We start from the raw sequence: 56381 nt of genomic DNA, 5'->3' as shown, positions 1-56381 counted from the left end.
GAACACCCCCGGCGTCGACCCGCACAAACTGCCGGTGAGCCCGGACGAGGTCGTCGCGATGGAGAAGCTCGCCGAGTTCGTCAAACCGGGCGAGCGCGCGCTGAACGACCGGCTAGACGGGACGGTGTGGACTTACGCGCTTTCCGGCGTCCGCACGACTTCCGGGCATTTCGACGAGACGCTTTCGCCGTCGGACGCGCGGCTGCTGGAGTGGCACTTCCGGGAGTACCCGTCGAACGCCCAGGTTCGGGCGGCGGTGGCGCGGCTGAACGTGCGGTGGGTGATCCTCGGGCAGTACGGCTACCCGACCGGCGCCCCGCGTCAGGCGGGTCTGCGCGATCTGGACGGGCTGAACTTCGTGACCGAGGTGTACCGGAACCCCGACGCGGTGATCTACCGGGTGAACCCCTGACGCGTTTCGTCCTCTGGATGCGGCAGTCGCGTGGGCAGTCGGCGTGCGTGGGCTGGATACGGGCCGTCAGCGGCGATTCGGGTTATTGAGGGGAAGGTCAAAAGTGACGTGCCACTAGACGTTCTTCGCCAGCTTCAAACGGGAAAGAAAGCCCATGCGACGTGAGTCTGGACTGGCGATGCAGACAGGCCTGATTCGGAGTGTCCACAAGGGACATATCGCATCGATCGAGCATCCCATTGATCCCTTAAGTCCGTTTCTGGCCGAGGTCGTGAGTGATAATGAGGGTTAGAACCACCCAAATCACTCACGACCCCTGCTCAAAGTGACCAAATCGGGCATTTTGGCTCTACATGTGTCCCTTGTGGACAGTCAAGAGCGCGCCAGGTCTCCGTGGCGAGCATGCTCTCGCCATCAACTCCATCACGCGCCTGAATCGCTACCCACGACCAGCTACACCGACCCGCATTCAGAGGACTAAACGCGGGAGGTGACGAGGCGGGCCGAGAGGGCGGCGCCCCCGGCGGTGATCAGGTCGGCGACGGTGAACATCACCCGCGAGGCGATGGCGAAGGCCGTCGCCTGGACGACGGTGAGACCCGACGCGGTGAGCACGGCGACCTGCGCGACCTCGCGCACGCCGACCCCGCTGGGCAGGATGAACGCGAACGTCCCGACGGTCATCGCGACCGCCATCGCGCCGACGCACAGCACGAAGCCGCTGAATCCCGGCGTGCCGACGGAGTTCGCCAGCAGCCACAGGTGCACGCCCTGCAGTGCCCAGGCGGCCGTCGACGAGCCGAAGACCTTCCCCACGACCGACCAGCTCAGCCGGTGGTCCAGCGGCGGGCGGCGCAGGATCCGCAGCACCAGCGACGTGCCCCAGGTGAGCACGCGCGGGTGCAGCATCGCCAGCCCGACGGGGATGAGCACGAACAGCCACAGCGCCCGCGGGCTGTTGCTGAACACCGCGGGGGCCGCGAGCAGCGAGACGACCAGCGCGGACACCACGCCGACGCCGAGCTGGATCAGCGAGCCGGTGAAGATCCGGGCCCTGGCGAGCCCGGCCTTGCGCCCGAGTTCCATCTGCAGCAGATACGCCCAGACCGAACCCGGCACGTACTTGCCGAGCGAGCCGACGAGGCAGATCTGCGCGCCGCGGGCGTAGCCGATCGGCTTGCCGAGGTCGTCGACCATGACCTGCCAGCCGTAGGTCGACACCATGATCGCGGCGATGAGCGCGAGCAGGCTCAATGTGGAGGATTCCCACGCGACCTCGGACAAGGTCCGCCAGAATTCACCCCAATTGGTGACCAACGTCTTCGCCGCGAAACCGACGACCAGCAGGATGGCGATCCAGCGGACGACGTCGAGGATCTTCGCCTTCGTGGATTTCGGTTGTTTTACCGCAACCGAAGTGTCCTCTTCGGGCGTTTCGACCGTCGTCACTGAACCTCCTCTGCTGCTACCCCGTCACCGCAGGTCAGGCCTGCACGGTCACCAAGCGGCTGAACTCGGTCAGCAGATCGTAGCCGTCCCAAATCGCGGAGAACGTCAGGGCCGAGCCGAAGGGAACGACCCGGTCGACACCGCGGCCGGCCAATTCCGTCACGAATTCCGTCAATTCTTCTTTGGTGAAGCCGAATTGACCGACGGTTTGATCTTTGCGGAGCACGATCGGGACGAGGTCGGAAAGCGTGTCGACGCGCGCGTTGGCGAAAGTGCCCGCGCCGAGCCATTCGCGCGGCAGGACCGCGGGGTCGGCGAGCTCCAGGGTCGCGATGCCGTTGCCCTGGAACTCGATGCCGTTGACGAGCCCGTCGACGGCCGCGCCGTACGCGGAAACCCGCTTCTGCACGGCCATGGCCGGCTCGGTGACGTGCTGTTTCGTCGCCAGCACCTCGGCGAGCAGCTTCCGGAACTCCTGCCCGGCTTCGCGAGCGCCCTCTTCCTCGCCGACCCAGAACACCGCGCGCGGCGACGAGCAGGCGGCCTGGTCGAACCAGTACGAGTCGTTGTAGAAGCCCTCGGCGGCACCGCGGCGCTCGGCTTCGGAGGCGTTCTGCCAGCCGCGTACCGACGCGACCGCGAACGACGACCGGTCCGGGAAGGTCAGGTCGCGGGCGTGCGGCGCGAGCGGGTACTTGCGCAGCGCGGCGACCGAGGCGTCGCCGCCCCAGATCACCCGCAGATCCGCGGCGACCGACAGCGCGCCGCTGATCGCGTCGCTGCGGTCGTAGGTGACCATGCGCTGCGTCGCGGTGATCGCGGCGGCGGTGTCGGCGTCCACTTCGGACAGTGCGTCGTTCAGTGCCTCCAGCACCGTTTCGGCGGCACCGGCCGAACGCGAGGAGACGCGGACGACGTTGTGGTTGCCCGCCAGCGCCGAAAGCGCCCACGAGTACACGAAGATCGTGTCGACGTTGGCGGGCGGCACGTGGAAGACCAGCCCGCGCGGGAAGCGCAGCGCGTCACCGGAAGTCTCCAAAGTGGACAGTGCCTTGGCGATCTCTCCCTTGCGCAGGAAGAAACCAAGGGACGCCAGCTCCGGGAAGCGACGGGCCGTCGCGGGGGCGAGCAGCTTGCGCGCGAACTTCGTCAGGAACTCGACGACTCGCGGGTCGCCCACGCGAAGCCGTCCGCCGACGGGTTCGGCCCGCAGCTCGTCGACCAGCGAGGAGACCTCGATCGCGTCGCCGAGCGGAAAACGCTGGTTGAGACTCATGCCGCCGCTCCCTGGAAGGTGTCCGAGCAACCGCGGGCTTCGGCCTTGGGCAGCCTGCCCATGACCGAGAAGTGCTTGCCCGGCCAGTCGCCGTCGTCGATCCCGTTGTAGACACCGAGGTCTTCGGTGAGCAGGACGTGGCCGGGGTACGAACGCGGCAGCGTGCTGACGACCTCGATCACCCCGGGCTCGCCGACCGGCTGCTCTTCCCAGGTCTCCGGGTTCCGGATCACCACGTCGGCGAAATCGGGGCAGTACAACGAGTTCCCGGAGGGTCCTTCGAGGAACACGGTGCCGATCTGCTCGATCATCCCGTAGTAGTTGTGGATCCGGGTGAGCCCGGTGTCCTCTTTGAAGCGACGGCGGAACTCGGTGTTGTCCACCGCGCGGTCGATCAGCTTCTTCCAGCCGCCGGAGTGGATCAGGATCCCGTTGGAGAGATCGAGCTTGTGCTCGCGGGCGACCTCGTAGAGGTACTGCCACACCATGAAGGTGAAGCCGAAGATCAGGAACGGCTTGTCGCCGTACGTCGCCAGGAACGTCTTGACCGCCTCGACGTCCGGCTGGTCGTTCTCGTCGAGCACGTAGGTGTGCTTGCGGCCGAAGTTCGCCATGCCCAGCACGCCCGCGCCGCGCGCGGAGAACGAGCGGCGGTTCTTGATGATGCCGATCGTGTCGACCATCAGCATCGGCAGCCGCTCGCCGCCGAGGACTTCCTGCAGCGTGGCACCGAGCTGCTTGGTCTGCGCGCCGGCGGCGTCCTTGTCCAGGTAGATCCGGGACGCGCCCGCGCCGGTGGTGCCCGAAGAGGTCAGCGTCTTGAAGATCTCGGACTCGGGGATGCTGCGCAGGTCGTGCGTCTTGAACATCCGCACCGGCAGCCACGGCAGATCCGCGATGGACGCGAACTCCGCGTCCCGCGCGATGCCGAGCGACGACAGGATGCGCTCGTAGCCCTCGGAGTTCTCGCGGTGGTGCGCGGTCAGTTCGGCGAGCTGCGGAAGCAACGACTTCTCGCGCTCCGCCTGCGAAAGCGTGAACACACTCATACCTGGGCCTCCAGCGACCGGTAGTCGATCTTGCCGCTGGCCAGCAGCGGCACGGTGTCGATGGGTCGGACGTCGAAACCGCTCGTGTGCAGGTGCAGCCGCTCGGACAGCGCCCTCGCGGCGTCCTTGCAGATGTCCTTGTCGGCGCCTTCGGCGAACAGGACGACCTTGTCCCCGGCCGGGACGGCGGCCACGACGTCGATCCCCACCGATGCCGAACGCACGGCGTGCTCGAGATCATCCAGGCTGACGCGGTTGCCGAAGACCTTGCCGATCCGCTTGAGGCGTCCGGTGATGTAGAGGAACCCGTCCTCGTCGAGATAGCCGAGGTCGCCGGTGGCCAGCACGCCGCCGTATTCGTCGCCCGCGGCCAGCCCGGCCTCGTCCTCGGCGTAGCCCATCATCACGTTGGGCCCGCGGTAGACGACCTCGCCGACGATCTTCGGATGCGTGGTCTCGGAACCGTCCTCGCGCCGGATGACGAACGAACCGCCGGGCAGCGCGGGCCCGGCCGAACCGAGCTTCTCCGCCAGCCGTTCCGCCGGGACGGTGGTCATCCGCGGGGCGGCCTCGGTCTGCCCGTACATCACGAACATCCGCCCGCCGACCTCGCGGATCTTGTCGTTGAACTGCGCGACGAGATCGTCGCGCAGCTTGCCGCCCGCCTGGGTGAGCGTGCGCAGCGTCGGATACTTCGCCGGATCGAACTTCAGGCGCCGCAACATCTCGTAGTGGTACGGAACCCCGGCGAGTGAGGTGACCTTGTGCTCGTTGACCGCGTCCCAGAAGCCTCGCCCCAGCACACCGGAGGGCTCGATGACCACGGTCGCGCCGCTGACGAGATGCGAGTTCAGCACGGACAGGCCGTAGCTGTAGTGCAGCGGGAGGCTGGTCGGCGCGATCTCGTGGCGGTCGATGCCGAGCACCCGCGCGATCGCATCGGCGTTGGCGTAGACAGCATTGCGCGCGAGCCGGACCAGCTTCGGGTTGCCGGTGGAACCGCTGGTCGGCAACAGGACCGCGAGCTGCGGATGCGGCTCGACACCTTCGGCGGACTCCCGGACCCAGTGGCCGTCGGAGACGCCGTACCCCTCGGGTGCGGGCGCGTCCGGCGCGGACAGCACGGCGGCCGGGCGGAAACGCTCGATGAGCCCCGCCAGGACGTCGGCGTCCAGCGCCGGGTCGATCAGCGCGATCGCGCGGCCCGCCTCGAACGCGCCGAGGTAGTTCAGGACGCTGGAGAGGTCCACCGACATCCGCGCGAACAGCGCGCCCGGCGGCAGCAGCGACAACGCGGCACCCACGCGGGTGACCTCGGTGTCGAGTTCCTCGCCTTCGAGCGTCCTGCCGCTCGTGACGTCGATCAGTCGCGCACCCACACCCAGAAGGGTCATCAGAGAACTAATCCTCCATCGATGCCCAGCACCTGCCCGGTGATGAACGAAGCGTCATCACTGACGAGGAACCGGATCGCGTTCGCCACGTCCTCGGGCATCCCGAGGCGCCCCAGCGGGGTCTTGCCGATGTTCTCGGCCTTGGCGTCCTCGGTCAGGCCGGAGGTCAGGTCGGTGTCGATGACGCCGGGCGCCACCGCGTTGACCCGGATCCCGGACCGGCCGAGTTCCTTCGCGGCCGAACGCGCGATGTTCGCCACCGCCGCCTTCGAGGCCGCGTACACCGTCTGACCGGCGCTTCCGTGCTCGCCGACGATCGAAGCCAGCACCACGATGGCACCGGTCTTCTTGCGCATCATCGCCCTGGCCGCGGCCTGGACGGTGTGCAGCGTGCCGGCGACGTTCGTGCTCAGCGTGGTGTCGACCAGTTCCTCGCGGATCATGCCGAGGAGCGCGTCCTCCATGATCCCGGCGTTGGCGACCACGATGTCGAGCTTGCCGTGCTCCTTGGCCACCCCGCGGACCAGCGTCGACACGGCCTTGGCGTCGGTGACGTCCAGGGCGAGCCCGCTCGCGGCCCCCGCCGCGGCCGCCGCTTCCTTGGCCTTCGCCTCGTCGCGGCCGGTCAGCACCACGGTGGCGCCCGCCTCGGCGAGCGCCCGCGCGGTGGCCAGCCCGATCCCCCGGGTGCCCCCGGTGACCAGGGCGACCTTTCCGTCCAGCATCACTTGGACTGGAGGTCGGTCACCATGTCGACGGCGACCTTGAAGCTGGACATGTCGATCACCTGGTCGGTGTCGAATTCCACATCGAACTCGTCCTCGATGGCCGCGACCAGCGCCATGTGACCGACCGAGTCCCACGCTTCGATGTCGCGGTACTTCAGGTTCTCGACGTCGACCTCGGCGTCGAGGTCCAGCGCCTCGACGAAGACCTCACGCAGCTTGCCGGCGACATCCGCCATGTCCGTACTCCTAATGATCGTCGCGTGGACGGGCGTCCCACGCCTTCACCAAGGTAGAGAGGTCGCCGGGCAGCCGGTCGGCCAGCCCGTCCTCAGGGAGACCGGCCTTACCCTTCAGCCACGGTCCCAGTGCCTCGATGGTGGCCTCGTCCAGGCCGCGGCGGGACAGGCCCACCGTGTTGACGCCGGTCACCCGCGCGGGGTTGCCGACGGCGATGGTGAACGCGCCCACCTCCTTGCGGACCGCGGAGCTCATCCCGACCATCGCGCCGGGGCCGACCACGACCCGCTGGTGCAGGATCGCGCCCATGCCCAGGTTCGCCCCGGACCAGATGTGGCAGTGGCCGCCGGTGATCACGTTCGAGGCGACCGTGACGGCGTCCTCGACCAGGCAGTCGTGGGCGATATGCGAGCCGCGGAGGAAGTAGCCGCCGTCGCCGATGGTGGTCGTGCGCCAGGTGCCCTGGTGGACGCTGACGTACTCGCGGATCCGGTTCCGGCTGCCGATGACGACGCCGTGGCCGTCGTGATCGGGATCACCGTTCGGCGCGGCCTCCCAGGCGGCGGGGTGCTCGCGTCCGCGGTCTTCGCCGGGGGTCCCGATGGTCACGTGCGGGCCGATCCAGTTGCCGTCCCCGATGCGGGTGGGACCCACGATGACCGTGAACGGTCCGATGACGTTGTCTTCCCCGAGTTCGACACCCTCGCCGATGACTGCTGTCGGGTGGATGCGGTTCACCACGTGAAGATCCGTTCGTTGTGGCTGGAGGCAGCCTGGGGTAATGGGCGCTTCGGCGGTCCCGGTAACGTGTGGCCCGCGCCAGAGAGGGCGGCCGGGCGCAGAACCGGCGGCTCACTGTACCGGACGCACCAGAACGCCCAGTCGAGAGAGACTTGCAGATGATCCCCATTACCGTGGTCGACGTCCGTGACGCGGAGGACCTCGTCGTCGAGGTGCTGCGATCCGGCGCCATCGCACAGGGACCGATGGTCAAGCGCTTCGAGGACGCGTTCGCGAGCGTTTCCGGCACGAAGCACGCGATCGCCGTCAACAACGGCACCACCGCGCTGGTCGCCGCCATCCAGGCGCTCGACCTCAAGCCGGGCGACGAGGTCGTCACCTCGCCGTTCACCTTCGTGGCGACGCTGAACGCGATCCTGGAAGCCGGCGCGACCGTCCGCTTCGCCGACATCCGGCGCGACGACTTCGCGATCGACCCGGACGCCGTCGCCGCCGCGATCACCGACCGCACCAAGGTCCTCATGCCCGTGCACCTCTACGGGCAGACCGCGGACATGGGCAAGCTCGCGCCGCTGGCCGCCGAGCACGGTCTCAAGATCATCGAGGACTCGGCGCAGGCCGTCGGCGCGTCGTTCCAGGGCAAGCCGTCGGGCTCCTTCGGGATCGGCTGCTTCTCCTTGTACGCCACCAAGAACGTGACCACCGCCGAGGGCGGCGTGATCACCACGGACGACGACGAGCTGGCCGACAGCCTGCGCGTGCTGCGCAACCAGGGCATGCGCGCGCGGTACCAGTACGAGGTCGCCGGGCACAACTACCGGATGACCGACCTGCACGCCGCCGTCGGCATCCCGCAGCTGGAGAAGCTGGACCAGCTCACCGCCGCCCGCCAGGCCAACGCGAAGCGCCTTTCCGAAGGCCTCGCCGGCACCCCGGGCCTCGACGTCCCGCAGGTCCTGCCGGGCCGCGAGCACGTGTGGCACCAGTACACCGTGCTGGTCGGCCCGCACGCGATGCTCTCGCGTGACGAGTTCGCCGCCGCGCTGACCGAGCGGGGTATCGGCAACGGGATCTACTACCCGAAGATCGTCTTCGACTACGACTGCTACCGGAACCACCCGCTGATCCCCGACGCCAAGGTCGAGGACTTCCCGGTGGCCGCTTCCGTCGCCGCGCAGGCGCTTTCCCTGCCGGTGCACCCGCACCTTTCCGAGTCCGACCTGGACACCATCATCGAAACGGTTCGCGAGGTCCTCGGCGCATGAGCACCCACAAGATCGCCCTCATCGGCACCGGGAACATGGGCTCGCTGCATGCCCGTGTGCTCGCCGCGAACGAGCGCGTGGACCTCGTCCGCGTGATCGACCCGCGCGAAGAGGCGGGGCGCAAGGTCGCCGAACGCTACGAAACCCAGTGGACGCCCGAAATCGGCTCGTTGTCCGATGTGGACGCCGTCGTGCTCGCTTCGGCCACCGAGGCGCATTACGAGCTGGCGCAGGAGATCCTGGGCCAGGGCAAGCCGATGCTGGTCGAGAAGCCGGTGTGCAACAGCTTCGAATTCTCGCAGGAGATCGTCGGGCTCTCGGCGAAGAAGGACGTCCCGCTGATGTGCGGGCTCCTGGAGCGCTACAACCCGGCCGTGATGACCGCGCGGGCGCTGGTCAACGAGCCGATCCACCTGATGGCCCGCCGCCACGGCCCGTACGCGCCGCGGATCAAGACCGGTGTCGCGTGGGACCTCCTGGTGCACGACGTCGACCTGGCGATCCAGTTCTTCGGCGGCGCGACCCCGCAGCGGGTCGCCTCCGGTGCCGGCTACTTCCACCCGAGCTCCGTCGAAGGCGCCGAGGACACCATCGAGACGGTGCTGTCGTTCGAGTCCGGGCTCGCCACGGTTTCGGCGTCCCGCCTCGGCCAGCGCAAGGTCCGCTCGCTGTGGGTGTCCGAATTGGACCGCATGATCGAGATCGACCTGCTCCGCCGCGACGTCACCATCTACCGGCACGTCTCGCACGACTCGGTCACCCCGGACGGCCTCGGCTACCGGCAGCAGACCGTCATCGAGATCCCGGAGCTGGTCACCGCGCGCGAGCCGCTGGCGACGCAGCTGGACCGGTTCGTCGACCTGCTCGAAGGCAAGGTCGACGCCGACACCGAGCGGGACCTGATCCTGCCGTCGCACGCCGTCGTCGACCAGGTGCTGACGCAGGCCGCGGCCTGATCACTTGGTGAGCCGCTGACCCTTCGCGTCGTACGCGACGAGGGGGGTCAGCACGTACGGCGACTCCACCTGGCCGGGGTTGAACCAGAAGATGACGACCGACGGGTCCTCACTCCAGGGGATCACCTTGGCCTCGACCGGTTTCCCGCGGACGGTACTGGTGACCCGCACCGCCGGACCGGCGAAGTAGCCGAACACCGGCACGAACGTGCCCTGGACCACGTCGCCGCCGTCCACGGCGTGGAAGCCGAACGACCGGTCGGCTCCCTTGAATTCGTTGGCGCTCAGCAGCGCCTCGTACTCGCCCGCGCCGTCCCGGTACGCGACCTGAAGACCGAACCGGACCTCCGGCATCGACGGCTCGTCGATCTCGGACGCGTAGATCACCAGCTCGCGGCCGCCTTCACCCTTGTACCCGAGCGGGATCACTTCACCGAGCGGGGCGACCGACGGGGCCGCCGTGATCGACGGGCTCACCGGTGCCGGGGTCGTCGGGACGGGGGCGACCGGCGCGCTCGCGGCGGGCGGGAGCGGCTGCTGAGCGGGTTCCCTCAAGGCCACCGCACCGACGATGACCAGCACCGTCACCACGGCGGCGGCGATCCCGCCCGCACCGGTCGCGAGGCGGCGGCGACGGCGGATACGCCTGCCCTTGGTCATGATCGCGCCGAGGTCGGGCTCGGCGAACCCTTCGGCCGGTGGCTCCCGCAAAGCCGAACGCAGCATCTCGAGGTCGGTCATCGTCCCAGCCCCCCGATCAGTTCCGTTCCGTCCTCCGCGGTGATCCGCAGCTTGGTCAGGGCGCGGGAATTGGTGCTCTTCACGGTGCCGACCGAGACACCGAGTTCGCCGGCCACATCGGATTCCTTCAAGTCGAAGAAGTGCCTGAGCACCACGACGGCCCTCTCCCGGTCTGTGAGCGTACGCAACGCGTCAAGCAGCCATTTCCGCTGGACGACGGCACCGGCGACGTCCAGGCCGCTCGGCTGCTCGGGGATGTCCTCCGTGGCGTTCTCGCGGATCGGGCGGCGCCAGCCGTCGATGACGTGGTTGACGAGGACCTGCCGCGCGTACGCGTAGGCGTCCTTGCGGCGTACCCGCGACCAGGCCGCGTACGTCTTGGCGAGCGCCGTCTGGGTGGCGTCCTCGGCCTGATGACGGTCGCTGGTGAGCAGGTAGGCGGCATGCTGAAGACGCGTCGCCGAGTTCCGCACGAACTCGACGAACTCGTCATCGCCGCGAGCCACCCTGGTCCTCATCTCCGTTCGACGGTTGACCACCGGAAAGGTTGCTTAGTCCTTCCGGCGAGTGAACCGGAGCGCGACGACGATCCCCGCCACGACCACGGCCACCGCCAGGACGATCCACACCCAGGCGGGCACCAAAGCTTCGGGAGTCGTCTCGCCGCCCTGCGGTGCCGGGGCCGCGCTGCTGGCCGGGGCCTGGCTGCTCGTCGGGGCCTGGCTCGTCGGGCTCGGTGCCGGCGCGCTGAGGTTGAACTTCACCGAGCCGCTCGCGGCGTGCGTGTCCTCGAAGGTGACCTTGTAGCGGAGCGTGTACTCGCCCGCGGGACCGACGGCCTGGACCGGCGCCGTGACGACCGCTCCGGCGACCTCCGCGCGGCCGACCGTCCACGACGCGTTCTCCGGGCCGGTGATCTGGATCGGGTTGTCGTCGGCGAGGGTGACCGGGCCCGAGAAGGTCAGCTTGACCTGCGTCGGAGGCGTCGCCAGCGAAGCGCCCCTCGCCGGGTCACTGCTCTTCAGCTCCGAGTGGGCCAGCGCCGGGGACGCGGTGCCCAGCAGGGCCAACCCGGTGACCAGCAACGACGCACCGAACCGCTTGAACCTCATCTGACACCCTTCTCACCGGGGAACTCCCCCGCCGAGCCTAGTAGTCGGACTCGGGAGGGCGATGGTTCCCGGTGGGGGCGTATCCCCTCCGAACAGTACGCACGAGCACTCTACGAAGTTGCCCCGCACGAGAACCATCACGGAAATCCCTGCCGTTTCCGCAGTTCCGCTACGTTTCGAGGATGAAAAGAACCTGGGGTCTCCTCTTCGTCGGCATGCTCTTTTTCGTCATCTCCTGTAGCGGCGAGTCCGTGCCGGCAACGCCGCCGCCGTCCCCACCGGCCCCACGGTCGACCTCGGTGAGCAAACCCGCGAGCACCACTCCGACGACACCGCCGCCACCCGCCTCACCCGCCACGATCACGGCGGCCTGCCCGTTCCTCCCGCTCGTCGAGGTCCAGCAGATCATGGGCGTCGCGGATTTCGGTACGAAAGGGGGCCAGCAAGAGGCCGCGGTGAAGAAAAGGGACGGTGTCACCGAGTACGCGTGCCATTACAACGACCCGGTCGGGCTGTACCTGCACGTCGTTCCGGAAAAAGGGCGGTCGGTGCCGTCGATGGTGGCGGAGGCCAAGAAGGAGTGCACGGCGCCACCGACACTGCTACCGGGCCTCGGTGAAGCAGCTTGGTACTGCGAAAACGAGGACAGTTATGTGTCGACGCTGGTCTACAAGCGCGGACACGGCCAGATCAGGATCGCGCTGGTCTACCTCATCGGCAAGACCCGGGCCGACGTCTACAAGACGATGGCGGAACGGCTGGCCCAGCGGCTCTGATCAGGGGCGCTGCGCGTGGCGGGTGGTCAGTGCGTCGAGGTCGAGGTCGACCGGTGTGCCGTCGAAGTCGAGGCTGACCTTGCCGGTGTGCTCGCCGAAGTTCTCGTACTCGCCGTCGATCAGGCGATAGGTGGTCATGCTCGGCGGAGCTTCGAGATCGACGATCCAGTAGTGCTCGATGCCGACCTCGGCGTACTCGGAGAACTTGGTGACCCGGTCGGTGCGGACGGTGCCCTCGGACAGGACCTCGATGACCAACTTCGCCGCGTCGCCTGGAACACGAGCCGGGCTGCTTTCCAGAATCTCTGTTCTCGCCACCACCACGTCGGGCACCCTGACGGTGAGCGGAGCGGTATCGATGATCATCTCCGCCTCGCTCCATGCGCTGAACCCGGCGGGCAGCTGGTCATGGAGCAGAAACCCCAGACGCGTGACGGCCCACTGATGGACCAGCAAGGGACGCGGCGACACGACGAGGACCCCTTCAACGACTTCGACCCGGTGGTCAGGGTCTTCCGGCAACGCGGCCCAGTCGTCGAGCGTCAAAAGGCGGTGAGGCCACTGCACGACACTCATCGAACTCCTCCTTCGCCCGTGATCGCCAGACCATCTTCCCACGGTTTCCCGGAGAAGGTATCAACACGGAAAGTAGCGAATCATTACGGTGAGGAGTTGCGGGGAGGCAAGGCGTGTATCCGGTCGCCCCATCGCAATCCCGGTATTCCGCAGCTTGACCCACTTTTAGGGACCGAGAAGCAACCGCGGGCACTTGATCGCTCGCACGCCCTGGTTGGTCACCGCCTGTAGTGACGAGTCAGTGCGGCTTGCCGCCGCGATGTGTTCAGACGGCGAACTCGCGTGATTGAAGGGCGAACACGCGGGGGCGGCGGGCTACTCCGAGAAGTCGCCCGCCGGGGCGCCCCAAGAACCGGCGGCGTCCCCGCGTTCCTCCGCCAGCGCCCGCCGCCGCGCGTTCTCGGCGCGCACACGCTCCACTTCGGACTGGATGTACTCGTCGTCGTACTTCTGGAACACCCGCGCCGGGTTGCCCGCCACCAAGGTGCGCGGCGGGACGTCCTTGGCGACCACGGAATTCGGCTGCACGGTGGCGAAATCGCCGATCGTGACCCCGGCCATGATCACCACGAGGCCGCCGATGAAGCAGCCTTTGCCGATCTTCACGGGTTTGCGTTCGATGAGGTCGCTGCCGGAGTGGTTCTGCAGCGTCATGTTCGCGAGCCAGCTGGAATGCGTGAAGATCAGCGTATTCAGGCCGATGCTGGTGTGCTCGCCGATCTCCAGTCCGCCGCTCGCGTCGAGCGCCGCGCCTTCGCCGATCCAGCAGTGTTCGCCGATCTTCAGGTTCTCCGGGCTGATGATCTTGACGCGCTCGCGGACCCTGGTCGACTCCGGCAGCCCGTAGAAACGAGCGCGCTCGGCGTCGTTCATGTACTGCGAAACGAGTTCGGTCAGGATCTGCGGGCGCAGCCGGTTGCTGCGCTCGTCATCGAAGAACATCGGCCTCGGTCACCAGTTTCTCGAAGGTACGCAGGTGTTCTTCGGCGACGACGTCGAGGCCGAAGTTGGCCCGCACCATCGCGCTTTCCCGCTGTGCCACCAAAGCCCGCTTCTCCGGGTCGTCGAGCAGTTCGATGACGGTGTTCGCCACCGCCTCGCTGTCGTCCGGGCGCACCAGCAGGATGTTCTCGCCGTTGCGCAGTTCGATGCCCGGGTAGTTGTCCTCGGTGACCGAAGCGATGGTCGCGGTACCCGAAAGCATCGCCTCCAGCGACGCGGTGCCGCAGCCGCCGTTGAGGTCGTGCGTGACGATGTCGGCGGCGGCGAAGTACGCGGGCACGTCCGCCTTCGGCACGGCGCCGGTGACGATGATGGCGTCCGCGACCCCGAGTTCTTCCGCCCGCTTGAGGAAGACGTCGTGATAGACGCGGCCGACGACGACCACCTTCACGCCGGGGTGCTTGTCCAAAATGGACGGAAGGGCCTCGACCAGCGGCAGCCGGTTGCGCAGCGGGATCACGTGCCCGAGCGAGACGATCACCGGACCGTCGCCGAGTCCATGCTCCGCCCGGACATCCTTCGTCAAAGGCTTCTCGAAGTTCCCGGTGTCGACGGCGATCGGGAAGTAGTCCGAGTTCGCGTCGCTCGTGCCGTAGCGCTCGACGCAGTAGTCGACGCCGAGCTTGTCGAGGATGACGTACCGCGGCTTGAGGTAGCGCAGGATCGGGTTCACCAGCACGGTGTCCAGGAACCGGAAGACACCGCCGTACAGCTTGTTGTCGCTGATCAGCAGCGTGTGAATGGTCAGCAGCATCGGCAGCCTGTGCCGCCGCGCGTACCGTCCGGCCAGCCACGACAGGTCGAAGAACTGCCCGTGCAGGTGGATCGCGTCCGGTTTGAACTCGTCCAGCAGCTCCCGCAGCCGTCGCCAGTTCCCCGGCCGCAGCGAGGCGAAGCTCATGTCGAAGTCGATCGACAGGCCCAGCTGCGGCATCTTCACCGCGGGCAGGCGGACGACGCGGTAGCCGTCCTTCGTCTCGTCGGCCGGGGCATCGGCGTACGCGGCGGTGATCGCGAGCACCTCGTGCCCGCGCGCCGCGTACTGCTCGGCCAGGGAAGCCGCCATGTGCGCGCTTCCGCCCACCCTCGGCGGGAAGAAGTTGTTCACCACGGCGATACGCATGGGGCGGCTCTCCCCTGGCCCGGCACTCACTCCGAAGCCTTCACCAGTTCGTACATGCCCTCTTCCACCGAGATCTTCGGCTCCCAGCCGAGGATCTCGCGGGCACGGGTGATGTCGGCGGCACGCCGCGAGACCAGCACGTCGCGCTCGTTGAACAGCGGCTCGACGTTCACGCCGACGGCGTCGATGAGGATCTTCGCCAGCGTCGCGATGGAGGTGTCGATGCCGGTGCCGATGTTGATCGGCACGTTGGCCTGCTCCGATTCGAGCGCGGCGACGACGGCGCGGGCCAGGTCGGTGACGTGCACGAAGTCCATCGACTGGTCGCCGCGGCCGTCGATGATCGGCGGCTGGCCGGCGCGCAGGCGCTGGATGAAGTGGTTGATCACCGACGTGTAGTAGGCCTCGATCTTCTGGCCGGGGCCGTACACGTTGAAGAACCGCAACGCGTTCCAGGACAGGCCCTTGGTGCGCTCGTAGAAGCCGAGCATGTCCTCGCCCGCGCGCTTCGAGATGCAGTACGGCGTGAGCGGCTTGAGCTCGTCGTCCTCGTGCATCGGCAGCCGCTTCGGGTCGCCGTAGACGGACGCGGTCGAGGCGAACACCAGCCGCTCGACACCCTCGTCCGCCGCGGCGGCGAAGACGTTGTGGTTGCCGACCATGTTGATGTCGATGGACTCGTGCGGGTCCGCGACCGACTTGTTGATCGACACGGTGGCGAAGTGGATGACGTGCGTGCAGCCGCGCATGGCCTCGCGCACGGCGCCGCCGTAGCGCACGTCCTTCTCGACCAGTTCGACCTTGCCGGTGGCGACGAACTCGTTGATCCGGGCGCGGTCACCACGCGTCATGTTGTCGAAGACGCGGACGGTGTAGCCGCCTTCGATCAGCATCGGGATGACGTGCGCGGCGATGAAACCGCCGCCCCCGGTGAAGAGGACCTTCTTGTCGGGCATTTCTCTCCTAGCTCGGCAGTGCGGCGCTGACGGTCCCGATGACCCGGTCGACCTGGGCATCGGTGAGGTTGGCGTGCATCGGGATGGCGAGGTGACGGGCGAAGAGGTCCGCCGATACCGGCAAGGTCTGCTTCTTGCCGTAGATGGGCTGGAGGTGCGAGGCGTAGGTGCCGAAGTTGCACTGCACGCCCTGCTCGCGGATCCGCAGCGCGAGCGCGTCGCGGTCGATCTCCGGGGCCACGGTGAGGATGTAGGCCTGCCACGGGTGTTCACGGTCCGGCAGTTCCACCGGGACGTCGATACCGGGCAGGTTCTCGAACGCCTCGTGGTAGCGCTTGGCCACCGAACGGCGGGCCGAGAGCAGGTCCGGGAGGCGGTCGAGCTGGACGTTCATGATCGCGGCCTGCACGTCCGAGAGCCGGAAGTTGTAGCCCAGCTCGTGGAACTCCGGGATCGGCAGCGCGCCGGAACCCTCACGGGTGATGGCGGGCTCGATGCCGTAGGTGTGCAGCTTGCGCGCGTGCGCGATGAGATCTTCGCGGTCCGAGACCAGCGCGCCGCCTTCGCCCGCGGTGATGCCCTTACGGCCGTGGAAGGAGAACGCGGCCAGGTCGGCGAGGCTGCCTGCCGGGCGGGTCTTGTACGTCGCGCCCGCGGCGCAGGCGGCGTCCTCGAAGAGCCACAGGCCGTGCTTGTCGGCGATGGCGCGGTACTCGTCGAAGTCACCGGGCTGCCCGGCGACGTCGACGGCGAGGATGCCGACCGTGCGCGGGGTGATCAGCGCTTCGATCGACGCCGGGTCGGCGCTCCACACGTCCGGGCGGATGTCCGCGAACACCGGGGTCGCGCCGGCCTGGAGCACGGCGTGGCCGGTGGCGGGGAACGTGTAGTCGCCGACGATGACCTCGTCGCCCGGCTTCACACCGAGCACACGCAGCCCGAGGAAGAGTGCCGAGCCACAGTTGCTGGTGGTCAGGGCGTGCGCGGTGCCGACGGTCTTCGCGAAGCGTTCCTCGAAACGGCGGCAGGCGGGACCGGCACCGGCCAGCCAGCCGGACCGGAACACCTCCGCGACCGCGGCGAGCTCTTCGTCGCCGACGGTCGGCTGACCGAGGACCACGGGTTCGTGCTCAGACATACCTCTCCCATTGCGTGGGGACCCGGCGAAGTGTATAGACGCCATTCGGCCGATCTCGGGCGGGCTGGATCCGCCCAGGTCAACGACCCCCTAACCTCTAAGGCATGCGATTCGGCGTTCTGGGGGCGACGGAGGTGCGCCGCGAGGACGGCACCACCGTCCCGGTCGGCGGCCCGAGGGTCCGGACGCTGTTCGCGTTGCTCGCGCTGGAGGCGGGCCGGGTCGTCCCGGCGGAGCGGCTCATCGACGGCCTCTACGGCGAGCAGCCGCCGGACGGCGTGGCGAACGCGCTGCAATCGCAGGTCTCGCGGTTGCGCGGCGCACTGAAGGAGCTCGCGCCCGTCGAGTTCAGCCCGGCGGGTTACCGCCTCGTCGTGGCCCCCGACGACGTCGACGTCCACCGGTTCGAGCGGCTCGCCGCCGAAGGACGGCGCGCTCTCGCGGCGGGAGACGCCGCGAAGGCGGCTGAGCTGCTTCGTGACGCTCTCGGTCTCTGGCGCGGTCCGGCGTTCGCGGACGTCACCGACGCACCGTTCCGGGATCCGCAGGTCACGCGGTTGAACGAGCTGAAGACGTCGGCGATCGAAGACCGTGTCGAGGCCGCTCTCAAGCTCGGGAGACACGAAGACGTCCTCGGCGAGCTTCGCGAGGTCATCGACGAGCAGCCGCTGCGGGAACGGTCCCGCGCGCTGCTGATCCGCGCCCTGCACGCCGCCGGCCGTCAGGCAGACGCGCTGACCGCGTTCGAGGACGCCCGCCGGGTTTTGGCCGACGAGCTCGGTGCCGACCCCGGACCGGAGCTCGCCGCCGCGCATCTGGCCGTGCTGCGGGGTGAAACGCCGCCGGCCAAGACCACAACCGCACCGCTTCCCGCACAGCTCACCAGTTTCATCGGCCGCGAAGGCGACCTCCGGCACGTGCTCGGGCAGCTGGACCGCTCGCGGCTCGTGACGCTGACCGGTCCCGGCGGGACGGGCAAGACCCGGCTGGCCATCGAGACCGCTGCCGCGATGGACCTCCCGGCGGTCTTCGTCGAACTCGCGCCGTACACCGAGGAGTCGGACGTCGCCCGCGCCGTGCTGACCGCTCTCGGCCTTCGGACGGTCCCGCTCGGGGCGGTGACCGCGCCGGTGGAGAACGCGCCGCTGGACCGGTTGATCGACGCGCTGGCCGATCGGGCGGTGTTGCTGGTGCTCGACAACTGCGAGCATCTGGTCGAGGCCGCCGCGAAGCTGACCGCCCGGCTGCTCGGCGCCGCCCCGGCGTTGCGGGTGCTCGCCACCAGCCGTGAACCGCTGGGCATCACCGGCGAGGTCGTCTCCCCCGTGCCGAGGCTCGCCGTGCCGCCGCCGGGCACGCCGCCCGCCCGGTCGCTGGACTTCGCCGCCGTCCGGCTGTTCGCCGACCGCGCGCGGGCAGGCGACCCGGGATTCGCCGTGGACGACACCACCGCGGGCGACGTCCAGCGGGTCTGCGCCGCGCTGGACGGATTGCCGCTGGCCATCGAACTCGCCGCGGCCCGCGTGCGGACGCTGCCGATCGGCGAGATCGCGGCCAGGCTGGACGACCGGTTCAGGCTGCTCTCGCGGGGCAGCCGGGCCGCCGAGAGCAGGCATCGCACCCTGCGCGGCGTCGTCGAGTGGAGCTGGGATCTGCTCGACGAGGACGAGCGTCTGCTGGGCAGGCGGCTGACGGTCTTCGCGGGCGGAACGACACTGGCGGACGCCGAAGCGGTCTGCGCCGTACCGGACATCGCGGAGCTGCTTCCGTCCCTTGTGGACAGATCACTCGTCGAACGCGGCGGTGACCGGTATCGGATGCTCGAAACGATCCGGGCCTTCTTCGCCGGGAAACTCACCGAAGCGGGCGAAACCGAGCAATTGCGGCGCAGGCACGCCGAGCATTTCCTCGCCCTCGCCGAGGAAGCGGATCCGTTGCTGCGCACCGGCGACCAGCTGCGCTGGCTCGACCGTCTCGACGCCGCCTACGACGATCTCCTCGCCGCGTTGCGCTGGGCCGCCGAATCCGACCCGCGGATCGCGCTCCGGCTTTCGGCTTCGCTGGTGACGTACTGGTGGATGCGCGGTCGCCGGTTCGAGGGCTCGACGCTGTGCTTGGAAGTGGTCAAACGGCTCGGAGAGCGGGCGCCGGACGGTCTCGAAGAGGAATACCAGCTCTGCGTGCTCACCGCCGCCGCGGGGCTGCGGGGCCACGAGGCGCTCGACCGGCACCTGCCGCTGGTGGAGGGCCTCATGCTGAGCCTCGTCAAGGCACCCCGGAACCCGGCGCTGCTGCTGTTGATGGGGGTCGTGAGCGGCCCGCCCGGTGACGACGACGCGCTGATCGAACGCAGCCAGGCGTTGCTGGCGAACAGTGACGCCTGGAGTCTCGCCCTCGCGCCGACCGGCTACGGCCTCCGCGCGATGATGCAGGGCGATCTCGACACGGCGGAGGAATTCCTGCGCGAGGGGGCGCGGGCGTTCCGCTCGATCGGGGAACGCTGGGGGCTTTCCATGGCCCTCGACCATCTGTCACAGATCCTGATCTGGACGAACCGGCAGGCCGAAGCCCTCGAAACGATGAACGAGGCCCTGCGGTTGATGCGGGAACTCGGCGCGTCCGACGACAACGCGGATCTGTTGTGCCGTCGCGGCGGAAGCAAACTGCTTCACGGCGACGCGGCGGGCGCGCGGGCGGATCTCGAACTCTCCATCGAGATCGCGCGCCGGGCCGGGATGCCCGAAAGCCGGGCGGCCGGGTATGTCGGGCTGTCGTTCCTCGCCCGGCACGAGGGCGATCTGGCGGCGGCCCGCGCGTTGAGCGAACGCGCGCTCGCGGAGTGTTCCGGTGGTTCGTTCGCGGCCGAAGGGGTGCGTGCCGGCGCGAAGATCTCGCTCGGCTGGGTGCTGGCCGCCGAGGGCGACGCCGACGGGGCCGAGGAGTTGCACCGGCTGGCGCTGGGGTCGGCGGACCGCTGGCACGACAGCATCACCATGGCCTGCGCCGTCGAAGGCCTCGCGGGGGTCGCGCTGCTGCGGGGCGACGCCGAGCGGGCGGCGGTCCTGATCGGGGCGGCGGTGACCATCCGGGGCACCTCGTTCGCCGTCGATCTGGACGCCGCCCTGCTCAGGACGACCGTGCGGGAGCGGCTCGGGGACGATTTCGACCGGGCCTATCGCCGAGGGCTCGGTGTGCGCGGCGCCGCTCAATTGACCGGGAAACTCTGACCGCCCGCCAGCTGGATTCCCTGGGGTGCGAAGCGGCCGACAGCGGCTGCGAGGTGACGTTGGTCGAGCTCGCTGTCCTGGACCGCGACGTACAGCGGCGCCGCGTTGTGCGGGACGGCGCCGAGCCGGGTCATCCCGGGGCCGACCGGGTCGATGGTGAGCCGGGCGACGTCACGCCATGGCACGACGGTCCGCTCGATCCGGACGCCCACCGCGTCCAGTTCGAAGAGCACCCACTGCTGGTCGTGCAGCGACTTCACATAGGCGATGGTGCCGACGCCGCCCGCGATCAGGACGACGCGCAGCGCACCGGGCGCCTCGATCGCACCGAGCAGGGCGGCGATCCCGAAGAAGGCCACCAGAAGCCCGGTCAGCTTCGCGGCGCCGACCAGGCCCGCGTTCGGTTTGTGCACCCGGAACCGCACGTTGCGCGTCAGGTGTTTGGTGAGCACCCCGCCGCCGACCGCGGCGGCCAGCCCGAGCATCGTCACCACCAGCGAAACCGGCGAGAAGTCCACGAAGACGTTGTAGCCGGCGATCAGTGCGACGAAGCCGCCCACGACGGCCAGCATCAGCGCGAGCTTTCCCTTGCGCACGTCCTGTTCGCGGCGTTGGAGCGAGGCCTGGTCGGGTGCGGCGAGGAAGCCGCCGTCGATGTTCCTCATCGGGCGTCACGCTGCGCTGCATCGTTGGCTGCCGCGGCGTCTGCCCGGCGCTCACGCTGGCGACGGTCGAGGACGTACAGCAGGGCGCCGGCACCGGCGCTGACGACGGCGTAGAGCAGGTCCTGCAGGCCGTCCTCCGGGTAGCCGGTGGAGAACTCGACCATCGCGAGCGCGACGAAGAGGACGCTGATGACGGCCCCGCCGATGATGTAGACCTTGTTGCTGAGCATGGTTTCCCTCGCTTGTCGTTGCCTTGGTGGGACCACTTTCGCGCGGGGCACATGACATTCCGATGACAGGCACTGACAGACGCCGTCAGCCGTCGGTGCGCGCACGGTCAGCGGTCGCGGAGACCCTCCGGACATGACTTACGCAGCTGGATCTCCCGAAGACTTCCTCGCCGTGCGGCATCTGACGTTGCGCGGCTCCCAGGCCGAGATCGGCCTGGCGCTCGGCGCCGAAGTGAAGGCGCGCTCGGACTGGTCGCCGTCGTCGCTCGACCCGATCGTCGCCAGGGCGCGGCGAACCTGGTTCACCCGGAACTGGCCCGAGTACGCCGGACGCCTGGCCGGGTTCGCCGAGGCTTACGGGCTCCCGGCCGACGCGGCGGTCTCCTTCGACGACGCGAGCGCGCTGCCCGCCGGATCGGGGTGTTCGGCGCTGTGGACGGGGAGCGCGCTCGGCCGGAACTACGACTTCTTCACCATGAGCTGGACCCAGCTGGGTGCGGTGCTGGCCGGGCAGGAACCCGTCGACGACGGGACCGTGCCGATGGCGTCCCGGCCCTATGTCCTGACGACGATCCCGGACGACGGCATCGCCTCGACCGCGCTGACGATGGCCACGATGGACGGCGCGACGGAGGGGGTCAACGAGGCCGGGCTGGTGGTCGCGTTGCTGATGGCCGACGTCGAGACGGCCATGCCGCTGGAACACGGTCCGCAGGCCGGTCTCTCGGTGCTGCAGGTGTGCCGGTATCTGCTGGACACCTGTGAAAACGTCGACGAGGCCAAGGAAGCGCTGATGCTCGCCAAGCAGTACGCGCACGGCGCGCCCTGTCACTACATCGTCGCCGACGCCTCCGGCCGCGGCTTCGTCTACGAACGCGGAGCGCACGACGTCGAGTACTTCGTCGAGGTGGCCGACGGGCCGCTGTGCGTCACGAACCACCTGCTGCACCGGCACCCGGACATCGACGCGCTGCCGGAGGACACGCCGGAGACCATGCGCACCTACGAGCGGCTGCGCACCGTCACCAAGGAGGCGGGCACCGGACCGCGCGCCGCGCTCGACGCGGTGTCCTTCGCGGTCGAGCCCGGCGCGCCGTGGCGGACGTTGTGGCGCAGCGTCCTCGACCCGGCGGCCCGCACCATGAGCACGCGGTTCTACCTCGGTGACGGCGACAACGGCACCGCGCGGAACTCGCCCGAACTCACCTTCGGGGTGTCGCGGTGACCATCGGCAAGGGCCGCAAGATCGGCACGGTCGCGGTCTGCGTGCTCGCGCAGCTGCTGATCGCGATCGACCTGACGGTGCTGCATCTGGTGCTGCCGTCGCTTTCGGAGCAGATGCACCCGTCGACGACGGAACTGCTGTGGATCGCCGACGCGTACGGTTTCGCGCTCGCCGGGCTGCTGATCACGATGGGGAACATCGGCGACCGCGTCGGCCGGAAGAAGCTGCTGCTGATCGGGGCGTCGCTGTTCGGGGTCGCTTCGGTGATCACGGCGTACGCGCCGACGGCGGAGCTCCTGATCGCCGCCCGCGCGCTGCTGGGGGTCGCCGCCGCGACGCTGATGCCGTCGACCCTGTCGATCGTGCGGAACGTGTTCACCGGCAAGGAACGCGCGGCCGTGATCGGGGTTTCGAGCGGGCTGACGATCCTCGGTTTCGGCATGGGGCCGCTCGTCGGCGGTTTCCTGCTCGACCATTTCTGGTGGGGCTCGGTGTTCCTGGTCAACGTGCCGGTGGTGGTGGTCATGGTGATCGCGGGCGCGCTGATCCTGCCCGAGTCGAAGAACCCCGCCCCTGGCCGGATCGACGTCCTCAGCGTGCTGTTGTCGATGGTCGGCATGGTCGGGATCGTCTACACGATCAAGGAAGTGGCGTACAAGGGCTGGGGGCACTGGGATGTCGCGGTCGCCGCGGTGCTCGGGCTCGGCTGCCTGCTGGCGTTCGTCCTGCGGCAGCCGCGGCTGGCCGAACCGCTGATGGACCTGAAGCTGTTCGCGCGGCGGGCGTTCTCGGCGACCGTCGGCACCACCATCGTGGCGATGTTCGCGCAGCTCGCGGTCTCGCTGATGTTCGCGCAGTACCTGCAGCTGGTGGCGGGCTGGTCGCCGCTGAAATCCGGGCTCGCCGGGCTGCCCGGCATGGGCGGCGCGATCCTCGGCGGCGTGCTCGCGCCGTTCGGGATCAAGCTCTTCGGCCGCGCGGTCACCATCGGGCTGGGCTGCGCGCTGTCGGCGGTCGGGTTCGCGTTGTACTCGGGAATCGGCGTGACGATCGTCTACACGGATCTGCTGGCGGCGATGATCGTCTTCGGTGTGGGGCTGGCGCTGATCCTCACCGTCGCGACGGACACGGTGCTCGGTGTCGTGCCGAAGGCCAGGGCGGGCGCGGCGTCGGCGATCTCCGAGACGGCGACCGAACTCGGTGGGGCGCTGGGGATCGCCGTCCTCGGCAGTGCGCTCGGCGCGCTGTACCGGAGCGAACTCGTCATCCCGCCGGGTGTGCCGCCGGAGGCGATCTCGGACACCCTCGGCGGCGCCGTCCAGGTCGCGGCCCAGCTGCCACCCGAACAGGGCGCTTTGGTGCTGGCCAACGCGAAACTGGCGTTCGTCGACGGGTTGCAGGTGACGATGCTGTGCTCGGCGGGGTTGATGGCGGTGCTGGCGGTGAGCGCCCTGTTCACGTTGCGCGGGGTGCCGAAGGTCCTCGAAGACCCGGAAGAGGAGCCTGCTCCGGTCCCTGTGGCCGCGTGAAGTGTCATGAACGACCCTTTCCTGACGTTTTTCGTCAGGAAAGGGTCGTTCATGACATCCGTCAGCGGGGGCCGGCGAGCGGGACGGCGCGCCGGTCACCCGACCGCACCATGGCCAGCAAGGGTTTCGCGGCCACCGCGAGCAGCCGCGCCGCGAAGGTGCGGCCGTTGCGGCGCGCGATGTCCGGGCCGAAGGCGTCCATCAGCGCGACGAGCCCGGGCAGCGGCCGCACGAACAGCGTCACTTCGGTGATCAGCCCGTCTTCGCCGAGTTTCAGCACCGCCGCCTCTTCGATCTCCTCGCCGCGGATCTGCGCGGTGTAGACGACGACGCGCGTCTCGCCGTCCCCGGTGTCGGTGTGGAACCGGACGTCGCGCAGATGCGCGTAGGCGACTTCCAGCAGCGGCTTGAGTTCCGCGTGCCCGCTGAACCGGACCCGGCTGGTCAGCGGTGAGTGCACCACGACGTCCGGAGCGAAGACGCTCAGCGCGAGGTCCACGTCCCGGGTCTCGAGTGCCCGGCGGTACCGTTCGGTGGTTTCGATGCTCATCGGTCCTCCTGGATCAGGTTCCCCAGCCCGCGCCACAACAGATCCGTCGTGAGCGCGACGACTTGCTCCCGCGGGATGTCGCGGTTGTCCCACCACCAGGTGGCGATGGCGTTCAGTGCGCTCTTCGCCGCTTCGGCGAGCGCTTCGTTCGCGCGGTCGCGCGGCAGGTCCGCGGTCAGTGCCAGGCCGGGGATCCGGCCGAACACCTCGGTCAGTTGCGCGGTCGCCCTGGCCTGGCCGCGCCGGTGCACCTCGGCGACACCCTCGTCGGACGGCGTCTCGGCGAAGATCATCCGCCAGCCGCGTTCGTTCGCCTCCATCCACGCGAAGATCGCCGCCACCCTGGCGCGCAGCAGTTCCTCCGCGGTGTCCGACGGCGGCAGCTCCGCCCAGCCGGCCAGCAGACTGTCTACTTCGGACTCCAGCAGGCCGGCGTACAGCGCCGCCTTGGACGGGAAGTGGTCGTAGAGCACCGGCGTGCTGATCCCCGCTGCCGTCGCGACCTCGCGCATCCCCGCCGCGTCGTACCCGGACGCGGCGAACACCCGCGCCGCCGCGGCCAGGATCCGCTCCCGGCGTTCTTCCCTGCTCAACCGCTTACCTGACATTTGTCAGGTACGCTACCACCTAACCTGACAGCTGTCAGGTAGCGCTCCGGGTAACCTGGTCGATCGTGCGCACAGTCGTAGTCATCGGAGGCGGGATCGTCGGTCTCGCCACCGCCTGGGAGCTGACCAAACGAGGTCTGGACGTCACGGTGCTCGAGAAGGAGGACCGCTGGGCGGCCCACCAGACCGGGCACAACTCGAACGTCGTGCACGCCGGGCTCTACTACAAGCCGGGTTCCTTCAAGGCCAGGATGTCCACCGCGGGCAACCGGTCCATTGTGGACTTCGCGAGGCAGTACGGGGTGCCGGTCGAGGTCTGCGGCAAGCTGGTCGTCGCCACCGCCGAAGCCGAGCTTCCGGCGCTCAAGGTGCTCGCCGAACGCGCGGAGGCCAACGGGGTCCCGGCCAAGCTGATCACCCCGAGCGAGGCCCGCGAGTACGAGCCCGAGGTCTCGTGCGTCGCCGCGTTGCGCGTGGAGTCCACCGGCATCATCGACTTCCCCGCGGTTTGCTCCGCGCTGGTGCGGCTGCTCGACGAGTCCGACGCCGACCTGCGGCTCGGCACGCCCGCGCTGGGCATCCGCCCCGGCCGCACCGGCGGCGTCGAGGTGGCGACCGGCGGCGACGTGATCCACGCGGACGCCCTCGTCAACTGCGCGGGCCTGCACGCGGACCGGATCGCCCGGCTCGCCGGGCTCACCCCGGGCGCGCGGATCGTGCCGTTCCGCGGCGAGTACTACGAACTGAAGCCCGAACGCCGCCATCTGGTGCGGGGCCTGATCTACCCGGTCCCCGACGCGTCGCTGCCGTTCCTCGGCGTGCACCTGACCCGCATGCTCGACGGCAGCGTGCACGCCGGTCCCAACGCCGTGCTCGCGCTGCGGCGCGAGGGCTACACGTGGCGCGACATCTCCGCGAAGGACCTCGCCGAAGTCGCCCGCTTCCCCGGCGTCTGGCGGCTCGCGCGCAAGTACGCGTACCCGACCGGGCTCGACGAGGTCCGGCGATCGTTCTCCCGCCGCCGTTTCGCCGAAAGCCTCGCGCGGCTCGTGCCCGCCGTCACCGAGGACGACATCGTGCGGCACGGCTCCGGTGTCCGGGCACAGGCGCTGCGCCCGGACGGCTCACTCGTCGACGACTTCCTGATCGAGACCGCGCGGAACCAGGTGCACGTCCTCAACGCGCCCTCGCCGGCGGCGACGAGCGCGCTGGAGATCGCGAAGCACATCGCCGACGAGGTGACCGGCTAGGAGGACGGCGGCAGGTTCGCGTTGAGCAGCGGGACCGCGGCCTTGATCACTTCGCACGCCTTCGCGGGGTCGTCGAGGTTGCCCGCGATGATCGCCACCGTCGACGTCGGGGTGATCGCGAGACCCGCCGCGCACAGTTTGCTGCCCGATTCGGTGTAGAGCTTCCATTTGCGGTCGCCCGAGTCGAAGTCCTGCGGTTGGCCCTGCGAGATCAGCGTCGGAGTCTCGTCCATCGGCTTCGTCGTGTAGAACCAGAGGTCGAAGGCCTTCTCGCCCTTTTCGCCGTCGGTGTCGGCCCACTCGCAGCCGAACTGGTTCGGGTCGGCGCTGGACTTCATCGGCTCGCCGGTGGGGGCGAGCCGCAACTGGGCGGTCTGCTCGGGCTTGAGCATGGCGCACGGGTCGGTGCTCACGAGCGGCCCGCCCGGCTCGGCGGGCTTCTGCCCCGGCGGGGCGGTGATCTGCGGGTTCTGCTCCCCGCCCGGCAGCTTCGACGCGATCGCGGGGGCCGCCGCCTTGGCGAGGTCGCACGCGTTGGCCTCGGTGTGGTCGGGGCTCTCGCTGGCGATCTCCACGAACGAGTCCGGCGTGATCTCCGTGCTCAGCGAGCAGTAGGTCGGCCCGAGGATGGTCGCGTACCGCGTCCAGGTGAAGCCGCCGATGCCGAACTTCTCGCCCGGCTGGGCACCGTTCATGTACTCGTTCAGGGACAGGTCCTTGCTCAGCGAGACCTCGAGGTTCGACGCCTTGCGCACGTCCTCCGGCTCGCGGAACCGGCAGGTCGCGGGGACCTTCTGTTCGGGTTTGGCCGGGCGCTCCGCCCCGGGATAGGTGACTCCCAGCGCTTTCGCGTGTTCCTCCGAGAGGAGGCCGCACGGTTCGGCCTTCGTGACGACGGGTCCCTGTCCGGGCACCGGCGAAGCCGTACCGGCGACCGTCGACGTGCAGCCGCCGAGCGTCAGCACCGCCAGGCCGATCGCGAGCGAGTTCCGAAACCGCATGCGTCCCCTCCTCATCGGCTCGCACACTACTTGTGCGCGGCCGCCGTTCACGAACCGGCGGGCAGCGCGGCACTCACCGTCGGCAGCGCGGCCCGCAGCAGGTCACAGGCTTTCGTCTCGTCGTCCCAGTGGCCGCTGGAGACCTTCACGGTGGACGTCGCGCTGATCGGCGTCGCGGCCGTGCAGTACTTCGTGGCGGTGTCGGACCAGGCCGTCCACTTGCGACCTCCGAGGTCGGTCTCCTCGGGGGTGCCCTGGAGCCCGGCGACGTCGGCGACGGCCGTCGCGAGGAAGAGCGTCACGTTCAGCGGACGCTGCCCCTTGTCGCCGTCGGAGTCCTTCCACTCGCAGCCCTTGTCCTCGGGATTGGCCAGATTGGCCGGATCCACCGGCGTGCCCGGGGCGATGGCCAGCTTCGCGGCTTCGTCGGGCTTCAGCAGCGTGCACGGTTCGACCTGCAGCAACGGCCCGGAAGGCTCGGGCTTCTTCTGCCCGGGCGGCGGGACGATCTTCGGGTTCGGCTCGCCGCCGGGCAGCTTCGACGCGATCGCGGGGGCCGCGGCGAGCGCGAGATCGCAGGCCGTCGCCTCGGGCGCGCCCGCCTGGGTCTCGCTGCCGAGCTCGACGAACGAGGACGGCCCGAGTTCGGTGCTCAGCGAGCAGGCCGTCGGGCCGAGCGGGGACGCGTAGCGCGTCCAGGTGAAGCCGCCGATGCCGAACTTCTCGCCTGGCAGGGCGCCCGCGTAGAAGTCGTTCAGCGGGATGTCGATGCTTTGCGTGATCGACAGGGACACGCCGCGCGGCGAATCGTCGCGTTCGGACAGCAGGCACATCGGCGGGAGCTTCCGCGCCTTGTCGCCCTTGGTCTCGACACCCGGCAGCTTGAGCGCCAGCGCGTCGGCGTGTTCGGGGGCGAGCAACGAGCACGGCGCCGCTTTGGTGAGCACCGGCCCCTGGCCGGGCACCGGCGACGCCGTACCCGAGATCGTCTCGGAACATCCGCCGAGCAGGAGGACCGCCGCGGACAGCGCGGTGATCGACTTGCGACGGCGGTTCATCAGGGTCCCTCCTCGGTGCGGACCCTACTTCGATGCCGGCGTGAGCACCTCGGTTCCGCCGAGGAAGGGACGAAGCGCCTCCGGCACCCGGACCGAACCGTCTTCGAGCTGGTGGTTCTCCAGGATCGCGACGATCCACCTGGTGGTGGCGAGCGTGCCGTTCAGCGTGGCGACGGTCTGCGGGCGGCCGTCGTCGTCGCGGTAGCGGATGCCGAGGCGGCGGGCCTGGAACGTCGTGCAGTTCGACGTCGAGGTCAGCTCGCGGTAGGTCCCCTGCGACGGCACCCAGGCCTCGCAGTCGAACTTCCGGTACGCCGAGGTGCCGAGGTCGCCGGTGGCGGTGTCGATCACCCGGTACGGGACCTCGATCTTCGCGAGCATCTGCTCTTCCCAGTCCAGCAGGCGCGCGTGCTCGGCCTCGGCGTCCTCGGGACGCGTGTAGACGAACATCTCGACCTTGTCGAACTGGTGCACGCGGATGATGCCGCGGGTGTCCTTGCCGTACGAACCGGCCTCGCGGCGGTAGCAGGAAGACCAGCCCGCGTAGCGCTTCGCGCCCTTGCCGAGGTCGAGGATCTCGTCGGCGTGGTAGCCGGCGAGCGGGACCTCGGAGGTGCCGACGAGGTACAGGTCGTCGTCGCGCAGCCGGTAGACCTCCGACGAGTGCGCGCCGAGGAACCCGGTGCCCGCCATGATCTCCGGCCGCACCAGGGTCGGCGTGATCATCGGGGTGAAGCCGTTCGCGGTCGCCTGCGCGATCGCCATGTTCAGCAGGCCGAGCTGGAGCTGGGCGCCGACGCCGGTGAGGAAGTAGAACCGCGAGCCCGAGACCTTCGCGCCGCGTTCCATGTCGAGCGCGCCGAGGCCCTCGCAGAGTTCGAGGTGGTCCTTCGGCTCGAAGTCGAACTTTTTCGGCTCGCCGACGTGCTTGAGCACGACGTAGTCGTCCTCGCCGCCTTCGGGCGCGTCGGGGTGGACGAGGTTCGGCACCAGGCGGTGCAGCTGCTCGAACTCCTCCGAGGCCTCGGTCTGCTCGACCTCGGCCGTCTTGACCTGGGCGGCGAGCTCCTTCGCCTTGGCGAGGAGCCCGGCCCGCTCGTCGCCCTGCGCCTTCGGGATGAGCTTGCCCAGCGACTTCTGCTCGGCGCGCAGCTTGTCGGCGGCGGCGATGGAGGACCGGCGGCGGGAGTCGAGGGAGAGCAGCTTGTCGACCACTCCTTCGTCCTCGCCACGGGCACGCTGCGAAGCGCGCACGACGTCCGGTTCATCGCGCAGAGTCCTGGGGTCAATCACGAGTGCTGAGGGTAGTCCGTGCGAGTCGCACAAAATGTGCGGGTCCGGGCGGATAACCCGACAGTCTGATCGTTGCCGCCCGTTTCGGCCGCTCCCCATACTGAGATCTCCCTGCTGCGGACGGAGAAACCCGATGACCGATGCGGACCTGCTGGCGCGGCACAAGGCGGTGCTGCCGTCGTGGCTGGCGCTCTACTACGACGAGCCGATCGAGATCGTGCACGCGCAGGACCGCCGGGTCATCGACTCGACCGGGCGCACCTACCTCGACTTCTTCGCGGGCATCCTGACGAACTCGATGGGCTACGACGTCTCGGCGATCAGCGACGCCGTGCGCAAGCAGCTCGACACCGGGATCCTGCACACGTCGACGCTGTACCTGATCCGCTCGCAGGTCGAACTGGCCGAGCGCATCGCGAAGCTCTCCGGCATCCCCGACGCGAAGGTGTTCTTCACCAACTCCGGGACCGAAGCCAACGACACCGCGCTCATGCTCGCCACCCAGTACCGGCGCAGCAACCAGGTGCTGGCGATGCGGAACTCGTACCACGGGCGGTCGTTCGCGACGGTCGGCATCACGGGCAACCGCGGCTGGTCGGCGTCGTCGCTCAGCCCGGTGAAGGTGAGCTACGTGCACGGCGGCTACCGGTACCGCAGCCCGTTCCGCGAGCTTTCGGACACCGAGTACATCGACGCGTGCGTCGCGGACCTCGTGGACGTCCTGGAGACGGGTACTTCGGGCGACGTCGCTTGCATGATCGCCGAGCCGATCCAGGGCGTCGGCGGCTTCAGCTCACCGCCGGACGGCCTGTTCAAGGCGATGAAGGAGGTCCTCGACCAGTACGGGATCCTGTTCATCTCCGACGAGGTCCAGACCGGCTGGGGACGGACCGGGGAACACTATTGGGGGATCCAGGCGCACGACGTCGTCCCCGACGCGATGACCTTCGCGAAGGGGCTCGGCAACGGCCTCGCCATCGGCGGTCTCGTCGCGCGCGGCGACCTCGTCGACTGCCTGACCGCGAACTCGATCTCGACCTTCGGCGGCAACCCGGTCGCGATGGCGGGCGCGGCCGCGGTGCTCGACCACATCGCCGACCACGATCTGCAGGCCAACGCGCTCGCCCGCGGCAACGAACTGCTCGACGGCCTGCGCGCGGCCGGGAACCCGCTGATCGGGGACGTGCGCGGCAAGGGGCTGATGATCGGCGTCGAGCTGGTCGAGCCGGGCGGCATGACGCCGAACCCGGGCGCCGCGGCGCGGATGATGGAGGAGACCAAGGCGCGGGGGCTGCTGATCGGCAAGGGCGGGCTGCATGGCAACGTGCTGCGGATCGCGCCGCCGATGACGCTGACCGCCGAAGAGGCCGCGGAGGGTCTCGGGATCATCGTGGACGCGCTGGCCGCCATCTCCTGACAAGTGTCATGAACGACCCTTTCCTGACGTTTTCCGTCAGGAAAGGGTCGTTCATGACATCCACGGGGATCAGGAGCGGGCGAAACGGGCAATGACCTCGCCCAGCCGCCCGCCGGCGTCCTCCTGGAGGAAGTGCCCGGCCCCGGTGATCGTCGGATGCTCCAGCTCGCGGGCGCCGCGCATCGAACCCCGCAGTTCGAGGCCCCACGGCGCGGTGATCGGGTCGCCGTCGGAGAACGAGACCAGGAACGGCTTGTCCAGTTCGGACAGCACCTTGAGCGCGGCCCGGTTGGCGGCCGAGGCCGGATCTTCCGGGGTGATCGGCACCAGCGACGGCATCGCGCGCGGCGCGGCCTTGTACATCTCGTTCGGGAAGGGCGCGTCGTAGGCGGCGCGGACCTCGTCGGACAGTTTGGTCTGACAACCCGACTGGACGAACCGCCCGATGTCGATGACCTGGGCGTTCTCCATGGCGTCGCGGAACTTGTGCCAGAGCTCGGGCATGTCGGTGTCGCCGGTGGGCAGGCCGGTGTTGGCCGCGACGACCCTGGCGAACCGGTCGGGGTTTTCGGCGACCAGCCGCAGGCCGATCAGGCCGCCCCAGTCCTGGCCGACCAGGGTGACGTCGGTCAGGTCGAGCACGTCGAAGGCGAACGCGCGCATCCACTCGACGTGCCGCTGGTAGGTGTGGTCCACCATGTCGCCGGGTTTGTCGGAGCGGCCGAAGCCGACCAGGTCGGGCGCGATGGCGCGCAACCCGGCGTCGGCGAGCACCGGGATGACCTTGCGATAGAGGTAGGACCAGGTCGGCTCGCCGTGGAGCAGGAGGACGGGCGGTCCGTCCTCGGGTCCGGCCTCCACGTAGCCCACTCTGATCACGCCGCCGTGAAGGTCGACGAGTTCCGCGTAGCGCGGTTCGAAGTCGAAATCGGGCAGGTCCGAAAACCGGTCGTCCGGTGTCCTTAAAAGGCGCACGACTCCCACGTTAGTGGGAATCGTGCGCCTATGCCGTTTTCAGTGCGTCAGAAAGTCACGAGATGGCAACGGCCACGATGAGGCCGAGCGCCAGGTGTGCGGAGGCCACGACGACGCTGGCCGGGGCGAACTTCTCGCTTTCGATGGTCGAGCGGATGTCGATCCGGGTCGCCCACTCCAGCAGCCGGACGGCGGCCACCTGCACGATGATCCCGAGCAGGCCGTAGACCAGCGAGGTGATGAGGCCCTCGGTCAGGTCGCTGGCGGAGTTCGCGATCGCCACGACGATGATGAACGCCATCGACAGCAGGCCCGACGCGGTGACGATGACCGCGTTCGGCAGGCCGCGGGTGACCAGCTGGGACAGCTTGCCGGGCGTGGTCCAGTCGATCGCCCAGAACCCGGCGAACATCATCAGCAGGCCGACGACGCCGTACAGCAGGATCGCGCCGATCCCTCGCACGAGGTCGGAGCCGAACGTGTCGGACAGCGCAAGGGTGGTGGTCACAGGGGTTCTCCAGGAAGTCAGGAAATGTCAGGTTTGTGCGGTTGCTTCTATCACGTCTCGATGATGCGGTGCGGGACGAACGCCGCACCGTCGTCCGTGACGAGTCCCGCGGTCTCGCGGATACCGAGACCGGCGGCCTGGTCCCCGACGATCCACGCGCCGAGCGCGGGCCGGTAACCCTGGAACTCCGGGAGCGGGTCGAACGCCTGGTAGACGTACCCTTCCGCGCCGTAGACCCCGTCGGTCTGCGTCTCGTATCCGGTGGCGACGATCTGCACGTTCGCGCCCTCGCGGCCGAGTTTCGGCTTGCGGACGTACTCGGTCAGCAGGCCGGGGTCGTCGGCGAAGGCGGGCAGCAGGTTCGGATGCCCCGGGTAGTTCTCCCACAGGATCGCGAGCAGCGTCTTGTTGGAGAGGATCATCTTCCACAGCGGCTCGACCCACAGCGTGCGCGGCATGGTCTCCACGGCGAAGCGGCCGAACTCCTCGTCGACCACCCATTCCCACGGGTAGAGCTTCACCACGGTCGCCATCTGCGCCTCTTCGAGGTCGACGAACCGCTTGAGCACCGGATCCCAGCCGATCTCCTCGATCGACAGGCCGACGGTGTCGAGCCCGGCCTCGGCCGCGGTCTCCTGCAGGTAGGCCGTCGTCACGTGGTCCTCACCGGACGGATCGGCCGAAGACCAGGTGAAGTGCAGTTCGTTGGACGGCAGCTTGTCGGCGAGTTCACCCCAGCGCTCGACGAGCTTCTCGTGGATCGAGTTCCACTGGTCGTCTTCGGGGAAGACGGCGGTCTTCCAGTGCCACTGCAGCACCGCGGCCTCGAGCAGCGAGGTCGGGGTGTCGGCGTTGTATTCGAGCAGCTTCGCCGGGCTCTTGCCGTCGTAGCGCAGGTCGAACCGGCCGTAGACGTGCGGATCCTGCCGCTTCCACGACTCGGCGATATGCGGCCAGACCCACTCCGGGATGCCGAAGCGGTGGTACTGCTCGGTGGTGATCACGTTGTCGACCGCTTCGAGGCACATCGAGTGCAGCAGTTCGACGTCCGCCTCGACGGACAGGATCTCGTCCATGTCGAAGACGTAGTGGACCGACTCGTCCCAGTACGGCCGGGACTTGCCGGAGCCGTCGCGGGCGGGCGTGCCGAAGACCAGACCCTGCTCTTCGACGATGTTCTGCCAATCCCGCCGGGGCGGCTTGGAATCCCGGTACACCTACGAGCCCCCGCTCTTGCCGCTGCCGCCGCTCTTGCCGCTGATGCCGAACCCGCCACGCTGGACGGACTTGCCCGACTTCGTGCTGATGTTCGCGCCTGACGGCGCGGTGTACGAGCCCCCGGACACGCGCTGTCCGATGGTCCCCGTGCCGCCGTAGTTGTAGCGGTAGCTGTTGTATCCGCCGCCGCCCGGAATCGGGATGAAGAAGAAGCCACCGGAGTGGTAGCCGCCGTGCGACGTCACGTACCGCTCGTCGCAGTTGTCGTCCTGGTCGACGATCCCGTCCTTGGTGGTGCAGACGGCCGTCACGTTCTCCGGCTTCGCGACGGTGTAGAACGTCGCGACCAGGCCGACCAGGCCGACGGTCACGCCGGTACCGATCAGGATCTTCTTCTTGGTCGAAGACTTCTTTTCGGCCGCGCGGGCGGCCTCGGCGGCAAGCGCCTCCTGGCGTTCCTGCTCCGCCAGCGCCTGCTGGCGTGCCCGCTGCTCGGCCAGCGACGGCTGCCGCGCCTGCGTGCTGCTGTCCTGGAAGCGCATCGAACCGCGCTTCGGCGGCTCCTGAGGCGCTTGTGCCCCCTGGTTGTCATCCTGCGTCATCGAAGCTCCGTAATCGCCCGCCGGCCCGAACTCGTGTCCAACACTAACCACCCGGTACGCGCACCTTACGTGCGGCGCGGGCATCATGGAGTGGATGTCTCAACAGGCCGAGCGGTTCCGTGACCCGCGAAACGCGCTGAGCACCCTGCGCACCCGGCTCGTCATGGCCGGTGTGTTCGTGGGCGCGATCATCGCGCTTTCGCTGAGTGTGGCGTTTTCGTGGAACGTGGGCCCGGAGGGCGGTGCGGGCGGCGGCGCCCCCAAACTGTCGCCCGCCGCGGCCGAGGCGTTCCAATCTCCCCCTGGCACCTGTCTGACCTGGAACAACCCGGACGCCACCGACGCGCGGCGCGTGCCGTGCGCGGAGTCCCATCTGTTCGAGGTCACCAGCATCGTCGACATCGGCGCGCAGTACCCGCCGGGGGTGCCGAGCCCGAACCTGGAGCAGTGGCAGGAGATCTCCCGGTCGCAGTGCACTGTCGACGTCAAGCCGTACCTCGGCCGCAACCTCGATCCCTACGGCAAGCTGAGCATGAACCTGCTCCGGCCGACGCCCGCGCAGTGGGCCGACGGCGACCGGCAGTTGCGGTGCGGCCTGCAGTGGGCGGGCCAGGGCGGCAAACTGCAGCCGACCAAGGGGCCGGCCAAGGAGCAGGACCAGTCCGCGGTGTGGGAGCCGGGCACCTGCCTCGCGCTGCTCAACAACAGCTTCGGCGACCCGATCGACTGCGCGCAGGCGCATTCGTACGAGATCTTCGCGACGCTCGACCTCAAGACGAAGTTCAAGGACGGTTACCCGTCGCAGGAGCAGCAGAACACCTGGCTGGACACCGAGTGCTCGACGGCCGCGCAGGAGTACAGCGGCAACGCGGACCTGGCGGCGAAGAAGCTCATCATCAGCTGGGACGTCCGCGAGCAGGAGAGCTGGGACGCCGGATCGACGCTGGTGAACTGCAAGGTGGCGGCGGTCCTGCCGGACAACAAGGGGCTGGCGCCGGTCACCGGGAGCGTCAAGGTCGGCACCGGCGAGTCCCCGCCGCCGTCGTCTTCCTCGCCGCCGAAGACCGGAGGGTGATCAGGTGCCCGTCGAGATGACCCAGCAGCGTTTCGAAGAGCTGGTTTCGGAGGCACTGGACGAGCTCCCACCCGAATTCGCGGACGCCATGGACAACGTCGTGGTGCTCGTGGAGGAGTTCAACGAGGAGTCGCCCACGATCCTCGGGCTTTATCACGGCGTCGCGCTGATCGAGCGGACCCACGAGTACGGAGGGGTGCTGCCCGACCGGATCTCGATCTACCGGCGCCCGCTGTTGCAGATGTGCGACACCGAGGAGGACGTCGTCGAGGAGGTGCTGATCACGGTGGTCCACGAGGTCGGCCACCATTTCGGCATCGACGACGAGCGGTTGCACGAACTCGGGTGGGGCTGAGCCGCCGCGCGGGTGATAGCAAAGGTCCCTTGCTCTCCTCGCGACGGATTCCGCGCCGGGGGCCGCATGGTCGGTGATTTTTGTGCGTGGAGCACCAAGGGTTCTCCGGATTCTTAACTGGGTGTAACAACCCCGCCACTTTGGGCGACAGCCCCGCTAAACTTTTCGACACGTTGTCGCCGGCCGTCGCCGGCGAATGCCTGGGGAGGCGGTGCATGGCCGAATCGACGGTGCGAAGGAGGAGCGACCGGCGGTTGCGCTGGCTGCTCGCGTCCAGCGCGGCGTCGAACCTCGGCGACGGCATCGGCAAGGTCGCGTTCCCGCTGCTCGCGGTCACCCTGACCCGGGATCCGCTGCTCATCGCCGGGCTTTCGGCGACCCAGTTCCTGCCGTGGCTGCTGTTCGCGCTCCCGGCGGGCGCGCTGCTGGACCGGGTCGACCGGCGGCGGGCGATGATCCTCGCGAACGGCGTCCGGGCGGTGGTCGTCGGCGGGACGGCCGCGCTGGTCGCCGCGGGCGGCGTGACGATCTGGATGGTCTACGCCGCCGCTCTGCTCATCGGCTTCGCGGAGGTGGTCGCCGACAGCGCCGCGAACGTGCTCATCCCGGCGGTCGTCGGCGAGGGTTCGCTCGACGGCGCGAACAGCAAGCTCCAGGCCACCGAGATCGTGGGCCAGACCTTCCTCGGCGGGCCCATCGGCAGCGCCACCTTCGCGCTCTTCGCAACCTTCCCGTTCTTGCTCAACTCGGTGGGCTTCGCGATCGCGGCGGTCGTGCTGATCGGCCTCGCCGGGAGTTACCGGCCGCGAACCGCCGAACGCGCCACCACCGACCTCCGCACCGAACTGGCGGAAGGTTTCCGCTGGCTGAACCAGAGCCGGCTGGTGCTGCGCCTGGTGGTCCTCGCCGGGGCGATCAGCCTGGTCAGCGAACTCGCGCAGGCGCAGCTGGTGCTGTACGCGATCGAGTACCTGCGCCTCAGCGAAGCGGCCTTCGGGCTCTTCGCGTTCGTCGGCGGTATCGGCGGTCTGCTCGGCGCTGCCCTCGCTCCGCGGCTGGTGAAGGCGTTCAGCCGTCGAGCAGTGCTGCTCGGCGGCACGGCCTGCTGCGGCGCGGCGTTCACCGGCATGGGCCTGACGAGCTCGCCGGTGGCCGGGGCGGCCCTGTTCGGCCTGTTCGCGGCGGCCGTCGTCGCGGTGAACATCGTGCTCGGGACGGCACGGCACACCCTCGTCCCCGGCGACCTGCTCGGCCGGGTGCTGGGCGTGTGGCGCACCGTCGTCTGGGGCGCGATCCCGATCGGAGCCCTGCTCGGCGGCGTCCTCACCCACGCCCTCGGTTCCCCGGCCCGGACGTTCCTCACGTCCGGGCTGCTGCTGTTCGGCGTAGCCGGTTTCGCGTTCGTCTCGTTACGGCCCGGCGCCTTCGATGACGAATCGGCCACGGAGGAGCGGGTTCTCCACCAAGACCGGTGAAAACCAAGGTCTTTGGTGCTGAAATAGCCCATCACCGCCACGGGTGACGGGGAGGTCCGCGATGCAGCAGACACTGGTGCCGGAGGCCGGCGTGGGGACGACAGAACCTTCCAGACGCCCGCAAGTGCTCACCGCCGTCATCGGTTTCGTGATCGGCGGCGGCGTGATCGGCATGCTCTGGGCGCTCTCCGGCGTCAACGCCGGGGCGCTCGAAGACGCGCAGGCGGCGTGCGCGGCGCTGGCCAGGGTCGGCACGATCCCCGACACCACCGACTCCGCGCCCGGCGACCGGACCGTTGCCGTGCTGGCGCCCGAGGTCCTGCACCGGATGACGGCCGCACGCGAACTCTCCGCCGCGGCGGCCGCCGCCAACGACACCTACCGGCCGCTGGCCGACCACATCGACGGCGTCAGCCGGATGGTGTTCAGCCTGCACTTCAACCAGATCTCGGGGCAGCGGCACCTCGCGCAGGCCGAACAGCTCTGCACGCAGCTCTAGCCCTTGTGGACGGTCTTGACCGTCAGCTGGTTGCCCGAGATCTTGCCGGTGCAGCCGAGTCCCTGCACCGCCAGGAAGTTCGACGCCGTCTCCTGCGGCAGGTACACCCGCAGGCCCCGGGTCTCGACCGGCTTGCAGACTTCCTCCGGGTAGTTGCGGACATTCACGAAGCCGACGTCGGCGATCGCGCTCTCACCGTTGGCCAGCTGGACCGGGCCGCCCTTGGTGCCGTCGCGGTACGCGGCCTCGCCGACCTGGTGACCGTCGGCGCCCGTCACGTAGGAGACGCCGGGGAAGCCCTGGATGGTGCACGAGTTGCCACTCGTGTTGGTGATGACGAGCTTCCGGTACACCGTGCCCGCGGCGGCGTCACTGTCCTGGAGGGACAGCTTGACGTCGCCCGCCTTGCAGAGCCCGTCGTTCTTCGACGCCTGCGCGGGCGGCTGGACGGGCTGTGGAGCCGGGGCCGGAGCCGAAGAGGTCGCGCTGGGCGCCGCCGAGGTGTCCGGCACCGAACTCGACGGCGACGCGGACGTGTTCTGCGCGACGGGCGCGTTCTCCGCACCGCACGCGCTGAGCATCAACAGCCCGGCGGTACCCGCGACGAGACCGCCGATGGAGATCAACTTCGAACGAACCATGGTCATTCGCCTCCCTGTATCCGGGTGACCCACCGTCCAGTAGACGTGTCGTCCGCCGACGAGGTTGCGCCGCAGCGGTTAATTCCCCACAAGGTGTTAATAGATCTTGTGTGCTGTGTTCCCCGGCGGGGGTGGAGGCAAACGGGCTGAAAGGAGCCATACCCGCATGAGACGCGGTGAAGGACGCTTTCGCCCCGGGACCGGCGGTCGTGAGTGGCGTTTCGGGTTCTAACCCGAAACGCCACTCACGAGGCGTGCGGTGGCGCCGCACTCGCGCACTTGCGTTCCCGGTCTGTGAAGGCCTCCTTGAGGGACCCAGAGTCCCTCAAGGAGGCCTTCACAGACTTCGGACCAGTAGGTCAAGGTTCGACGGAGGTTTCCGCCCAGGTGAGACAGGTCCAGCCGGCGGCGGTCCCGACGAGTTCGACGATGCCGGTGTTCGGGATGAGGCCCTGGTTGGCGATCTCCGCGGTCACGTTCCCGGCGAGCCATTCGCCGCCCAGCCGGATGGCGCCGCCGTGGCTCACCAGCACCACCGTGCCGTCGGGGTCGGCCTGCTCGTGCTTGGCGCGCAGCCGGGAGACCGCGTCGAGCAGCCGGGCGCGGACCTGCGCGCCGGTCTCGCCGCCGGGGATCGGCGGGTCGAGTTCGCCGAGGGTCCACCGGCGCACGACGCTCATGTACGTGGTGATCGAGTCCTTGTCCGTCTTGCCTTCGAGGTCGCCCGCGGCGACCTCGTGCACGCCGTCGAGGACCTGGACGTCGAGGCCGAGCTTGGCGGCCAGCGGCGCGGCGGTCTGCTGGGCGCGGACCGCCTGCGAGGCGTAGACGGCGACGATCGGCTCGCCGTGCAGCCGCGTCGCGAGGTCCCGTGCCTGCTCGCGGCCCAGCTCGGTGAGCGGCGGCCCCGGCAGCGCGGTGTCGAGCGCGCCGCGCACGTTGCCGTCGGTCTGGCCGTGGCGGACGAGGAGAAGTTTCACGCCTGTGCTCCCTTCCGTACCGACTGGACCCAGTCGATCGCGTCGGTGAAATCCTCGTTGGCGGCGCCCGGCTCGATCTCGGTCGTGCCGTTGTCCGCGCGCGGGTGGGAGCCGAGGAACCGCACGTTGCGGCACCGGCGGCGCAACGCGGCCAGCGCGTCGCCGATCCGGGGCTCGGCCACGTGCCCCTCGAAGTCGATGAAGAAGCGGTACTCGCCGAAGTTGTTCCTGGTCGGGCGGGCGTCCAGTTTGGTCAGGTTGATCCCGCGGACCGCCAGTTCGGTGAGCAGCTCGGCCAGGGCGCCGGTCCGATTCGTGGCCGCGGCGACGATCGACGTGCGGTCGGCCCCGGTCGGCTCCGGCAGCTCGCCGGGGGCGCGGACCAGCAGGAACCGGGTCTTCGCGTCACGGACGTCGGCGACCTCGGTGGCCCGCACCTCCAGCGGATAGTGCTCGACCGCGACCGGCGCGGTGACGGCCGCGTCGAACTCGCCCTCGGCCACCGCGACCGCGGCCGCCGCCGTGGACGACGTCGCGACCGGATGCGCGCCGGGCAGGTTCGCCTCGACCCAGTGACGGACCTGCGCGAGCGCGTGCGGATGGCTCGCCACGGTGCGGATCTCGGTCGTCCCCGGCCGGGTCAGCACGCTGAAGTGGACGGGCAGCAGCACCTCCGCCACCGCGACCAGCGGCTCGGCCTCGCTCAGGCTGTCGAGGGTGGCCGTGACCGCGCCCTCCACCGAGTTCTCGATCGGGACGCAGGCCGCGCCGGCCGCGCCCGAGCGCACCGCGGCCAGTGCCGCCGGGATGGTCTCCGCGGGGATCAGCTCCTCACCGGAGGCGAGCCGGCGCGCGGCCTGTTCGGTGAAGGTTCCCTGGGGGCCGAAGTAGGCGATCCGTGACACCCCGCCAGATTACGCACGGCGCGGGTGGCGACTTTCACTCGGACAGCCGGTACGCGCACCGGTTACGCCGGGTGGCTTTTTTTGCCATGCTTAGGGCGTGACCGCCGAACCGGGCACGCACACCGGCCACCAGGATGGCGGCTCCTCTTTCACTCCCGTGCCGGACCATCCCACTCCGGAGCTGGTGCTGTGCGCCGTCGATGACCTGCTCGCCGAAGCCTGGACGACCGTCGCGGACACCGTGGACGGCCGGGTCTTCGTGCACCGCGGCTCCGTGCTCGACGTCGTCGCGCAGGCCGTCGTCAGCCCCGCGAACTCCTACGGCTGGATGCGTGGCGGCATCGACGCCGTCTACGCCCGCGCGTATCCCGGCGTCGAGCAGAACGTCCGCAGCGCCGTCCTCGCCTACCACGGCGGCGAGCTGCCGATCGGCGAAGCGGTGATCGTGCCGACCGGTGAGGCGGAGCCCGCCTGGCTGATCAGCGCGCCGACGATGCGGGAACCCGGCGAACGCCTCCCGCGCGACACCGTGCACCCGTACCTCGCGGCCCGCGCTGTGTTCCAGCAGTGGCGCGACGGCCGTCTCGACCAGGGCCGCGTCCGTGATCTCGTGCACACGATCGCGATGCCGGGGCTCGGTACCGGCGTCGGCGGGGTCGCCCCCGCCTCCTGCGCCCGGCAGGTCGCCGCGGCCTGGGACGAGGTCTTCACGCCCGGTCGTCCTCGTAACGGACGGTAGCGCCCCGAAGCGGGCTACATCACATCGCGGCGCGTTCACGAGCCGTAAGCCCTACCGTTAAAGCGGCTTCATCCGGTTCGAGGCACGTTCACCCGCCGAGAACTCGTCAACACGGTTTTTGTACGGCGCCAGCGCAGGCGACGGGCGAGGAGTGTGCGATGCCGCGGGTCCGTGAGCTCAGTCCCTACGTCGAGCTGCACCGTGAGCAGTGGCGTGAGTTGCGCAGGTCGACTCCCCTGCCGCTGACCGCCGCGGAACTGCTGCGGCTGCGCGGTCTCGGTGAACAGGTCGACCTGACCGAGGTCGCCGAGGTCTACCTCCCGCTCTCCCGGCTGATCAATCTCCAGGTCGCCGCCCGGCAGCGGTTGTACGAAGCCACCACCACCTTCCTCGGTGAGGACAGCCGGGGCACCAAGGTGCCCTACATCATCGGCATCGCCGGGAGCGTCGCCGTCGGCAAGTCGACCACCGCCCGCATCCTGCGCACGCTGCTCGCCCGCTGGCCGGATCACCCCAGGGTCGACCTGGTCACCACCGACGGGTTCCTCTACCCGCGGGCGGAACTCGTCCGGCGCGGGATCATGCACCGCAAGGGTTTCCCGGAGAGCTACGACCGGCGGGCGCTGCTGCGGTTCGTCACCGAGGTGAAGTCCGGGGCCGAACGGGTCAGCGCGCCGGTGTACTCGCACCTCGCCTACGACATCCTTCCCGACGAGGAACAGGTCGTTCAGCAGCCCGACATCCTGATCCTCGAAGGGCTGAACGTCCTTCAGCCCGGTCCTCGGCTCACCGTCTCCGATCTGTTCGACTTCTCGATCTACGTGGACGCGCCGACGAGCGACATCGAACGCTGGTACATCGAGCGCTTCCTCAAGCTGCGGCACACCGCCTTCGCGGATCCCGCGTCGCACTTCCACCACTTCGCCGGCCTTCCGGACGACGAAGCCCGGGCCGAGGCTCGCCACCTGTGGCACACGATCAACGAGCCGAACCTGATGGAGAACATCAAACCGACACGGCCGCGGGCGACGCTCGTGCTCCGCAAGGACGCCGACCACACGATCAACCGGGTCCGGCTGCGCAAGCTCTGATCGACACACCCCGTAACCGGACGATCGCGGGTCCCGCCGTTCCCTCACAAGCAGGAGCCTTCGCACCACCGGCGAGCCGTTGATGCCCTCTCGTCGCGCACCGCTGTCGCCGAGCGGGTTTCCTCGGCCGATCGGCCGATCCACGCTCAGTACGTGTAACCGGTTGGCCGATACCGGCTACCGCCCCCCACAGCGACCCTTGTGTCAGGGGAACGAAAGGTCTCGAAAGGCCTTGAGCAGGGAGGAGGGTCACGATGTTCTCGCTCATCCTGACCTGGGTCGGCTCGATTCTCGGACTCGCACTCCTGGTGGCCATGGCCGCCGGCGCCTTCGTCGTCGACTTCGACGACGCCCGTGGGGACCGGCGCCGGAAGAAGCCCCAAGTCGCCGAGACCAAGGGCTCCCCCGCGGCTCCGCTGAGCTGAGCCTCCGGCGCTCAGAGCTCGTCGAGCGCCTTCCGGTAGTCGTCGACGTCGTAGTCCATCTCGTGTTCGCCCGCTTCGGTGAGCTGGGCGGACAGCGCCTCGATGAGGCGGTCGAAGATCTCCTCACGCTCCTGCCCGGTCTCGCCCAGCCGCCGCACGGCCTGCCAGACCTCGGCGGGCTCGTCGTCCCAGAGCTGGTCGACGATCGTGGTCTTGAGCGCGAGCCGCATCCTCGGCTCGCCGTCGAAGGTCTCCTCGGCCAGCGCCTCGTGGTACTCGGGGTGCTCACCGATCACCAGCAGGCGGCGCTGTTCGGGGTCGGCGGGCTCGAGTTCCAGCTCCTCGTCGCCGATCTCCGCGTAGACCGTCGGGACGGCGAACATGCGGCGTGCCAGCGCGTCCGCGAGTTCCGCCGGGTCCTCGATCCCTTCCGAGCCGTCGAAGTAGACGTCCAGCGCCGAGTCCTCGTCCTGCGCGAACTCCTCCAGGAACTCGGTCGCGCTCTCCAGCAGCGCCACCCGCGCGGCCTCGGGCAGCCCGGCGCGGTCGGCGGCCCAGGTGACCCAGCCGAGCAGGGCGGGCTCCAGCGCGTCCTCGTAGGCCTCGTCGATCTCGAACTCGCCGTCCAGTAGCGACTCGAGGAACCGGGCGAGCTTCTCGGGACCGACCCGCAGCGGGCTGCCCGGCTCGGTCTCGCAGCCGTAGTCGACGAGAAGACGCGCGTAGAACCGCGTCGCGTCCGTGTCCTCCACCAGTCCGGAGCCGATGAAGTCGGCGACGACCTCTTCGCGGACCTGCTCGGGCCATTCGGAGATCTCGGGCGACGGTTCCGGCGCGGGCATCGCCCGGATCCAGGCCAGCGCGAGCGCGTGGAACCGCGCGTAATCCTCGCTGACGTCGGGTTCTTCGACGACGTCCGTCGCGGCGAGGCCGTCCGCGAGCAGCTGGTGCGCGCGCTCGGGCAGCACCCGCTCCAACGTCACCAGGTCCGGGTCGTCGGCGGCCTGCTGGCGCATCTCGGCCAGTACGTCCTGCGGCTTGTCGACCACGACGACGTCGCGGATCCGGCCGCCCTCGGTGAAGTCGACCAGCGCGAGCAGGCCGTGCTCGACGCCGCCGCGGGAGAACACGCAGAGCAGGGAGGACTCGTCACCGAAGACGTCGCCGGTCCGCCAGCAGTCCCCCACGGTCACCGCGGCGAGGTCCCCGGCCCACTCCGGCTCCGGGATCCCGCGGCCCAGCACGGTGCCGAGCGCCGAAGCGGCCGCCTCGCGCTCCTCCTCGGTCTCGGCGAAGACGCGCAATCCGGCGAGCAGCGCGGCCGCGGCGGGGGTGATCTTCCGCTCGGCGAACGCGATGAGCTCCAGGCCCAGTGGCGTCTCGTCCTCCTCGACCTCGATGTCCCACCACTGGCCGAGCACCTCGGACGTCAGCAGCTCGACGTCGAGCACCTCGGGTTCGGCGCCAAGGGTCGAGAAGTCCCGGAGGACGTCCTTGAAGAGGCCCGTCACACTCGGGGTGGAGGGCTGGGCTGCCTTCTTGCGGGCACGGCTGACCGGACTCATGGCGACATGTTTTCACGCGGCCCCGATCGGGCTCGTCGCGGTGGTCCCGGGCGCGGAACACGGGTCCCGTCCGCGGGGAGGACGCGGGCGGAAACCGGTTACAGGACCACCGCGACTTCGACCTTCTTCGCCGGGTTTCCTCGGTTCACTCGAATAACGACGGCCGGCGGCCGCGGTTACGCGCCGACCGGTTTGGGAATCGCGATTCTCGCCGCCTTGACCTCGGCGATCAGCCGGGTCTTGCGTTTGTGTATTTCCACCAATGTGCCCAGGTACGAGCTGAATTCTTCCGCCATACCGGCCTTTTTGTGCACCGTGCGCAGTTTGCGCAGTTGCCGGGCGGCCTCACGGTAGGAGTTCGGATCTTTCCGCGTGATCAATTCTTCGACATGGTCCCGATACACGGGAATGGTTTCTGCCGGATGGGCGACCGAACGCGCGTCCGCGAGTTCGACGCGCACCGGCAAAGAGGCCTCGAACCGCACCGCCGCCCGCCAAGCCTCGTCGGCGCGGTCCTCGCCGAGCAACGCGCGCACGAGTTCGTCGGCGGCCGGGGTGCTCCCGGCGGCGAGTTCGCGCAGACGGGCCAGCGCGGTCTTCCGCTGGGCGACCCAGCGCCCCGTTTCCAGCGACTCCTCGCGCAGGGCGAGGTAGGTGGCGGCCGTGGGATTCTCGTCGAAGTCCTTACGCGACAAAGGATCTTTTTCCGCCTGAGGCGCTTCTTCCTTCTTGTCGTGGGTGAGCGCCCGCGCCGCGTGCGCGATGGCCTCGCTGTGCCGCCCCGCCGCACGCAGGACACGCACGATCTTGAGACTGACGTCCACCCGCGGCGGCTTGGCGGCGAGGATCGCGACGAGCGCGTCGACGTCGCCGGACACCTCCGCCAGCTCCTCGCGCAGCCGCTCGGCCGTCTCGCGTTTCGCCCCGGACGGCTGCTCCGCCAGCACCTTGTCCACAGTGGACTGGATCCGCGCGATCCCCTTTTCCCCCAAGGCGGAGGCGAAGTCGGCCAACTCGATGGCCGGCCAGCCGGGCCCGTCGAACTCGACTTCGAGGATCCAGGCGGCCAGGCTTTCGGGATCCGGCGGGCGGGCCACGCAGGCCCGCGCGTACAGCTCGACGGCCCGGTCCAGCCGGTCCGCGACCTCGCCCGAGGTGTCGTCGATCTGTTCCAGCATCTCGCTGATGTCGTCCACGGTCCGGCGGGCGAGCGGCGCGAGGTCGGCCCGGCTGCCGGCGTCGAGAAGCCGCTGAAGCGTATCGAGGACGGAGCCGACCTTCGCGGCGTACTCGACGTTGCCCGCCAGCACGGCGGTGTCGAGGAGGCGGTGCGCCTCGGCGACGTCACTCCCCTGGGTGGCGAAACGGTTCTCCAGAGCCTGCCGTAACTCAGGGTCACGCTCGGCCTGGGCGTGCAGCAGGTCCGCCAGCGTTTCCGCGTCCAAAGTACGCAGGTAGGGGCGCAGATCCGTCGGGGAACTCACCCGGACAAGTCTGCCCGACCGCTTCGCCGACTCGTGTGGGCCAACAGCGTGCTCTTTTCGGCGTAATCGCTCACCAGGTGTGACCAGGTCAGCGGCACCGCGTCGAGCCGGGAAGGGCAGCGGATGATCGGGATCGGGAGCCGCTTGGCCAGCTGCATGACGATCGCCATCACCACCACCGCGAGCAGCGAAATCGCCGCGGCGGCGGCGAGGGCGCCGCTCAGCACCCGGCGTCCGCCGTCGATCGCGAGCTGCGCCGAGTACTCGATCTGGCGTGCGGCGAGATCGCCGAGGGTCCGGCCGACGACGCCGGCCGCGACGCGCCAAGCCTCCTGGCCGACGGGCGGTGGCGTGGCCGCGCTCAACGCGGTTTCGACCGCGCCGAACCGGCTCCAGTCCACACTCCCGACAAGTTCGCGGTAGGTCCGTCGGCTACTTTCCGTCAGCTTTCCGGCGACGGCGTCGAGCCTGGACCGGTAAGCGCCCACGGTGGCGGCATAGTCGCGCCGCCCCTCGTCGTCGATCCCGGCGACCGCGAGCGAATCGCTGCGGTCCATGCCTTCGACGGCGGTGAGCAGCTCGACGGCGATCGTCTGCTGAAAGCCGACTTCGGCGTCCGGAGCGGCCCGCGCGACCTCGCGCAACGAAGAAAGCGAAGTGTCGATGCGGTCGGCGTACGCGGTGTATGTGGCGGAACGGCTGCCCGGCGCCCGCAACGCGACCGCCCGCTCCCGCTGCAGCGACGCGATCCCCCGGCTCGCCTCGGCCAGGGTGATGGCCCCGGCCTCGGCGTCGTCGCGGTCCTGGATGGCCTGCTGGACGAGGAATCCGCCGATGAACAACGCGACGAGCACCAAGGCCGCGCTCGGCACGAACGCGATGGAGAGCATGCGAGCGCGAAGGCTTCGCTGGTACGTCAAGACTTTCCTTCCGGATCGTTCCCCGACGCCCAGCGACGCTAGGCAAGTTGCAAATTGCACGTCAACGCTCGTCCGCCATACGGCCGTTAGCGCACCGTGACGATCTGGTAGGCACGGCACGTGACTCTCGACGACCTCAACCAGCGCCTCCGCGACTTCGCCGCGGCACGGGCCTGGGAACCGTTCCACACCCCGAAGAACCTGGTCATGGCGCTGTCCGGCGAAGTCGGCGAGCTGACTTCGCTGTTCCAGTGGCTCACGCCGGAGGAATCGGCGAAGTGGCGCTCCGACCCTGAGCTGGCGCACAACGTCGTCGACGAGATCGCCGACGTCACGCTGTATCTCCTCCAGCTGGCGAACAGCCTCGGGGTGGACCTGATCGAGGCGGCCAACGCCAAGATCGATCGGAACGAACACCGGTTCCCGGCGCCCGGTTAGCCGCCTTTCGGGTCTTGTGGGGCGTTCCTTCGGCGGAAACACTGTGCCGACGTCCCTGGAGGTGGCCCTTGTCGCGTTCGGCTCGCACCGTGTTCCTGGCCCTGATGCTGTCACTGAGCGCGGTCGCCGCGCCGGCGTACGCGGCGCCACCGCCGACGGCGCCGCATCGCGATCCCGGCAACGGGCCGGAGCGCAACGAGGTGGCCGCGACCGACCCGCCGATGAGCGTCGCGCGGGCCGCGGCGGGCGAGAACGTCGCGGGTGACCATTCGGGGTATCCGCGCAAGACGAAGCTGCGCGTGTATCCGGAGAACACGGCCGACAAGTCGATCAAGCTCGGGCTGGCGCCGTATCACGCGATCGCGCCGAAGCTGAACGCGTTGCAGGCGCGCAGTGACCGGATCTCGGTCGAGATCGCCGGGCAGTCCGGGCTGGGCCGCGACCTCTACCTGGTGACACTGACCGCGCCGGAGAGCCGGTCCGAGACGCGACGGCAGGACGCCTGGCGGTCGCTGATCGAGAACGATCCGGCGCGGGCCGCGCGCGACCCGTTCCTGCGCCACGGCTACAAGGCGCCGGTGTGGATCAACAACAACATCCACGGCAACGAATGGGAAGGCACCGACGGCGCGCTCCGCGTCATCGAGAAGCTGGCGACGTCGAACGACCCCAAGACCGTCGAACTGCTGAAACGGAACCGCTTCTACTTCAACGTCACGGCCAATCCGGACGGCCGCGTCGCCGGCACGCGGCAGACGTCGCAGGGCTTCGACCCCAACCGCGACTTCGTCACCGCGTCGCAGCCGGAGGTGCGGGCCATGCGCGGGATCGCGATCGGCAAGCAGCCGCTGATGATGCTGGACGAACACGGCTACGTCGCGAACACGCTCATCGAGCCGACCACGCCGCCGCACGGCCAGAACTACGACTTCGACCTCTACATCAAGCACGGGTACGCCAACGGGCTCGGCATGGAGCAGGCGGTCAAGGCGCTCGGGCGCCCCGAGACGGCGAAGCCGGAGATCCCGTTCCGCGACTACGACCCCGGCAGCTGGGACGGCTGGGCGCCGATCTACACCGCCCAGTACGCGATGTACCACGGCGCGGTGTCGTTCACGATCGAAATCCCGATGCGGGTGAACAACGCGGACTACGAAACCCAGCCGGTGGCGGAACTCCAGCGGCGCGCGGTGATCAACACCGAAGTCGTCGAGGCCACCATCGGCAGCACGCTGGGCTACGTCGACCGCAACCGCGGCGAGCTCATCGCGAACCAGATCGAGATGTTCCGCCGCGGCACGGCCGGTGAAGCGCAGCGCGAGATCCCCGACGGGTTCGTGCCGGGCTTCGGGCCGGAAGACCGCTACCGCACGGAGTTCCCGCGGGCGTACGTCATCCCCGCCGGGGCGGACCAGCGTTCGGCCGTCGCTGCTTCCCGGCTGGTCGACCATCTGGTGGCCAACGACGTCCGGGTGCGGCAGGCCGATCGCCCGTTCTCACTGGCGGGCCGCCGCTATCCGGCCGGTTCGTACCTGGTCGACATGCACCAGCCGAAACGCGGCCTGGCGAACGTGATGCTGGAGCAGGGCAGCGACATCTCGGCGAAGGTGCCGGTCATGTACGACATCTCCGGCTGGAGCCACCGCCTGCTCTGGGGCGCGTCGGTCGACATCGTGAAGCAGGGCAGGCTCGACGTCCGTGCGCACGACGTCGTCGCGGCGTCGCCGACCGGTGGCGTCGACGCCGCTCCCGGCCGGGACCTCGCGCTGAAGCTGGTCGATGCCACGGACGTCAGTGCCGTCAACGACCTGCTGAACCGGGGCCTCGCCCTCGGCCGCACGGACGACGGCACGATCGTCGTCCCCGCGTCGGCCCGCCCGGCCGCCGCCGAGGTGGCGGACCGCTACGGCGTCCGGTTCACCGAGGCACACGGGACGGCGACCCCGTTGAGCCGCAAGACGATCGCGGCCGCCGTCGGGGCGGACGAGCTGAAAGCGCTGCGGGACATGGGCTTCGACGTGCGGCCGGTGTCGGCGGCGATGCTCAACGCGGGCTTCGACTGGTCCAGGGTGGACCTGCTGTTCGTCTCATCGGGACTGCGGTACACAGACCTCACCCCGGCCGCGAAGGACGCTTTGCGCGCCTTCCTCGCCCGCGGCGGCGTGGTCACCCGCGGTGCCACGGGTGCGCGGTTCAACACCGACGCGGGACTTCTCGAAGCGCGTCCGGTGGCGGGCTGGGAGGACGGGAACGGCGTCGTTTCGGTCGTCAACGGGACCGGCCCGGTCGGCGCCGGCGCGCTGCCGGACTCGTTCGTCTACGGGCCGTTCTGGTTCACCGATCTCGGCTCCTCGGTCACCGTCGAGCAGCGCTACGCGAGCGGGAATCCCCTGGTCGCGGGGCATTGGCGCACCCGGGACGACGGGACCGGCGGGCCGCTGGAGGCGGCGGGCCAGGCGGCCGTCGTGTCCGGGACCACGGGACTCGGCGGGCGGGCGGTGCTGTTCGGCACCGAACCGCTGTTCCGCGATCACCCGAAGGGCTTGTACTCGCAGGTGGCCAAGGCGGTTTACTGGGCGGCCTCGAAGTAACGTGGGGGTATGCCGATCCAGGTGCTGCTCATCGACGACCACGAGGTGGTGCGGCGCGGTCTGCGTGACCTCCTCACCGACGAGCCCGACATCGAGGTGGTCGCCGAGGCGAGCGGGGTGGACGAGGCGCTCGCCGTGGCGATGCACGTCGAGCCGGACGTCGCCGTGGTCGACGTGCGGCTCGGCGACGGCGACGGCATCGCGCTCTGCCGCGAGCTGCGCTCGAAGCCGAACCCGCCGCAGTGCCTGATGCTGACCGCGTTCGACGACGAGGAGGCCATGGTCGGCGCGATCATGGCCGGCGCGGCCGGGTACCTGCTGAAACAGGTCCGCGGCCAGGACGTCGTCAACGCGGTCCGCGAGGTCGCGGCGGGCCGGTCGCTGCTCGACCCGCTGTCGACGGCGCGGGTACTCGACAAGCTGCGGCATCCGCCCGAGGACGAACTCGGCTCGCTCACCGAACGCGAGCGCGAGGTGCTGGACCTGATCGGGCAGGGCATGTCCAACCGCGAGATCGCGGAGCGCCTGTTCCTCGCCGAGAAGACGGTGAAGAACTACGTGACGTCCGTGCTCGCGAAGCTGGGCATGCAGCGCCGCACGCAGGCCGCGGCGTGGATCGCGCGCCGGGACAGGTAGTGCGCGAAAAAAGGTTCCCCCCCCCGTCGTTTTGGGCGAAGGTCCCGGTCGATCCCGAGTTCGACCAGTGGCTCACGGTCCGGTTCTCCCACCGCGTCCTGGTCGTCGTCCGCACCGTCACCACCCTGACCCGGCTGCTCGACGTCGTGTCGCTGCTGAAGGACGATCCGCGGATCCAGATCGTGTTCACCCACAACGAGCGCGAGCCGGCGATCCTGTCCTCCGGGGTCGGTGAGTTCCTCGCCTCGCTGGACGCGAAGGTCATCTCCTGGGAGCAGGCCGTCGAGACCCGGTTCGACCTGGCGATCGCCGCCAGCGAGAACGACGAACTCCACCGGGTGAACGCGCCCGTCCTGCTCGTTCCGCACGGCATCGGGCACCAGAAGCACTACCCGCACCAGACGGTCATTTCCGGGCTGAACCCGGCGCGGCTGGTCCGCGACGGTCATGTCGTCCTCAGCCGGATCGGCCTTTCGCACAGCAATCAGCTGCGTTATCTGCGGCGGAACTGTCCGCAAGCCGAACCGCACGCCGTCGTGGTCGGCGACCCCTGTCACGACCGGATGCTCGCCAGTCTCAACCGCGCGGCCCGCTACCGGCGCCTGCTCGACGTCCGTGACCGCAAGCATGTCGTGCTGGCCTCCACCTGGGGGCCCGATTCCCTGCTGGGCACCGATCCGGGCCTGCCCGCACGGCTGCTCACCGAACTCCCCGTCGACGAGTACAAGTTCAGCCTCATCGCGCATCCGGGCGCCTGGGCCGCGCACAGTCCGTGGCAGCTGCGCGCGTGGCTCTCGCGGGCCCGGCGAGCGGGGCTCGCCGTGATCCCGCCCCAACGCGGCTGGCAGGCGGCCGTCGTTTCCGCGGATTGCCTGGTCTCGGACGGCGGCTCCATCGCGCTGTACGCGGCCGCCGCGCGGATCCCGGTGCTGATCGGCAGCCGGGAACCCGCCACCGTGGTGCCGGATTCCCCGCTCGCCGAGCTGCTGGCCAGGGCCCCGAGGCTCGACCAAGAGCGCGATCTGCGCGAACAGGTCGACCAGGCGTGCGCCGAAGGACCGCTCACCGAGGTCGCGGCGCAGGCGGTCGAGTTCTCCGGCAAGTGCGCGGAGCTTCTTCGCCCCGTCCTCTACGACCTGATGCGCCTCACGGAGCCGGATACCCGGGCGGTCTTCCTCCCCGTTCCCGATCCGGTGCCGGAGGTCACTGAGCCCGCGACGTTCTCCGTCGAGGTTCGGCAGCACGCGGACCATCTGACGGTTTCCCGGTTCCCCACCGAACAGGCCGGGCGGTCCGGCTCGTCCGATCGCCATGTCGTCGCCCACGAGGAACTGTCCACTTTGGACGAACTTGAAGGCGCCGCCGTGGTCTACTGCGAGTTCACCGGCGAGGACGCGGAATTCGACGGCTGGGCAAGGGAAATCGCCCATCGCCGTCCCGATGCCGGGCTCATCGCCGGGATCGGCGCGGAGCGGTGCCTGGTGTGGAGCGCCGGGGAACCGGTCGTCGAACTCACCACACGAGGTGAGCCGCTGGCCACGATTTCCGCCTATTACTGGCGAAGGAACCGAAATTTCCCGGCGACCGGATCGTTCCGCGTGCGGGAGGGCCACCACGTCCGGAACGTCGTCGCCTCGATGTTCACCGGATGAGGGGCGGCTCGGTGTAGATCTTGGCGTGCACCGCGCCCGCACGCGGGTGCTTGACCGCTTGCAACCGCTGCCAGACGCCGGACCAGTACTCGCGTGCCTTGCCGAAGTCCCCGCCTGCCCAAGCGGCGTCCCCGAGTGCCTCGGCGATCTCCAGGTCGTACTGATCGCTCCCCGTCGGGGCCACCATGCGCCAGACTTCCGGCACCAGATCGAGCGCCTGCCGCGCGGCCTCCGCCGTCCCCGATCGGCTCAGCGCCTTCGCCCGCACCAGCCAGACCTGGGCGAGGTCACGTTTGTTGCCGGGGTCCGTGTTCGCCTCGGCTTCTTCCAGCAACCGGAACGCCCCGGCGAGGTCCCCGAGCAGCACCTGGACGTTGGCGAGCATCCTCGCGTGCAGCCCTTGCCCTCGGAAGGGAAGCCCGCCCAACGTCCGGCTGATCTTCAGCGCCTCGAAGAAACACGCCGACGCCTCGGTGTACTGCCCTCGTTCCCGGTGGAAGAGCCCACGGAACTCCCAAAGCGAGGCCCGCAGCTGCCGATTCGTTTCGGTCTCGGGTGACTCGAGCCGTCTCAGCAGCTCTCCCAGCTTGCCGAGTTCCTTCTCCGCCCGCGGAAACTCCTGGAGCAACGAGTACAGCCGTGCCTGCTGTGCGATGACCCTCAACTGGAGCGGGACGTCGCCGAGGGCTTCCGCGCTCGCGATCCCCTGTTCGTTGATCTCCGCGAGCTCACGCAGGTGTCCCCGGTGCAGCCCGACGATTTCCAGGGCGCCGCAGAGCTGCGTCAGCTCGCGATGGAGCCCGGCGTCGTGGGCCGGTTTCGCCAGCGCGCGGTACGCCGGGATCTCGGCGACCAGCAGATCGATCGCGTCCTGTCCAGGGGCGAGGTCCAAGGGCCGGGTGCCCTCCGGCAACGTCTGGTCGTACAGCCTCAGCCGCCGGTCACCCATCTTCCAGTGATCCGCCTGTACCGCCCGGGTGCGGTGGAAACGCACGAGCCGCGGGAATCCCTCGCCGTCCGGCTCATGACCCGCGCGAGTGAGCGCCTGCCTCGCCTGTTTGGTCAGCCGCAGGCGCTTGCCGGGCTCCTCGGTCACGAAGAAGACCGACTGGAGATGCACCAGCGCGTCGAGGACCTCGAACGGTTCGCATCCGGCGACGGCCGCTGCCGCCTCGTACGTGAAGCTCGGCCCCGGAATTCCGCTCAGCGCCAGGCAAAGGTCCCGTTCCCGCGGCGGGAGCGCGGCGAGGACCCGGTCGAAGGCGGCACTCACGGGGCCGAGTGCGCGCCCGCTGCTCAGTTCCTTCGCGAGGAGCTTGAGCGGCCGAGCCGCCAGTGCCGCCCGCTGCCTCGCCGCGATCGCGGCGGCGACCACCGTCGCCGGGAAACGGTCACATTCGACGAGGACTTCGAGCGCGCCTTCGGGATCGGCGGCGAGCAGGCCGGTCCCCGCGATGGCTTCGAAAAGCATCCGATCCGCGCCCTCTTCGAGCCTGCTGAGGGGGACATGCCGGGGATACTGCGTCACGAGTTCGTCGGACGGCCCTTCCGTCAGCGCGAGCACCAAGCTCATCGGCGCCGGAGGCACCAGCGCCTGGAGATCGCGGACGTTTTCGACCGAGTCGAAGACCAGAAGCAGGCGCAACGGCCCGAGGACGTCGTTGTACTGGGTTTTCAGTTCCCCGGCACCGGGCGTGATGAGCTTCGGCTCCACGCCCAATGCCTGGAGCACGGCCTCCCGCACCTGGCTGATCCTCAACGGCGCGCCCGGGCCGTCGCGATGATCCGCGAGGTCGATCAGCAGCGCGCCATCGGGATACGCCCCACCGGAGCGCGTCCCGTAGTGCTCGGCGAGCGTCGTCTTGCCCACCCCGGAGGGGCCCGAGAGCACCACGACACCTGTGCCGCCCAGCTGAGCCTGAGCGCCGACGCGGTCGAACAGATTCGGTGACCGGGGCACGATCCGCGGCCGGTCGTGACCCATCGCGAGCATGCTTCCGACCAGCTCGCGCAATTCCCCCGCCACGACGGGATCTTCCGCGGCCAGGCGGCGAACCGCGGCCTCCAGCGCGGCCGGGTCGGAACGCAGGCGTTTCTCGTCCCGCCGCCCCGAAAGCTTCTTCCAGAGGTACTCGGCGACCTTGCCCCCACCGGTGAACACCAGCGCGACGGCCTGTTTGACGAGCTCCGCCTGAAACGGATCGGTCACCTGTAAACCCCCTCACAGCTGTATCCGACACGCTAGCAGCGCGGATCATGCACGTCACTCACCGTGAACCCGCTCAGGGATGAACGGTGTCCCGCTGGTCCGGGATGACCGTGCCGTCGTCGCGCAGCACCGGACCGTGTGTGCCGTCGGCGTTTTCGTACGCCGTCGTCGAGCATGGGTAGGTGCGGCTCAGCGCCGGGAAGGGCTCGATGAACATCGGGTTCACCGCCCATTTCCCGTCCGCGTTGTCGTAGGCGCGGCACATCAGCTCGTCCTTGTTGCGGTTGAGCGTGACGCGGACTCCGGTGGCGTCGCGCAGCATCGTGACGTCGGTGGTCGCGTCACCGCCGGCGAGCACCTGCCGCATGTCCGCCGGTGCCGGTTCCATCGCCTTCGCGCCGCGGATCCCGAGAATGCGTTCGTTGATGTAGCACCGTTTGCCGTCGATGTAGGTCATGATCTCGTCGGCGCCGTCGGCATGCCCGCCGCAGCCTTCGAGGTGTCCGTTGATCCGGCCGTTCGTGGTCTGCGAGTAGATCCCGAGCGTGCGGCTCGGCGGGATGCCGACGGCGGAACCCCAGACGTCCGCGAATTCCTTGGGTGAGGCGGAAACGACCCAGGTCGAGAAGCCCGCTTTGTTCAGCGTCGCGATCAGGTCCTTGATCTCCGGGTAGTACCGGATCCACGCGACCTGGGTGCTCGAACCGACCTTCTGGGTCGCCCCGACCGGCGCCAGCAACGCCGCGGCCCTGGCCTGCCGGGCGATCGCGCGGACCTCGTCCGGGCGGTATCCGGCGTTGATCTGCGCGACCCAGGCGTAGGCCGCCTCCATGTACCGCCGGTTGTTCCCGGCGAAGACCTCTTCCCCGGTGGTCGTCTTCGCACTCTTCCGCACCGAGAGGAGCTCGTCGGCGCAGGCGATGTTCTTGCTGGTGGGAAGCGGCTTTCCGGCCGGAGTCGCAGTGCCGCACGCCTTGCTCAGCGCGTTCGCGCCCGCCTCGGTCATGTAGCGGCTTGTCGTGCGCCAGTCCTTGTTTCGCGGCTGGAGGACCTTGTCGTGCCGGATCATCCAGAAGACGGTCTGGTCGGAGATGTCGTTCTTGATGACCGTGTTGTCCCAATCGAACACCGCGACGGGCCGGTCGCCGTGCTTCTTACCGCAGATGACCTGCTGGATCTTCGCCGCGTTGTCGCCGTACCAGTGCTCGGCCAGCCGCAGCTGTGGACAGCGCGGCGCGATCGATGCCGTGGCCGTGCCGGGCACGGTCACCGGTACGACCGCCACGGCGGCGGCAAGGGCCACGGCTCGCAGGAACCTCGGCATGTCATCTCCCCACATGGTCTTCGACGGTCCGGGGAGATCCTTTCATTTCCCGGCGAGCGTCACGACCTGCCGGTTGTGGAAGTAGTCGTCCTCACGCAGCACGGTGACGCTGCCGGGTGAACCGCGGAAGTCGGCGTACCCGGCCGCTTCGAGCGGCATCCGGATCCACGCGGCGATCACGAAGGTGAGCGCGCCACCGTGCGTGACGACGATCTGGTGCGCGCACGGGCTTTCCAGGATCGACTCCATGGCCGAGTAGACCCTCGCCGCCATCGCGCCTTTCGTTTCGGCACCGGGGATTCCTTCGTCGTGCCCCAGCCGCTCGCCCACGGCGGGAGGCGGGACGAACCGGCTGTCCAGCCATGCCTGCGGTTTGCCGCCGGCTTCCCCGTACGACTTCTCGCGCAACCGCCGGTCCAGGACGGGGGTCACGCCGAGCCGTTCGCCGATCAGTTCCGCGGTCCTCGCGGTGCGGCGCAGATCCGAGGCGTAGAGCTCCACCTCGTCCGGCACCTTCGCGCGCAGCGACTCGGCGACGGCGGCGGCCGCGCGTTCGCCCTCGGGGGTGAGTTCGGAGTCGTACCACCCACCGACCAGGCGATCGACGTGGTGCGTGGCCTCCGGATGCGTGACGACGTAGACGGTGCGCATCCGGAGAATCTAAACGCGCGTCAGTTTCGCGAAGGCGACGACGTTGTCCAGATAGTTGCCGGTCGACGAGTCGAAATCCCCGCCGCAGGTGATCAGGCGCAGTTCGGGCCCGGTCGTGTCGCCGTAGACCTTCTCCGTGGGGAAGGACGCCTTCGGATGCCGCTCGACGGCGTACACGGTGAACACCGCGGTGATCCCGTCCTCGCGGTGGACGAGAGCCTCGTCGCCCGCCTTCAGTTCCTTGAGCCGGACGAAGACGCCGGGGACCTTCTTGTAGTCGACGTGCCCGGCGAGGACGGCGGGCCCGATCTCGCCCGGTGCAGGGCCTCCCGTGAACCAGCCGGTGGTGACCGCGTCGTGCGGCACCTCCAGGGTGCCGTCACCGGCCAGACCGAGGTCGATGATCTCGCCGGTGCGGACGCCGATCGCCGGGATCTCG

The 56381-nt window shown here is 69.2% G+C and carries 56 protein-coding genes (2 of these 56 only partly in view); 20 read left to right on the top strand and 36 right to left on the bottom strand.

What is annotated here, in order from left to right; translation table 11 throughout:
• On the top strand, positions 1-412 hold the end of the coding sequence (locus AORI_RS42060; protein ID WP_016330671.1) for a DUF6541 family protein. It extends 1526 nt beyond the left edge of the window; only the last 412 of its 1938 coding nucleotides appear in the window; its start codon lies off the left edge, out of view; its stop codon occupies positions 410-412.
• Positions 413-889: 477 nt separating this feature from the next.
• Here the strand turns inward: AORI_RS42060 and AORI_RS42055 are convergent, their stop codons facing one another.
• Genes AORI_RS42055 through AORI_RS42025 form a run of 7 tightly spaced genes read right to left on the bottom strand, consistent with a single transcriptional unit; the run spans position 890 to position 7286 of the window.
• Positions 890-1861 carry a lysylphosphatidylglycerol synthase transmembrane domain-containing protein gene (locus AORI_RS42055; RefSeq protein ID WP_016330670.1) on the bottom strand — a complete coding sequence of 324 codons (972 nt, stop codon included), beginning with the start codon at positions 1859-1861 and terminating at the stop codon, positions 890-892.
• A 34-nt stretch (positions 1862-1895) separates the two neighbouring features.
• Positions 1896-3137, bottom strand: a complete 1242-nt coding sequence (locus tag AORI_RS42050; RefSeq protein WP_016330669.1) for an acyl-CoA reductase — start codon at positions 3135-3137, stop codon at positions 1896-1898.
• The gene (locus AORI_RS42045) at positions 3134-4186 is read right to left on the bottom strand and encodes a LuxE/PaaK family acyltransferase (RefSeq protein ID WP_016330668.1); all 1053 of its coding nucleotides are present in this window, start codon (positions 4184-4186) and stop codon (positions 3134-3136) included. Before AORI_RS42045 ends, AORI_RS42050 begins: the two co-directional genes overlap by 4 nt.
• A complete protein-coding gene (locus AORI_RS42040; RefSeq protein WP_016330667.1) occupies positions 4183-5580 on the bottom strand; it encodes an AMP-binding protein in 1398 nt (465 codons plus the stop codon). Before AORI_RS42040 ends, AORI_RS42045 begins: the two co-directional genes overlap by 4 nt.
• Complete coding sequence (locus AORI_RS42035; RefSeq protein ID WP_043847843.1) at positions 5580-6305, bottom strand: SDR family NAD(P)-dependent oxidoreductase; 726 nt, start codon at positions 6303-6305, stop codon at positions 5580-5582. Before AORI_RS42035 ends, AORI_RS42040 begins: the two co-directional genes overlap by 1 nt.
• Positions 6305-6544: an acyl carrier protein gene (locus tag AORI_RS42030; protein WP_016330665.1), complete on the bottom strand. Its 240-nt coding sequence runs from the start codon at positions 6542-6544 to the stop codon at positions 6305-6307. The genes AORI_RS42035 and AORI_RS42030 overlap by 1 nt, the downstream gene beginning before the upstream one ends.
• A 10-nt stretch (positions 6545-6554) precedes the next feature.
• Complete coding sequence (locus AORI_RS42025) at positions 6555-7286, bottom strand: acyl-ACP--UDP-N-acetylglucosamine O-acyltransferase family protein (RefSeq protein WP_016330664.1); 732 nt, start codon at positions 7284-7286, stop codon at positions 6555-6557.
• Positions 7287-7444: 158 nt separating this feature from the next.
• Between AORI_RS42025 and AORI_RS42020 the strand changes: the two genes are divergently transcribed.
• Both AORI_RS42020 and AORI_RS42015 read left to right on the top strand, forming a co-directional pair.
• A complete protein-coding gene (locus tag AORI_RS42020; RefSeq protein WP_043847842.1) occupies positions 7445-8551 on the top strand; it encodes a DegT/DnrJ/EryC1/StrS family aminotransferase in 1107 nt (368 codons plus the stop codon).
• On the top strand, positions 8548-9507 hold the full coding sequence (locus tag AORI_RS42015) for a Gfo/Idh/MocA family protein (RefSeq protein WP_016330662.1): 960 nt from the start codon (positions 8548-8550) through the stop codon (positions 9505-9507). Before AORI_RS42020 ends, AORI_RS42015 begins: the two co-directional genes overlap by 4 nt.
• Here the strand turns inward: AORI_RS42015 and AORI_RS42010 are convergent, their stop codons facing one another.
• Genes AORI_RS42010 through AORI_RS42000 form a run of 3 tightly spaced genes read right to left on the bottom strand, consistent with a single transcriptional unit; the run spans position 9508 to position 11360 of the window.
• Positions 9508-10248, bottom strand: coding sequence for a hypothetical protein (locus AORI_RS42010; RefSeq protein ID WP_016330661.1), 741 nt, complete (start codon positions 10246-10248; stop codon positions 9508-9510).
• Positions 10245-10754, bottom strand: a complete 510-nt coding sequence (locus tag AORI_RS42005) for a SigE family RNA polymerase sigma factor (RefSeq protein ID WP_016330660.1) — start codon at positions 10752-10754, stop codon at positions 10245-10247. The genes AORI_RS42010 and AORI_RS42005 overlap by 4 nt, the downstream gene beginning before the upstream one ends.
• 45 nt (positions 10755-10799) lie before the next feature.
• Complete coding sequence (locus tag AORI_RS42000) at positions 10800-11360, bottom strand: copper resistance CopC family protein (protein WP_016330659.1); 561 nt, start codon at positions 11358-11360, stop codon at positions 10800-10802.
• 299 nt (positions 11361-11659) lie between these two features.
• Between AORI_RS42000 and AORI_RS82350 the strand changes: the two genes are divergently transcribed.
• Complete coding sequence (locus tag AORI_RS82350; RefSeq protein WP_123798229.1) at positions 11660-12136, top strand: hypothetical protein; 477 nt, start codon at positions 11660-11662, stop codon at positions 12134-12136.
• Here the strand turns inward: AORI_RS82350 and AORI_RS41985 are convergent, their stop codons facing one another.
• The 5 genes from AORI_RS41985 to AORI_RS41965 all read right to left on the bottom strand — a co-directional run bounded on the left by AORI_RS41985 (position 12137) and on the right by AORI_RS41965 (position 16931).
• The gene (locus AORI_RS41985; RefSeq protein WP_016330656.1) at positions 12137-12712 is read right to left on the bottom strand and encodes a Uma2 family endonuclease; all 576 of its coding nucleotides are present in this window, start codon (positions 12710-12712) and stop codon (positions 12137-12139) included.
• 315 nt (positions 12713-13027) lie between these two features.
• Positions 13028-13654: an acyltransferase gene (locus tag AORI_RS41980; protein ID WP_016330655.1), complete on the bottom strand. Its 627-nt coding sequence runs from the start codon at positions 13652-13654 to the stop codon at positions 13028-13030.
• Positions 13641-14837 (bottom strand): glycosyltransferase family 4 protein, encoded by a 1197-nt coding sequence (locus AORI_RS41975; RefSeq protein ID WP_016330654.1) that lies wholly within the window; start codon positions 14835-14837, stop codon positions 13641-13643. Before AORI_RS41975 ends, AORI_RS41980 begins: the two co-directional genes overlap by 14 nt.
• 26 nt (positions 14838-14863) lie before the next feature.
• Entirely contained in the window at positions 14864-15793 is a 930-nt protein-coding gene (locus AORI_RS41970) for an NAD-dependent epimerase/dehydratase family protein (protein ID WP_016330653.1), read from the bottom strand.
• Between the two features lie 7 nt (positions 15794-15800).
• Entirely contained in the window at positions 15801-16931 is a 1131-nt protein-coding gene (locus AORI_RS41965) for a DegT/DnrJ/EryC1/StrS family aminotransferase (protein WP_016330652.1), read from the bottom strand.
• A gap of 104 nt (positions 16932-17035) precedes the next feature.
• Here AORI_RS41965 and AORI_RS41960 point away from each other — a divergent pair, with 104 nt between their 5' ends.
• Positions 17036-20158: an AfsR/SARP family transcriptional regulator gene (locus AORI_RS41960; RefSeq protein ID WP_016330651.1), complete on the top strand. Its 3123-nt coding sequence runs from the start codon at positions 17036-17038 to the stop codon at positions 20156-20158.
• Here the strand turns inward: AORI_RS41960 and AORI_RS41955 are convergent.
• The gene (locus tag AORI_RS41955) at positions 20137-20823 is read right to left on the bottom strand and encodes a hypothetical protein (RefSeq protein WP_016330650.1); all 687 of its coding nucleotides are present in this window, start codon (positions 20821-20823) and stop codon (positions 20137-20139) included. The two genes, AORI_RS41960 and AORI_RS41955, sit on opposite strands and share 22 nt — an antisense overlap.
• Positions 20820-21053 (bottom strand): hypothetical protein, encoded by a 234-nt coding sequence (locus tag AORI_RS41950; protein ID WP_016330649.1) that lies wholly within the window; start codon positions 21051-21053, stop codon positions 20820-20822. The genes AORI_RS41955 and AORI_RS41950 overlap by 4 nt, the downstream gene beginning before the upstream one ends.
• A gap of 133 nt (positions 21054-21186) precedes the next feature.
• Between AORI_RS41950 and AORI_RS41945 the strand changes: the two genes are divergently transcribed.
• A complete protein-coding gene (locus AORI_RS41945; protein WP_016330648.1) occupies positions 21187-22278 on the top strand; it encodes a C45 family autoproteolytic acyltransferase/hydrolase in 1092 nt (363 codons plus the stop codon).
• Positions 22275-23807, top strand: a complete 1533-nt coding sequence (locus AORI_RS41940) for an MFS transporter (protein ID WP_016330647.1) — start codon at positions 22275-22277, stop codon at positions 23805-23807. The genes AORI_RS41945 and AORI_RS41940 overlap by 4 nt, the downstream gene beginning before the upstream one ends.
• 61 nt (positions 23808-23868) lie before the next feature.
• Here AORI_RS41940 and AORI_RS41935 read toward each other — a convergent pair whose 3' ends face one another.
• Together AORI_RS41935 and AORI_RS41930 are read right to left on the bottom strand one after the other, a co-directional pair.
• Positions 23869-24357 carry a nuclear transport factor 2 family protein gene (locus AORI_RS41935; protein ID WP_016330646.1) on the bottom strand — a complete coding sequence of 163 codons (489 nt, stop codon included), beginning with the start codon at positions 24355-24357 and terminating at the stop codon, positions 23869-23871.
• Positions 24354-24950, bottom strand: a complete 597-nt coding sequence (locus AORI_RS41930) for a TetR/AcrR family transcriptional regulator (RefSeq protein ID WP_043847841.1) — start codon at positions 24948-24950, stop codon at positions 24354-24356. Before AORI_RS41930 ends, AORI_RS41935 begins: the two co-directional genes overlap by 4 nt.
• An 80-nt stretch (positions 24951-25030) precedes the next feature.
• Here AORI_RS41930 and lhgO point away from each other — a divergent pair, with 80 nt between their 5' ends.
• The gene (gene lhgO, locus AORI_RS41925) at positions 25031-26215 is read left to right on the top strand and encodes an L-2-hydroxyglutarate oxidase (protein ID WP_016330644.1); all 1185 of its coding nucleotides are present in this window, start codon (positions 25031-25033) and stop codon (positions 26213-26215) included.
• Here the strand turns inward: lhgO and AORI_RS41920 are convergent.
• From AORI_RS41920 to serS, 3 genes are read right to left on the bottom strand one after another with little or no spacing between them, the layout of a single operon-like run.
• Positions 26212-27216, bottom strand: a complete 1005-nt coding sequence (locus AORI_RS41920; RefSeq protein WP_016330643.1) for a DUF3558 family protein — start codon at positions 27214-27216, stop codon at positions 26212-26214. The genes lhgO and AORI_RS41920 overlap by 4 nt on opposite strands.
• 47 nt (positions 27217-27263) lie before the next feature.
• The gene (locus tag AORI_RS41915; RefSeq protein ID WP_016330642.1) at positions 27264-28274 is read right to left on the bottom strand and encodes a DUF3558 domain-containing protein; all 1011 of its coding nucleotides are present in this window, start codon (positions 28272-28274) and stop codon (positions 27264-27266) included.
• A gap of 24 nt (positions 28275-28298) precedes the next feature.
• Positions 28299-29567: a serine--tRNA ligase gene (gene serS / locus AORI_RS41910; RefSeq protein ID WP_076153332.1), complete on the bottom strand. Its 1269-nt coding sequence runs from the start codon at positions 29565-29567 to the stop codon at positions 28299-28301.
• A 133-nt stretch (positions 29568-29700) separates the two neighbouring features.
• Between serS and AORI_RS41905 the strand changes: the two genes are divergently transcribed.
• Entirely contained in the window at positions 29701-30984 is a 1284-nt protein-coding gene (locus tag AORI_RS41905; protein WP_016330640.1) for an aspartate aminotransferase family protein, read from the top strand.
• A 69-nt stretch (positions 30985-31053) separates the two neighbouring features.
• Here the strand turns inward: AORI_RS41905 and AORI_RS41900 are convergent, their stop codons facing one another.
• From AORI_RS41900 to AORI_RS41885, 4 genes are read right to left on the bottom strand one after another with little or no spacing between them, the layout of a single operon-like run.
• On the bottom strand, positions 31054-31959 hold the full coding sequence (locus AORI_RS41900) for a haloalkane dehalogenase (RefSeq protein WP_123798227.1): 906 nt from the start codon (positions 31957-31959) through the stop codon (positions 31054-31056).
• 55 nt (positions 31960-32014) lie between these two features.
• Positions 32015-32467, bottom strand: a complete 453-nt coding sequence (locus tag AORI_RS41895; RefSeq protein WP_016330638.1) for a DUF350 domain-containing protein — start codon at positions 32465-32467, stop codon at positions 32015-32017.
• A 50-nt stretch (positions 32468-32517) separates the two neighbouring features.
• Positions 32518-33684: a glutathionylspermidine synthase family protein gene (locus AORI_RS41890; RefSeq protein ID WP_016330637.1), complete on the bottom strand. Its 1167-nt coding sequence runs from the start codon at positions 33682-33684 to the stop codon at positions 32518-32520.
• Positions 33685-34287 (bottom strand): hypothetical protein, encoded by a 603-nt coding sequence (locus AORI_RS41885; RefSeq protein WP_200870950.1) that lies wholly within the window; start codon positions 34285-34287, stop codon positions 33685-33687.
• A gap of 94 nt (positions 34288-34381) precedes the next feature.
• On the opposite strand from AORI_RS41885, the gene AORI_RS41880 reads away from it, so the two are divergent.
• The 4 genes from AORI_RS41880 to AORI_RS41865 all read left to right on the top strand — a co-directional run bounded on the left by AORI_RS41880 (position 34382) and on the right by AORI_RS41865 (position 37691).
• Entirely contained in the window at positions 34382-35362 is a 981-nt protein-coding gene (locus tag AORI_RS41880) for a septum formation family protein (protein WP_043848504.1), read from the top strand.
• 4 nt (positions 35363-35366) lie between these two features.
• Positions 35367-35717, top strand: a complete 351-nt coding sequence (locus AORI_RS41875) for a metallopeptidase family protein (protein ID WP_016330634.1) — start codon at positions 35367-35369, stop codon at positions 35715-35717.
• Positions 35718-35932: 215 nt separating this feature from the next.
• The gene (locus AORI_RS41870) at positions 35933-37192 is read left to right on the top strand and encodes an MFS transporter (RefSeq protein ID WP_016330633.1); all 1260 of its coding nucleotides are present in this window, start codon (positions 35933-35935) and stop codon (positions 37190-37192) included.
• Positions 37193-37253: 61 nt separating this feature from the next.
• Positions 37254-37691, top strand: a complete 438-nt coding sequence (locus tag AORI_RS41865; RefSeq protein WP_016330632.1) for a hypothetical protein — start codon at positions 37254-37256, stop codon at positions 37689-37691.
• Here AORI_RS41865 and AORI_RS41860 read toward each other — a convergent pair.
• From AORI_RS41860 to pheA, 3 genes are all read right to left on the bottom strand, one after another.
• The gene (locus AORI_RS41860) at positions 37688-38338 is read right to left on the bottom strand and encodes a DUF4232 domain-containing protein (protein WP_016330631.1); all 651 of its coding nucleotides are present in this window, start codon (positions 38336-38338) and stop codon (positions 37688-37690) included. The genes AORI_RS41865 and AORI_RS41860 overlap by 4 nt on opposite strands.
• A gap of 353 nt (positions 38339-38691) precedes the next feature.
• Positions 38692-39312 (bottom strand): histidine phosphatase family protein, encoded by a 621-nt coding sequence (locus AORI_RS41855; protein ID WP_016330630.1) that lies wholly within the window; start codon positions 39310-39312, stop codon positions 38692-38694.
• The gene (pheA, locus tag AORI_RS41850; RefSeq protein WP_016330629.1) at positions 39309-40217 is read right to left on the bottom strand and encodes a prephenate dehydratase; all 909 of its coding nucleotides are present in this window, start codon (positions 40215-40217) and stop codon (positions 39309-39311) included. Before pheA ends, AORI_RS41855 begins: the two co-directional genes overlap by 4 nt.
• Before the next feature lie 97 nt (positions 40218-40314).
• Here pheA and AORI_RS41845 point away from each other — a divergent pair, with 97 nt between their 5' ends.
• The 3 genes from AORI_RS41845 to AORI_RS83785 all read left to right on the top strand — a co-directional run bounded on the left by AORI_RS41845 (position 40315) and on the right by AORI_RS83785 (position 42472).
• Positions 40315-40956, top strand: coding sequence for a macro domain-containing protein (locus AORI_RS41845; protein ID WP_016330628.1), 642 nt, complete (start codon positions 40315-40317; stop codon positions 40954-40956).
• A 158-nt stretch (positions 40957-41114) separates the two neighbouring features.
• Positions 41115-42047 carry a type I pantothenate kinase gene (coaA, locus tag AORI_RS41840; protein ID WP_016330627.1) on the top strand — a complete coding sequence of 311 codons (933 nt, stop codon included), beginning with the start codon at positions 41115-41117 and terminating at the stop codon, positions 42045-42047.
• Positions 42048-42301: 254 nt separating this feature from the next.
• Positions 42302-42472, top strand: coding sequence for a hypothetical protein (locus tag AORI_RS83785; protein ID WP_167337755.1), 171 nt, complete (start codon positions 42302-42304; stop codon positions 42470-42472).
• 11 nt (positions 42473-42483) lie between these two features.
• Here AORI_RS83785 and AORI_RS41835 read toward each other — a convergent pair whose 3' ends face one another.
• The 3 genes from AORI_RS41835 to AORI_RS41825 all read right to left on the bottom strand — a co-directional run bounded on the left by AORI_RS41835 (position 42484) and on the right by AORI_RS41825 (position 46441).
• Entirely contained in the window at positions 42484-44037 is a 1554-nt protein-coding gene (locus tag AORI_RS41835) for a DUF1841 family protein (protein ID WP_016330626.1), read from the bottom strand.
• 176 nt (positions 44038-44213) lie between these two features.
• The gene (locus tag AORI_RS41830) at positions 44214-45521 is read right to left on the bottom strand and encodes a hypothetical protein (protein WP_016330625.1); all 1308 of its coding nucleotides are present in this window, start codon (positions 45519-45521) and stop codon (positions 44214-44216) included.
• Positions 45518-46441, bottom strand: coding sequence for a nitrate- and nitrite sensing domain-containing protein (locus tag AORI_RS41825; RefSeq protein ID WP_228688280.1), 924 nt, complete (start codon positions 46439-46441; stop codon positions 45518-45520). Before AORI_RS41825 ends, AORI_RS41830 begins: the two co-directional genes overlap by 4 nt.
• Before the next feature lie 120 nt (positions 46442-46561).
• Here AORI_RS41825 and AORI_RS41820 point away from each other — a divergent pair, with 120 nt between their 5' ends.
• The 4 genes from AORI_RS41820 (at position 46562) to AORI_RS41805 (ending at position 51758) form a co-directional block, all read left to right on the top strand.
• Positions 46562-46879, top strand: a complete 318-nt coding sequence (locus AORI_RS41820; protein ID WP_016330623.1) for a nucleotide pyrophosphohydrolase — start codon at positions 46562-46564, stop codon at positions 46877-46879.
• Between the two features lie 68 nt (positions 46880-46947).
• Positions 46948-49470 (top strand): M14 family zinc carboxypeptidase, encoded by a 2523-nt coding sequence (locus tag AORI_RS41815; protein WP_016330622.1) that lies wholly within the window; start codon positions 46948-46950, stop codon positions 49468-49470.
• Positions 49471-49479: 9 nt separating this feature from the next.
• Complete coding sequence (locus tag AORI_RS41810; RefSeq protein ID WP_016330621.1) at positions 49480-50106, top strand: response regulator; 627 nt, start codon at positions 49480-49482, stop codon at positions 50104-50106.
• On the top strand, positions 50106-51758 hold the full coding sequence (locus tag AORI_RS41805; protein WP_016330620.1) for a hypothetical protein: 1653 nt from the start codon (positions 50106-50108) through the stop codon (positions 51756-51758). Before AORI_RS41810 ends, AORI_RS41805 begins: the two co-directional genes overlap by 1 nt.
• On the opposite strand, the gene AORI_RS41800 is transcribed toward AORI_RS41805, so the two are convergent.
• The 4 genes from AORI_RS41800 to AORI_RS41785 form a co-directional block, all read right to left on the bottom strand.
• Positions 51748-53967 carry a hypothetical protein gene (locus tag AORI_RS41800; RefSeq protein ID WP_016330619.1) on the bottom strand — a complete coding sequence of 740 codons (2220 nt, stop codon included), beginning with the start codon at positions 53965-53967 and terminating at the stop codon, positions 51748-51750. The genes AORI_RS41805 and AORI_RS41800 overlap by 11 nt on opposite strands.
• Before the next feature lie 73 nt (positions 53968-54040).
• Positions 54041-55291, bottom strand: a complete 1251-nt coding sequence (locus tag AORI_RS41795) for an HAD family hydrolase (RefSeq protein ID WP_016330618.1) — start codon at positions 55289-55291, stop codon at positions 54041-54043.
• 42 nt (positions 55292-55333) lie between these two features.
• Complete coding sequence (locus tag AORI_RS41790; protein WP_016330617.1) at positions 55334-55942, bottom strand: histidine phosphatase family protein; 609 nt, start codon at positions 55940-55942, stop codon at positions 55334-55336.
• A 9-nt stretch (positions 55943-55951) separates the two neighbouring features.
• Positions 55952-56381, bottom strand: partial view of a class F sortase gene (locus AORI_RS41785; RefSeq protein ID WP_016330616.1) — the 3' portion only. The gene runs 191 nt beyond the window's last position; the window shows 430 of its 621 coding nt (coding positions 192-621); the start codon falls outside the window, past its right edge; its stop codon occupies positions 55952-55954.

Origin of the sequence: Amycolatopsis keratiniphila, from assembly GCF_000400635.2 — a bacterium.
In the GTDB taxonomy this organism is placed as follows: Bacteria; Actinomycetota; Actinomycetes; order Mycobacteriales; family Pseudonocardiaceae; genus Amycolatopsis; species Amycolatopsis keratiniphila.
This window is presented reverse-complemented; position numbering and strand designations above follow the sequence as displayed.

Coding starts and splice junctions, on each gene's coding strand:
- AORI_RS42050 (WP_016330669.1), bottom strand. CDS start 3,137: ATGAGTCTCAACCAGCGTTTTCCGCTCGGCGACGCGATCGAGGTCTCC.
- AORI_RS42045 (WP_016330668.1), bottom strand. CDS start 4,186: ATGAGTGTGTTCACGCTTTCGCAGGCGGAGCGCGAGAAGTCGTTGCTT.
- AORI_RS42040 (WP_016330667.1), bottom strand. CDS start 5,580: ATGACCCTTCTGGGTGTGGGTGCGCGACTGATCGACGTCACGAGCGGC.
- AORI_RS42035 (WP_043847843.1), bottom strand. CDS start 6,305: ATGCTGGACGGAAAGGTCGCCCTGGTCACCGGGGGCACCCGGGGGATC.
- AORI_RS42030 (WP_016330665.1), bottom strand. CDS start 6,544: ATGGCGGATGTCGCCGGCAAGCTGCGTGAGGTCTTCGTCGAGGCGCTG.
- AORI_RS42020 (WP_043847842.1), top strand. CDS start 7,445: ATGATCCCCATTACCGTGGTCGACGTCCGTGACGCGGAGGACCTCGTC.
- AORI_RS42015 (WP_016330662.1), top strand. CDS start 8,548: ATGAGCACCCACAAGATCGCCCTCATCGGCACCGGGAACATGGGCTCG.
- AORI_RS42010 (WP_016330661.1), bottom strand. CDS start 10,248: ATGACCGACCTCGAGATGCTGCGTTCGGCTTTGCGGGAGCCACCGGCC.
- AORI_RS42000 (WP_016330659.1), bottom strand. CDS start 11,360: ATGAGGTTCAAGCGGTTCGGTGCGTCGTTGCTGGTCACCGGGTTGGCC.
- AORI_RS41985 (WP_016330656.1), bottom strand. CDS start 12,712: ATGAGTGTCGTGCAGTGGCCTCACCGCCTTTTGACGCTCGACGACTGG.
- AORI_RS41980 (WP_016330655.1), bottom strand. CDS start 13,654: ATGTTCTTCGATGACGAGCGCAGCAACCGGCTGCGCCCGCAGATCCTG.
- AORI_RS41975 (WP_016330654.1), bottom strand. CDS start 14,837: ATGCGTATCGCCGTGGTGAACAACTTCTTCCCGCCGAGGGTGGGCGGA.
- AORI_RS41970 (WP_016330653.1), bottom strand. CDS start 15,793: ATGCCCGACAAGAAGGTCCTCTTCACCGGGGGCGGCGGTTTCATCGCC.
- AORI_RS41965 (WP_016330652.1), bottom strand. CDS start 16,931: ATGTCTGAGCACGAACCCGTGGTCCTCGGTCAGCCGACCGTCGGCGAC.
- AORI_RS41960 (WP_016330651.1), top strand. CDS start 17,036: ATGCGATTCGGCGTTCTGGGGGCGACGGAGGTGCGCCGCGAGGACGGC.
- AORI_RS41955 (WP_016330650.1), bottom strand. CDS start 20,823: ATGAGGAACATCGACGGCGGCTTCCTCGCCGCACCCGACCAGGCCTCG.
- AORI_RS41950 (WP_016330649.1), bottom strand. CDS start 21,053: ATGCTCAGCAACAAGGTCTACATCATCGGCGGGGCCGTCATCAGCGTC.
- AORI_RS41945 (WP_016330648.1), top strand. CDS start 21,187: ATGACTTACGCAGCTGGATCTCCCGAAGACTTCCTCGCCGTGCGGCAT.
- AORI_RS41935 (WP_016330646.1), bottom strand. CDS start 24,357: ATGAGCATCGAAACCACCGAACGGTACCGCCGGGCACTCGAGACCCGG.
- AORI_RS41920 (WP_016330643.1), bottom strand. CDS start 27,216: ATGCGGTTTCGGAACTCGCTCGCGATCGGCCTGGCGGTGCTGACGCTC.
- AORI_RS41915 (WP_016330642.1), bottom strand. CDS start 28,274: ATGAACCGCCGTCGCAAGTCGATCACCGCGCTGTCCGCGGCGGTCCTC.
- AORI_RS41905 (WP_016330640.1), top strand. CDS start 29,701: ATGACCGATGCGGACCTGCTGGCGCGGCACAAGGCGGTGCTGCCGTCG.
- AORI_RS41885 (WP_200870950.1), bottom strand. CDS start 34,287: ATGACGCAGGATGACAACCAGGGGGCACAAGCGCCTCAGGAGCCGCCG.
- AORI_RS41880 (WP_043848504.1), top strand. CDS start 34,382: ATGTCTCAACAGGCCGAGCGGTTCCGTGACCCGCGAAACGCGCTGAGC.
- AORI_RS41870 (WP_016330633.1), top strand. CDS start 35,933: ATGGCCGAATCGACGGTGCGAAGGAGGAGCGACCGGCGGTTGCGCTGG.
- AORI_RS41865 (WP_016330632.1), top strand. CDS start 37,254: ATGCAGCAGACACTGGTGCCGGAGGCCGGCGTGGGGACGACAGAACCT.
- AORI_RS41860 (WP_016330631.1), bottom strand. CDS start 38,338: ATGACCATGGTTCGTTCGAAGTTGATCTCCATCGGCGGTCTCGTCGCG.
- coaA (WP_016330627.1), top strand. CDS start 41,115: ATGCCGCGGGTCCGTGAGCTCAGTCCCTACGTCGAGCTGCACCGTGAG.
- AORI_RS83785 (WP_167337755.1), top strand. CDS start 42,302: ATGTTCTCGCTCATCCTGACCTGGGTCGGCTCGATTCTCGGACTCGCA.
- AORI_RS41835 (WP_016330626.1), bottom strand. CDS start 44,037: ATGAGTCCGGTCAGCCGTGCCCGCAAGAAGGCAGCCCAGCCCTCCACC.
- AORI_RS41810 (WP_016330621.1), top strand. CDS start 49,480: ATGCCGATCCAGGTGCTGCTCATCGACGACCACGAGGTGGTGCGGCGC.
- AORI_RS41795 (WP_016330618.1), bottom strand. CDS start 55,291: ATGCCGAGGTTCCTGCGAGCCGTGGCCCTTGCCGCCGCCGTGGCGGTC.
- AORI_RS41790 (WP_016330617.1), bottom strand. CDS start 55,942: ATGCGCACCGTCTACGTCGTCACGCATCCGGAGGCCACGCACCACGTC.